The sequence below is a fragment of the Marinitoga lauensis genome (assembly GCF_004135675.1).
Classification (GTDB): Bacteria; Thermotogota; Thermotogae; order Petrotogales; family Petrotogaceae; genus Marinitoga; species Marinitoga lauensis.
In genome coordinates, this window is the sequence record NZ_QHLX01000001.1 from 230,686 (window position 1) to 288,356 (window position 57,671).

The 57,671-nt window shown below is 27.3% G+C and carries 38 protein-coding genes, 3 tRNA genes, 13 pseudogenes and 1 riboswitch (1 of these 55 running past the window's edge); of the genes and pseudogenes, 34 read left to right on the forward strand and 20 right to left on the reverse strand.

All coding sequences use genetic code 11. The features are described 5' to 3' along the window. Positions 1-207 precede the first annotated feature (207 nt). The 16 genes and pseudogenes from DJ007_RS19775 to DJ007_RS20690 all read left to right on the forward strand — a co-directional run bounded on the left by DJ007_RS19775 (position 208) and on the right by DJ007_RS20690 (position 20,424). A pseudogene (locus tag DJ007_RS19775) lies at positions 208-1,340 on the forward strand (amidohydrolase). 231 nt (positions 1,341-1,571) lie between these two features. Continuing rightward, positions 1,572-2,162, forward strand: coding sequence for a DUF1819 family protein (locus tag DJ007_RS01215; RefSeq protein WP_129407973.1), 591 nt, complete (start codon positions 1,572-1,574; stop codon positions 2,160-2,162). Further along, positions 2,159-2,710, forward strand: coding sequence for a DUF1788 domain-containing protein (locus DJ007_RS01220; RefSeq protein WP_129407974.1), 552 nt, complete (start codon positions 2,159-2,161; stop codon positions 2,708-2,710). The genes DJ007_RS01215 and DJ007_RS01220 overlap by 4 nt, the downstream gene beginning before the upstream one ends. Positions 2,711-2,728: 18 nt before the next feature. Further along, complete coding sequence (brxC, locus tag DJ007_RS01225; RefSeq protein WP_165973936.1) at positions 2,729-4,336, forward strand: BREX system P-loop protein BrxC; 1,608 nt, start codon at positions 2,729-2,731, stop codon at positions 4,334-4,336. Between the two features lie 14 nt (positions 4,337-4,350). Then, entirely contained in the window at positions 4,351-5,643 is a 1,293-nt protein-coding gene (locus DJ007_RS01230) for a hypothetical protein (RefSeq protein WP_129407976.1), read from the forward strand. A 30-nt stretch (positions 5,644-5,673) separates the two neighbouring features. Continuing rightward, a complete protein-coding gene (locus DJ007_RS01235) occupies positions 5,674-6,111 on the forward strand; it encodes a hypothetical protein (protein ID WP_129407977.1) in 438 nt (145 codons plus the stop codon). 134 nt (positions 6,112-6,245) lie between these two features. After that, a pseudogene (pglX, locus tag DJ007_RS16730) lies at positions 6,246-9,697 on the forward strand (BREX-1 system adenine-specific DNA-methyltransferase PglX). A gap of 14 nt (positions 9,698-9,711) precedes the next feature. Further along, complete coding sequence (gene pglZ, locus DJ007_RS01250) at positions 9,712-12,213, forward strand: BREX-1 system phosphatase PglZ type A (RefSeq protein ID WP_129407980.1); 2,502 nt, start codon at positions 9,712-9,714, stop codon at positions 12,211-12,213. A 13-nt stretch (positions 12,214-12,226) separates the two neighbouring features. Beyond that, the gene (brxL, locus tag DJ007_RS01255) at positions 12,227-14,269 is read left to right on the forward strand and encodes a protease Lon-related BREX system protein BrxL (protein WP_129407981.1); all 2,043 of its coding nucleotides are present in this window, start codon (positions 12,227-12,229) and stop codon (positions 14,267-14,269) included. A gap of 169 nt (positions 14,270-14,438) precedes the next feature. Then, positions 14,439-14,735, forward strand: a complete 297-nt coding sequence (locus DJ007_RS15165) for a winged helix-turn-helix domain-containing protein (RefSeq protein ID WP_206075997.1) — start codon at positions 14,439-14,441, stop codon at positions 14,733-14,735. A 32-nt stretch (positions 14,736-14,767) separates the two neighbouring features. Beyond that, on the forward strand, positions 14,768-15,244 hold the full coding sequence (locus DJ007_RS15170; protein ID WP_206075998.1) for a restriction endonuclease: 477 nt from the start codon (positions 14,768-14,770) through the stop codon (positions 15,242-15,244). Positions 15,245-15,268: 24 nt separating this feature from the next. Further along, on the forward strand, positions 15,269-15,397 hold the full coding sequence (locus DJ007_RS18620; protein ID WP_276318600.1) for a hypothetical protein: 129 nt from the start codon (positions 15,269-15,271) through the stop codon (positions 15,395-15,397). A gap of 133 nt (positions 15,398-15,530) precedes the next feature. Then, a complete protein-coding gene (locus DJ007_RS01265) occupies positions 15,531-17,165 on the forward strand; it encodes an IS1634 family transposase (protein ID WP_129407806.1) in 1,635 nt (544 codons plus the stop codon). Positions 17,166-17,864: 699 nt separating this feature from the next. Continuing rightward, positions 17,865-18,419, forward strand: a complete 555-nt coding sequence (locus DJ007_RS01270; protein WP_129407982.1) for a restriction endonuclease — start codon at positions 17,865-17,867, stop codon at positions 18,417-18,419. Positions 18,420-18,821: 402 nt separating this feature from the next. Continuing rightward, positions 18,822-18,923: pseudogene (locus tag DJ007_RS20985) on the forward strand (IS1634 family transposase N-terminal domain-related protein); the annotation flags it as partial. Then, positions 18,897-20,424 (forward strand): annotated as a pseudogene (locus DJ007_RS20690) (IS1634 family transposase). The pseudogenes DJ007_RS20985 and DJ007_RS20690, both read left to right, overlap by 27 nt. Before the next feature lie 204 nt (positions 20,425-20,628). Here DJ007_RS20690 and DJ007_RS19780 read toward each other — a convergent pair. Together DJ007_RS19780 and DJ007_RS18625 are read right to left on the reverse strand one after the other, a co-directional pair. Continuing rightward, positions 20,629-21,671: pseudogene (locus tag DJ007_RS19780) on the reverse strand (PDDEXK nuclease domain-containing protein). Next, positions 21,664-21,789 carry a hypothetical protein gene (locus DJ007_RS18625; RefSeq protein ID WP_276318601.1) on the reverse strand — a complete coding sequence of 42 codons (126 nt, stop codon included), beginning with the start codon at positions 21,787-21,789 and terminating at the stop codon, positions 21,664-21,666. Before DJ007_RS18625 ends, DJ007_RS19780 begins: the two are co-directional and overlap by 8 nt. 377 nt (positions 21,790-22,166) lie before the next feature. Between DJ007_RS18625 and DJ007_RS20695 the strand changes: the two are divergent. The 4 genes and pseudogenes from DJ007_RS20695 (at position 22,167) to DJ007_RS20705 (ending at position 28,083) form a co-directional block, all read left to right on the forward strand. Continuing rightward, positions 22,167-23,719, forward strand: a pseudogene (locus tag DJ007_RS20695) (ATP-binding protein). A gap of 916 nt (positions 23,720-24,635) precedes the next feature. Beyond that, a pseudogene (locus DJ007_RS20700) lies at positions 24,636-25,042 on the forward strand (AAA family ATPase). Between the two features lie 142 nt (positions 25,043-25,184). Then, positions 25,185-26,090 (forward strand): PD-(D/E)XK nuclease domain-containing protein, encoded by a 906-nt coding sequence (locus DJ007_RS16755; protein WP_438268382.1) that lies wholly within the window; start codon positions 25,185-25,187, stop codon positions 26,088-26,090. A 398-nt stretch (positions 26,091-26,488) separates the two neighbouring features. Beyond that, positions 26,489-28,083, forward strand: a pseudogene (locus DJ007_RS20705) (IS1634 family transposase). 362 nt (positions 28,084-28,445) lie between these two features. Here the strand turns inward: DJ007_RS20705 and DJ007_RS18645 are convergent. Both DJ007_RS18645 and DJ007_RS01325 read right to left on the reverse strand, forming a co-directional pair. Next, entirely contained in the window at positions 28,446-29,477 is a 1,032-nt protein-coding gene (locus DJ007_RS18645) for a DEAD/DEAH box helicase (protein WP_276318625.1), read from the reverse strand. 9 nt (positions 29,478-29,486) lie between these two features. Continuing rightward, positions 29,487-31,910 (reverse strand): annotated as a pseudogene (locus tag DJ007_RS01325) (hypothetical protein); the annotation flags it as partial. Between the two features lie 226 nt (positions 31,911-32,136). Between DJ007_RS01325 and DJ007_RS15185 the strand changes: the two are divergent. Both DJ007_RS15185 and DJ007_RS15190 read left to right on the forward strand, forming a co-directional pair. Beyond that, positions 32,137-32,625, forward strand: coding sequence for a hypothetical protein (locus DJ007_RS15185; protein WP_206076001.1), 489 nt, complete (start codon positions 32,137-32,139; stop codon positions 32,623-32,625). Between the two features lie 14 nt (positions 32,626-32,639). Further along, positions 32,640-33,194 (forward strand): endonuclease/exonuclease/phosphatase family protein, encoded by a 555-nt coding sequence (locus DJ007_RS15190; protein WP_206076002.1) that lies wholly within the window; start codon positions 32,640-32,642, stop codon positions 33,192-33,194. A gap of 94 nt (positions 33,195-33,288) precedes the next feature. Here DJ007_RS15190 and DJ007_RS19795 read toward each other — a convergent pair. The 8 genes and pseudogenes from DJ007_RS19795 to DJ007_RS01370 form a co-directional block, all read right to left on the reverse strand. Further along, positions 33,289-33,848: pseudogene (locus DJ007_RS19795) on the reverse strand (nitroreductase family protein). Further along, complete coding sequence (locus DJ007_RS01340) at positions 33,845-34,234, reverse strand: RNase H family protein (RefSeq protein ID WP_240739152.1); 390 nt, start codon at positions 34,232-34,234, stop codon at positions 33,845-33,847. The pseudogene DJ007_RS19795 and the gene DJ007_RS01340 overlap by 4 nt, the downstream one beginning before the upstream one ends. Before the next feature lie 53 nt (positions 34,235-34,287). Beyond that, positions 34,288-36,045 (reverse strand): ATP-dependent DNA helicase, encoded by a 1,758-nt coding sequence (locus DJ007_RS01345; protein WP_129407991.1) that lies wholly within the window; start codon positions 36,043-36,045, stop codon positions 34,288-34,290. Between the two features lie 40 nt (positions 36,046-36,085). Continuing rightward, a complete protein-coding gene (purD, locus tag DJ007_RS01350; RefSeq protein ID WP_129407992.1) occupies positions 36,086-37,327 on the reverse strand; it encodes a phosphoribosylamine--glycine ligase in 1,242 nt (413 codons plus the stop codon). A 12-nt stretch (positions 37,328-37,339) separates the two neighbouring features. Beyond that, positions 37,340-38,833, reverse strand: a pseudogene (gene purH / locus DJ007_RS19800) (bifunctional phosphoribosylaminoimidazolecarboxamide formyltransferase/IMP cyclohydrolase). A gap of 6 nt (positions 38,834-38,839) precedes the next feature. Continuing rightward, the gene (purN, locus tag DJ007_RS01360; protein ID WP_129407993.1) at positions 38,840-39,412 is read right to left on the reverse strand and encodes a phosphoribosylglycinamide formyltransferase; all 573 of its coding nucleotides are present in this window, start codon (positions 39,410-39,412) and stop codon (positions 38,840-38,842) included. A 12-nt stretch (positions 39,413-39,424) separates the two neighbouring features. After that, positions 39,425-40,216 (reverse strand): phosphoribosylformylglycinamidine cyclo-ligase, encoded by a 792-nt coding sequence (gene purM / locus DJ007_RS01365; protein ID WP_129407994.1) that lies wholly within the window; start codon positions 40,214-40,216, stop codon positions 39,425-39,427. Next, entirely contained in the window at positions 40,188-40,376 is a 189-nt protein-coding gene (locus DJ007_RS01370) for a hypothetical protein (protein WP_129407995.1), read from the reverse strand. The genes purM and DJ007_RS01370 overlap by 29 nt, the downstream gene beginning before the upstream one ends. Positions 40,377-40,673: 297 nt before the next feature. Between DJ007_RS01370 and DJ007_RS01375 the strand changes: the two genes are divergently transcribed. Further along, on the forward strand, positions 40,674-41,822 hold the full coding sequence (locus tag DJ007_RS01375) for an IS110 family RNA-guided transposase (RefSeq protein WP_129407996.1): 1,149 nt from the start codon (positions 40,674-40,676) through the stop codon (positions 41,820-41,822). Positions 41,823-41,922: 100 nt separating this feature from the next. Here the strand turns inward: DJ007_RS01375 and purF are convergent, their stop codons facing one another. Genes purF through DJ007_RS01405 form a run of 6 tightly spaced genes read right to left on the reverse strand, consistent with a single transcriptional unit; the run spans position 41,923 to position 47,463 of the window. After that, on the reverse strand, positions 41,923-43,293 hold the full coding sequence (gene purF, locus DJ007_RS01380; RefSeq protein WP_129407997.1) for an amidophosphoribosyltransferase: 1,371 nt from the start codon (positions 43,291-43,293) through the stop codon (positions 41,923-41,925). 2 nt (positions 43,294-43,295) lie between these two features. Then, positions 43,296-45,440 (reverse strand): phosphoribosylformylglycinamidine synthase subunit PurL, encoded by a 2,145-nt coding sequence (gene purL / locus DJ007_RS01385; protein WP_129407998.1) that lies wholly within the window; start codon positions 45,438-45,440, stop codon positions 43,296-43,298. After that, a complete protein-coding gene (gene purQ / locus DJ007_RS01390) occupies positions 45,433-46,092 on the reverse strand; it encodes a phosphoribosylformylglycinamidine synthase subunit PurQ (RefSeq protein WP_129408247.1) in 660 nt (219 codons plus the stop codon). Before purQ ends, purL begins: the two co-directional genes overlap by 8 nt. Continuing rightward, positions 46,092-46,352, reverse strand: coding sequence for a phosphoribosylformylglycinamidine synthase subunit PurS (gene purS / locus DJ007_RS01395; RefSeq protein WP_129407999.1), 261 nt, complete (start codon positions 46,350-46,352; stop codon positions 46,092-46,094). Before purS ends, purQ begins: the two co-directional genes overlap by 1 nt. After that, complete coding sequence (gene purC, locus DJ007_RS01400) at positions 46,349-47,056, reverse strand: phosphoribosylaminoimidazolesuccinocarboxamide synthase (RefSeq protein WP_129408000.1); 708 nt, start codon at positions 47,054-47,056, stop codon at positions 46,349-46,351. The genes purS and purC overlap by 4 nt, the downstream gene beginning before the upstream one ends. Continuing rightward, positions 47,056-47,463 (reverse strand): 5-(carboxyamino)imidazole ribonucleotide mutase, encoded by a 408-nt coding sequence (locus tag DJ007_RS01405; RefSeq protein WP_129408001.1) that lies wholly within the window; start codon positions 47,461-47,463, stop codon positions 47,056-47,058. Before DJ007_RS01405 ends, purC begins: the two co-directional genes overlap by 1 nt. A gap of 77 nt (positions 47,464-47,540) precedes the next feature. After that, positions 47,541-47,642, reverse strand: a riboswitch (purine riboswitch). Positions 47,643-47,835: 193 nt separating this feature from the next. On the opposite strand from DJ007_RS01405, the gene DJ007_RS01410 reads away from it, so the two are divergent. The 9 genes and pseudogenes from DJ007_RS01410 (at position 47,836) to pyrE (ending at position 53,993) form a co-directional block, all read left to right on the forward strand. Then, positions 47,836-47,910, forward strand: a tRNA-Glu gene (locus DJ007_RS01410). A gap of 10 nt (positions 47,911-47,920) precedes the next feature. Continuing rightward, positions 47,921-47,996, forward strand: a tRNA-Val gene (locus DJ007_RS01415). Positions 47,997-48,007: 11 nt separating this feature from the next. After that, positions 48,008-48,083 (forward strand) — tRNA-Phe (locus tag DJ007_RS01420). Between the two features lie 213 nt (positions 48,084-48,296). Further along, positions 48,297-49,870 (forward strand): annotated as a pseudogene (locus DJ007_RS01425) (bifunctional aspartate carbamoyltransferase catalytic subunit/aspartate carbamoyltransferase regulatory subunit). Positions 49,871-49,878: 8 nt separating this feature from the next. Continuing rightward, a complete protein-coding gene (locus DJ007_RS01430; protein ID WP_129408002.1) occupies positions 49,879-51,072 on the forward strand; it encodes a dihydroorotase in 1,194 nt (397 codons plus the stop codon). Further along, positions 51,066-51,773, forward strand: a complete 708-nt coding sequence (locus DJ007_RS01435) for an iron-sulfur cluster-binding protein (protein ID WP_129408003.1) — start codon at positions 51,066-51,068, stop codon at positions 51,771-51,773. Before DJ007_RS01430 ends, DJ007_RS01435 begins: the two co-directional genes overlap by 7 nt. Continuing rightward, positions 51,767-52,665, forward strand: a pseudogene (locus DJ007_RS01440) (dihydroorotate dehydrogenase). Before DJ007_RS01435 ends, DJ007_RS01440 begins: the two are co-directional and overlap by 7 nt. Beyond that, positions 52,658-53,419, forward strand: coding sequence for an orotidine-5'-phosphate decarboxylase (pyrF, locus tag DJ007_RS01445; protein ID WP_129408005.1), 762 nt, complete (start codon positions 52,658-52,660; stop codon positions 53,417-53,419). Before DJ007_RS01440 ends, pyrF begins: the two are co-directional and overlap by 8 nt. A gap of 4 nt (positions 53,420-53,423) precedes the next feature. Beyond that, positions 53,424-53,993, forward strand: a complete 570-nt coding sequence (gene pyrE / locus DJ007_RS01450; RefSeq protein ID WP_129408006.1) for an orotate phosphoribosyltransferase — start codon at positions 53,424-53,426, stop codon at positions 53,991-53,993. Between the two features lie 265 nt (positions 53,994-54,258). Here the strand turns inward: pyrE and DJ007_RS01455 are convergent, their stop codons facing one another. After that, a complete protein-coding gene (locus DJ007_RS01455; RefSeq protein WP_165973937.1) occupies positions 54,259-55,389 on the reverse strand; it encodes a phospholipase D-like domain-containing protein in 1,131 nt (376 codons plus the stop codon). A 112-nt stretch (positions 55,390-55,501) separates the two neighbouring features. Here DJ007_RS01455 and DJ007_RS01460 point away from each other — a divergent pair, with 112 nt between their 5' ends. Together DJ007_RS01460 and DJ007_RS01465 are read left to right on the forward strand one after the other, a co-directional pair. Beyond that, positions 55,502-56,749 (forward strand): putative DNA modification/repair radical SAM protein, encoded by a 1,248-nt coding sequence (locus DJ007_RS01460; RefSeq protein ID WP_129408008.1) that lies wholly within the window; start codon positions 55,502-55,504, stop codon positions 56,747-56,749. Between the two features lie 2 nt (positions 56,750-56,751). Next, positions 56,752-57,495 carry a TIGR03915 family putative DNA repair protein gene (locus DJ007_RS01465; RefSeq protein ID WP_129408009.1) on the forward strand — a complete coding sequence of 248 codons (744 nt, stop codon included), beginning with the start codon at positions 56,752-56,754 and terminating at the stop codon, positions 57,493-57,495. Here DJ007_RS01465 and DJ007_RS01470 read toward each other — a convergent pair. Beyond that, positions 57,482-57,671, reverse strand: the 3' portion of a protein-coding gene (locus DJ007_RS01470; protein ID WP_129408010.1) for a hypothetical protein. Its footprint extends 971 nt past the window's final position; 190 of the gene's 1,161 nt are visible here — the last part of the coding sequence; its start codon lies off the right edge, out of view; its stop codon occupies positions 57,482-57,484. The genes DJ007_RS01465 and DJ007_RS01470 overlap by 14 nt on opposite strands.

Consider the following 57,671-nt stretch of genomic DNA (forward strand, 5'->3'; position numbering starts at 1 on the left):
CCATAAAATATAACACGATATATTGTATCACATTAAAACATTAAATACAATATATATGTATTCGGATAAATCAGGTAGAAAAATTTCAAAATCAATTCTCAAAAAATTTAGATGCAAATGTTAAGATTTTGTATAAAATTAATTTGCTTTACGAATTATTTTATGGTATAATTTATACAACATATTTTCAACAGGAGGGGATATTTCATGAAAATTCTTTTTAAAAACGCAAATATTTATCCTATTACATCTGAACCATTTAAAGGAGACTTATTAATCGAAAATGGAAAGATTAAAAAATTAGGAAAAAATATTCGTGCTAAAGCAGATGAAGTAATAGATGTTGAAGGAAAATATATATTTCCTGGGTTTGTAGATGCTCATTCACATATCGGAGTATTTGAAGAAGGTGTGGGAATGAGCTATCAGGATGGAAATGAAATGACTGATCCGAACACCGCACAGGTTAGGGTTATAGATGCATTTTATCCAGAAGATGCTGCAATTAAAAGAGCTTTAGAAGGTGGAGTTACAACAGTAATGGTTGTTCCCGGAAGTGCTAATCCAATAGGTGGCCAGGGAGCAATTTTAAAATTCAAATCAAAAATAGTTGATGAAATGGTTATAAAAGAACCTGCAGGGCTAAAAATGGCCATGGGGAAAATCCAAAAAGAGTATATGGTTCTCAAAACAAATTACCTGCCACAAGACTGGGAAGTGTTGCAGTAATTAGAGATTATTTTTTAAAAGTTCAAAATTATATGAAAAAGAAGGAAAAAGAAGAATTCAATGAATTTGATCTTAAAATGGAAATTGGAGAAAAGGTATTAAAAAGAGAAATACCGGCAAGAATTCATGCTCATAGAGCTGATGATATTTTAACCGCCATTAGATTATCAGAAGAATTTGGATTTGATTTAGTAATAGAACATGCAACAGAAGCCTATAAAATTGCAGACTATATAAAAGAAAAAAACATCCCATTAGTATTGGGACCATTATTTGGATTTAGAACAAAATTAGAATTAAAAGATATGTCTTTTGAAGCATTAAAGATAATCAATGAAAAAGGGATACTTGCAGGGTTAATGTGTGATCATCCAGTATTACATTTAGAACATGCAAACGTTCAAGCCGCATTAGGAATGAGATACGGAGCAAAAGAAGAGGACTTATTGAAAATGCTTACAATAAATCCAGCAAAGATATTAAAAATAGACGACAGAGTTGGATCATTAGAACCAGGAAAAGATGCAGACATTGCAATCTGGAATTATCACCCATTTGACATAAGAGCAAAAGCAGAAAGCGTATATATCGAAGGTAAAAAAGTATTGTAATAACTTTAATCTGCACCCATTAAATAATGGGTGCTTTTTTATTATGTATTCAAAAAAATATTATACCGTTTATACTATATATTGTTTTTTGACTTTTTAAAATAAAATGATATAATTTAAATATAATAAATGTTAAAATTTTATGTAAAAGTAATAATATAATACTTGGATCTTGGAAATTATAAAATATTACATAGTTATTCTATAATATTAAAAATTAGGAGTGATATAATGAAATATGCAACATTAAGCGGCGATAGATCATTACTAAAGGAAGTAGATATTGTTATAAACCTTTTAAATCAAGAATATTCATTAGAAAAAATAAAAGAAAAAGTTTTTGAAGAAAATATTTTCCAATATAATTCAACCTCTTCGACAAAAAGAGTATTTGCAGCATTGAAAAAAAGATTGAACTATATTGATAAAGAGCTTGTTCAAATTTTCATTTCAGCTTCATATGATACTAAAAGAGCAATAAACTTATATTTAATAATGAAATCAAACAAACTTATGTTCGATTTTATGTTTGAAATAATAAGGGAAAAATATCTATATAAAAATTTTAAATTAAACGATTTTGAAATAAACAAATTTTTCGAAGAAAAGAAAATCCAAATACCTGAAATCTCAAATTGGAGCAAAAAAACAATTAAAAGAACTATATTAGAAATCAAAAAAATCCTTTATGATTCTGGAATACTTAAAAATAAAAAAACGATGGAAATACAATATATTTTAATAGATGATTCATTTAAAAGATATATTATTTCAAAAAGTGACGAAGTTTTTCTTGAAAGCATGGGAGTGAGCTTTAAATGAAAATAGAAGAACGATTGAACAAAATCACAAAGATTATTGAAGATAAGGATTTTTCTAAAAATAAAGGATTAGGAAATGAAATAAGTTTTTACATATTTGACTATGATCCAAAATATGAAATACTGGTTAGATACCATTTAGATAAGATAATTAAAAATATAAAATCAAAAAAGATCAAAGAATTTAATTTATATGACATGCTTATCGAAATGTTAAAAAAAGAAAATCTGATAGATGTTGTATTAAATATGGAAAAAAATGAAGGAAGTGAAGAACTGTTAGAGGCTATAAAAACATTTGCCCCACCTGATGCGTTTATTGAAAAAATAGCTGAAGAATCTAAAAACACTGAAATAATATTAATAACCGGTGTAGGACAAATATATCCCTTTGTCAGATCACATACGATTTTAAATAAATTACACAGTGTAATTGAAAATAAGCCTTTAATACTATTTTATCCTGGTAAATATGATGGACAAAAATTGGAGTTATTTAATAAATTAAAAGATGATAATTATTACAGGGCATTTCCATTAATAAATTAAAATAAAGGGATGGAAAAAATGAAAATAAAAGATATGTTTAAAAAAGATATTACCAGATATATCAAAGGCGTAATTAAAGCAGGACAGGAAAGCGAAGATATTATATATCAGGAACTTGAAGAGTATGTGGTAACTGAAGAAATTAGAAAACATTTAAGAAACTTTTATAACATTTATAACGAAAGCTTAGAAAACGAAACCGATGAAATAGGCGTATGGATCTCGGGCTTTTTCGGTTCAGGTAAATCACATTTTTTAAAAATATTATCATATTTGCTTTCAAATAGGGAAGTCAAAGGCAGAAAATCTATAGAGTTCTTTAGGGGAAAAATAGAAGATACAATGTTTTTTGCAGAAATAGAACGTGCTTCTTCAATTAAAACAGAAACAATACTATTTAATATCGATGCAGAAAGTTCTGCAGATGCAAAATCAGATAAAGAAGCAATTGTTAAAGTATTCAGAAAGATGTTCTATAAAAATATGGGATTATATGGTGAAAATGATGAAATCACCAATCTGGAAAAATACTTATATGAATTTGGTAAATTAGAGGAATTTAAAAGAAAATATTATGAAAAATTTAAAAAAACATGGGAAAAAGAAGGAAGAAGAAGATTTCCTTTTGAAAAAAATAAAGTAAAAGATATAGTTGCAGAAATTATGAATATGACAGAAAAAGATAAAGCATTATTTGATTTCAAAAGCCTTGGTAACGATACCTCTATAAAAAATTTTGCAGAAGAAGTCAAAGATTATATCGAAAAAAAAGGAGACAATTTTCATCTTGTATTTCTTGTCGATGAAGTGGGACAGTATATTGGGGATAATAATAATTTAATACTAAACCTTCAAACACTTTCAGAAGAACTTGCAAACCATTGTAAAGGGAAAGCATGGATAATAGTTACTTCGCAGGAAGACATAGATTCCATAACAAAAGTAAGGGAAAAAGACTTTTCAAAAATACAGGCAAGATTTAAAACAAGGCTTAATTTATCCTCTGTTTCCGTATCTGAAGTTATTCAAAAACGTTTGCTTGAAAAAAATTCTGTTGCTGAAAATATGTTAAATGCATTATATGAAGAAAAACATATACACTTAAAAAACGCTATTAATTTCAAAAACAGCGTTAATATTTTTAATGGTTATACAACCGCTGAAGATTTTGTAAAGCTTTATCCATTTATACCATATCAAGCCAAATTGCTTCAAAAAGTTTTTGAACAGGTTAGAATTCACGGAAGTTCCGGAAAACACCTTTCAGAAGGAGAAAGATCAATGCTTTCAGCTTTTCAAGAAGCTGTATTATCATATATTGATTCTGAAGAAGAAATTTTAATCCCCTTTGATATATTTTATGATTCTATAGAAAATTTTCTTGCTTCAACAATACGAAGGGTATTTGAAAATGCTAAAGAAAATAGCGCATTGAATGATTTTGATATAAGAGTATTAAAACTTCTATTTATGTTAAAATACCTTTCAAAAGAAATGCCACCAACAATTGAAAACCTAACAACATTAATGATTGAAAATATAAACCAGGACAAAATTGAATTAAAGAAAAAAATTCAACAATCATTAATCAGACTTGAAATTCAGAATTTAATAGAAAAAATATAGACAAATACTATTTTTTGACCGATGAAGAACAGGAAATAAATAGGGAAATCAAAAAGATAGAATTAGATCCTTTAGAAACAGATAAAAAAATTAGTGATCTAATTTTTATTAATGGCCAAATCTCACAAAAAATAAGATATAACAAGATGAATGATTTTGCATATACAAGAAAAGTAAACGGAAATCTGGTAAGTTATCAAAATGCAGAACTTTCAATAGAAATCATAACTTCTGATAATACAATATACGATGAAGATTTTAAATTAATGTCAATAATAAATCAAAATACCGTATATGTAAAATTAATAAACGATGAAAAATTCCTCGAAGAAACAAAAAACTATTTGAAATTAAACAAATATGTAAGAAATAAAATACACGATGATCTTTCACAAAGTTTAGAACGTGTGGTTGAAGCTAAAAAGAATGAATTGCCAGTTAAAGAAAGAAGATTGGAATCATTATTATATGAAATAATAAAAAATTCAGAGTTCTATATTAATGGACAAAATATAGATATTTCAGGCACTTCTGTTAAAGATATAATCGAAAATGCCTTAAAAAAACTAATTGAAATAAATTTTCCAAGAATGAATTATATCGAAAAAAATTACACAGAAAATGATTTAAAAGCAGAAATCAATAATTTTAAAATCGGTTTAGAAGGAATTGAAAATCTTAAAAACCAAAAAGCTATTGAAGAAGTTAAAAGTTATGTTGAATATCAGTTAAACGAAAATGAGACAGTAAAAGACATAATAGATTATTTCTCTAAAATCCCTTATGGATGGAGAAAGGAAGATATTATTTATTGTTTAATCAAACTATACCAGAGTAAGGAAATTGAATTTAAATTCAACAGGGAAAAGTTTACACCTGAAAACAAATCTTTTTTACAAAAATTATTAAGCAGAGACAGTGAGAGGATTGAAATCAGAAAAAAAGAAAAGATCGATACAAATACCCTGCAAAATGTCAAAAGGCTTTATCTGGAATTATTTGATGAATCACTTGAAAAAGATGACATTGACGAAATTGCGGAAATTTTAAAAATGAAGATTAAAAATGAGATTAATATTCTAAATTCTTATTCAAAAGATTGTGAAAGAAATAAATTTCCTGGCATTGAAACAATAAACGAAGGATTAAAAATATTAAGCAGAGTTTCCCTTGATTCAAACGATAAGATGTTGTTTAAAACCTTTAATGATTTGGAAAATGTAATTATAAATTGGAAAGAAAAGTATGAAAGAATAAGACTTTTTTTGAAAGAAGGAAGCAAACAAAAAGAATTATTCATTAAATGAAGAGAGTATCTAAACAAAATAAACTCTCGTTTGAGTTCTATTGATTATACACCTGTCGAAAATGAAATAATAGAATTAAAAAATATTATAGACAGTCCGGAACCATACTCAAAAATAAGAAATATACCTGAATTAATCCAAAAAATAGAAAATCATGAAAAAGAACAGCTTTTCAGATTAAAAGATGAGTTTAAGAATGAATTTGAAAATCATTTTAACTCATTGCTTTTAGAGAACAACTTTTCAGAAGGATTAAAAGATAAAATAGAATTAGAAAAAATCAAAATATTGAATTCAATTGAAAATGAAGAATCTTTATTGATTTTAAAAGCATATTATCATACATGGCTAAATATAATTGATGAATTAAAAAATAAAGTAGAGGAAGAAAAGAATAAAAGAGCTTATACTGGATCAGATGATCCTTCACCTGGAAAAGCAGCTCCCCAGAAAAACCAATTAAAATAACGGAATATATTGAAATTAAAGAAATAAAAGATGAAAATGATCTGGAAAACTTTATCAAAAAACTGAAACAAAAGCTTTTATCAGAAATAAAAGATGGAAAAAAACTAAAAATAATAGATTAATGGGGATTGGGTATGGATAAAAAAGCTATTAAAAATTTTGCTATTAATGCAAGAAAAGAATTAATCGAAAAGGTTGAACTTAAAGCTAAATTTTATAATTTAACAAAAGAAACAATAAAAAATCCTGAAGAAAAAAACAAAAAAGTAATTATGGGAATACCTTTAAAAATTGAAGAAATAAAAGCGAGAAATAAAATAATAGAGAAGATGAACTCAGAAGGATATGAAAATGTTATTGAAGAAATTGCATACACATGGTTCAATAGGCTCATAGCAATAAAATTTATGGAAAACAACAAATACTTTCCGGATTTTCTGCCGTTGGATATAAAAATCCTTTCGCTTGAAAACAATGAACCAGCAGTAATAAAAAATCCATTTAAAATTTCAAATTATCTTGGAATTAACAATGATGAAATCAAGATTTTATCAAATGACTTCAAAAAAAGAAATGAATTATTTAAAAAAATTATAGTAAAACTTTGTAATAAACTTCATGAATACATGCATTTTATGTTTGAAAGAATAAATGATTATACAGAATTGTTATTTCCAGACAATTTATTTGAAAAAGATGCATTTTTGTCAAAAATGTCAGAAAATATTCCTGATGAAGATTGGAAGGATGTTGAAATAATAGGCTGGCTTTACCAATTCTATATTTCAGAAAAAAAAGATGAGACAATGGCCAAGAAAAAAGCTTATAAGAAAAATGAAATTCCTTTTGTTACACAATTATTTACTCCAGATTGGATTGTCAAATATATGACAGAAAATTCTCTGGGAAAATTATGGGTGGAAGCTAACCCTCAAACTACATTAAAAGAAAAATGGGAATATTTTCTTGAAGAACCAGAACAAAACGAAGAAGTGAAAAAAGAGCTTGAAAAAATAAGATATAAAAATATTAAGCCTGAAGAGATAAAAGTTATAGACCCTTGTTGTGGGTCAGGACATATTTTGGTATATGCTTTTGATGTTTTATATGACATATATAAAGAAACAGGAGAATTGGAAACAGAAATACCAAAATTAATATTAAAAAACAATCTTTTTGGTCTTGACATAGACAAAAGGGCAGCACAACTAGCATATTTTTCTTTAGTAATGAAAGCAAGAGAAAAGGACAGAAGACTTTTCAGAAAAGATTTTGATATAAATGTATTTGAAATTATTGAAACCAACGAAATAGATGATGAATCCGTAGCATTATTAACTAAGAAAATGAATAATGAAGAAAAAAAAGCAACCATTGAATTAATAGAAAAATTCAAAAATGCAAAATTATATGGTTCATTAATTGAAGTGGAAAATATTGATTATTCGTTTATACTAAATCACTTAAACAATTTAAATGAAGATAATATGTTTAAATCAAATAAAATAGAATTATTAAAAGAATTAATTCTACAAATAATTAAACAAGCAGACATATTAAAACAAAAATATGATGTTGCTATTACGAATCCTCCATATATGGGCAATAAATATTTTTCTGATAACCTCAAATTCTTTTTAAAAAACAATTATTTTAATAATATAGATATATACTCTTCTTTTTCATTAAATTATACAATATGATAAAATCGAATGGATATGTCTCTCTGATTACTAAAGATACATGGTTATTAAAAAAAAGATTTTTTTCATTAAGAAAATTTCTATTATCCAATACTCTTATTAATAATATAATAAAATTAGATAATGGATTAATGATTGATTTTAGCACTTCAATTGTTATATATCGAAAAAGTTATAACCCAACATTTAATAACTATAAGGGTTCATATTGTAGTATTTCAAAGGAAGGAGAAAAAAATGTTTATATATTAAATCAAAATCATTTTAATAATATTCCCGAAAAGATTATAGTTTTTTCCATAAAAGAAAAATTATTAAACATATGGATTAAATCACCTAAGTTAAATGATATTTGCACAATTAGAGAGGGCTTAGCTACTGGAAATAATTATTATTATTTAAAAGAATGGTTTGAAGTAAATATTAATGAAATAAATTTCAACTTATACACTATTGATGAAATATTTAAAATAAATACTAAATTTGTTCCGCATAATAAAGGTGGAAAATATAGAAAATGGTATGGAAATAATGAAAAAATTATAAAATTAAATAAAAACACTTATCAATTTTTAAATTCATCAGGTAACAAATTACCTTCAAAATCATTTTATTTTAAAGAAGGATTAACGTGGTCTTCACTTAGTTCAAAAAAATTCTCATTGAGATATTCTAATAAAGGATTTACCTTTGATGCAAAAGGACCTATGATTTTTGTTAAACAAAAAAGAAATCTGAATATTTTATTGTCTTTTTTAAATTCAAAAATAATTGATTATTTACTAAGTAATATTTCAGATGATCTTGATTTTAATCCAGGAGTATTGAAAATATTACCTTTCTTTATTCCTAATAAAGAAAATTTGATAAAAAAAATAATTAATTTAACCCAAAAAAACATTGACATTTCAAAAGAAGAATGGGATGATTTCGAAACGTCTTGGGATTTCAAAAAACATCCATTGTTAAGATTTAAAGATTCCACTGAAAAAATAGAAAATGCTTATTACAATTGGAAGAAATATGCCGAAGAAAGGTTTTATAAGTTAAAAAGAAACGAAGAAGAATTAAATAGAATATTTATTAATATATATGATCTTTCTGATGAATTGACTCCAGATTTAGATGATAAAGATATCACTATAAGTAGAGCGGATAGATTAAGAGATATAAAATCATTTATTTCATATGCTATAGGATGTATTTTCGGCAGATATTCACCTGATAAAAAAGGTTTAATCTTTGCCGGTGGAAAATTCAACATGGATGATTATCCAAAATACAAGCCTGATGAAGATGGTATTTTGCCAATTCTCGATGGCGACTATGATTTTAAAGACGATATTGTTTCAAAATTTATCGGGTTTGTAGAATATGCTTTTGGCAAAGAATATTTAAAAGAAAATATTGAATTTATAGCAAAAACATTGAATGAAAAATCCACAGATCCAAAAGAAACGCTTAGAAAATATTTTATCAAGGATTTTTATAAAGACCATACAAAAATATATAAGAAAAAGCCTATTTACTGGATGTTTACTTCCGGGAAAAAAGGCGCATTTAAAGCTTTGGTTTATTTACACAGATATGACGAAAACACAATTTCAAGAATCAGGACAGATTATCTATTTAAGGTACAGAATATATATGAATCTTATTTCAAAACCATATCAAAATACCTGGAAAATCCAGATGAATTAAGTAGAAGCGATAAAAGAAACTATGAAAAATTGCATAAAAAATTATCAGGTTACATAGATGAAATAAAGGAATACGATATTAAAATCCAGCATTATGCTGACCAAAAAATAAAAATAGACCTTGATAATGGTGTTGAAGAGAACTATAAGATCTTTGCAGATATTCTTGAAAAAATAAAATAAAGGGGCAATAAAATATGAACATAAAAAGCTTATTAGAAGAAAAGTTTTCTAATAAAAATTATTATGAAAACAGAAAGATTGTTTTCTGGATAGATAATAAAAATAGTTTTAAAGAAGAGTTTGAGAATATCGAGATTGAAAACGTCAATAAAATCATTTTGCATCAGAACAACTTTTTTACAATAAAATATATTATTGAAGTTGAAAAACCAGAAGAAAATTTTTTGGTTTATGTAAATGATTTTGATTTATATTCAAAAGAAAACTGGTTACTTGATATATTTTTATATTCAGAAGTGTTTTATGCAGACAAGATTAGCCTTGTAATTAATGAATTAAATTTAAGTCAAAATTTAAGGAGTTTTGTAGATAGGAACGAAAAGTTTTTTAGAAGTAAGGAAAGGGTATCTAATTTAATGTCTTTAAAAGAAGAGTTTTCTTCTGAATTTGATCTCGCTGTAGGTATGATAAGCGTACTGTCGAATTTAAAAACAATAGATTTTGAAGAAGCTATGAGAAAAATTTTATCTGAAGAATCGAATAGTGAAAACGAACTGTTGAAAAAAATCCTGAAATTTATTAACGAAGAGGATTTTTGGAATGTTTTAAAGGAACATTTCGGATATACTGGCGAAAAAGATTTAAGTTTGTTTTTATATTACCTATTCATTACCGATTTAAGCAAACAAATAAATCCAGAATTTTTAAAAGATTATGAGTCTCATATTTCTAACAAAAAAACAAATAATATTATTGTCTTTTTAAATCATTGGAGAAGTTCAGAAAGTAAGGAGTTGTATAAAGAGCTTTCGTCCAAGATTCAAAACGACCTTAATCTGGATAGATATTTTAAAAATATTAGTTGTTCATTTGACGAAATTAAAAATGCTGAAACTTTTAGATTTTTTGATGAAATCATTATAGATGAAATATTAAGTTCTATTGATTCAGGATATTATGATTTCAAAAAATTTACCGATATTATAAAAACAAGGAAGGAAAAATTCTGGTATAATGATTTTTTTGAAACATATGAAGGTCTGTATTATTATTTAAAAATGCTTGAATTTGAAAAAAGGACAGAAATTTTTTTCGATAGCTTTGAGGAAGGATTTGAAAAGTATATAAAACTTTATTATAAAATGGACTTTTATTATAGAAAGTTTTATTTCAACTTTAATTCCAAACCAAATTCACATTTGAATAAGTTTGTTGAAAAGGTTGAAAATATATATAGCAAATTTACTGATGATTTAAACGATATGTGGGACAAACATTTATCAAAATTAAATGGAGATTGGGACATAAAAGGTATAAAACAACAGCAAAATCTGTTTTCTAATTATATTTCCAATGAAAAAAAGACTGCTGTGATATTTTCTGATGCTTTAAGATATGAAGTTGGAGTTGAATTAAGCGAAAAACTAAAAGAATTACCCGGAACAGTAAAAACAGATGCAATATTAAGTGTTTTGCCTTCGATAACATCTTTAGGAATGGCTGCATTAATGCCCAAGGTTGATGAAAATATGCCAAAAAACGAATTTAAAATAAAAAAAGATAAAGTATATGTAAATAATACTGATGTTCTTGATTTTAAGAGAAGAGCCAATCTTATTGAAAGTAACAATGATATTAAAGTTTTCAGATATAATGATTATAGAAATTTAAGCAAAAATGATAAAAGAGATGCCTCAAAAGGGAAAAAATATATATTAATTTATCATAATACAGTTGATGAAGTGGGGGATAATGCAAAAAGTGAAGATTCTGTATTTGAAGCATGTAAAAAAGCTATTGATGAATTATACAATCTTGTAAAAGACCTTAAAAATAATCTAAGCATTTCTCATATTGTAATTACTGCGGATCATGGTTTTATATATCAATCTTCCAACCTAAATAAATTAGATAAATTGGAAAAATTAAATATTAATCAATTAATTTTAAACAAAAGATTTATTTTATCAGATGAAAATATTAATGCTGAATATGTTCATAAATTTTCACTTTCATATATAGATAATCCAAATTTGTGGGTTTACATTCCAAAAGGAAATTTAAAATTTAAAATACAGGGAAGCGGTTTTAAATATGTCCACGGAGGAGCGACACCTCAAGAAGTTATAATTCCTTTGATAGAATATTATGCTTCAAGAAATAATGAAAAAGCTAAATATGTCGAAATTGAATTATTAAATCAAGAAAGAAAAATAACAAATAATTCTTATATATTAAGGTTTTTCCAGAAAGATGCTGTTTCAGATAAATTTTTATCTTCAACATATAAAGTATATTTTGAAGATAAGAACGGAAATATTATTTCTGAAATAATTGAAATTACTGCAGATTTAAGCGATACAGATAATAGTAAAAGAGTAATTGAAAAAAGAATAATTTTTAAAAATAATATATACGGAAGAATAAATGGAGTGCTAATAATAGAAAATCAGAATACTAAGATTAAAAATCCCTATAATTATGAAATTAATATTGCGTTTCCAGACGAATTTTAACGGGGTAATATAAATGGAAATAAGTGAAATGAACCTTGATGAAAAGCTTAACAAATATTTTTCAGGAAGGGTTGTAAGAAAGGATTTACCAAAATTAATAAAACAAGGAGCAAATGTTCCCATATATGTATTGGAATATTTACTTGGAATGTATTGTGCGACTGATAACGAAGAAATAATAGCGGAAGGTATTGAAAAAGTTAAAAAAATTCTTGCAGAAAATTTTGTTAGGCCAGATGAAGCAGAAAAAGTTAAATCAAAAATAAAAGAACTGGGAACTTATAAGATAATTGACAAAGTTAGCGTAAAGCTAAATGAAAAAAAGGATATCTATGAAGCACAGTTTTCAAATCTCGGAATAAAAAATGTTTTAATTCCTGTAGAATATATAAAAAAATACGATAAACTCCTTGTTGGCGGAATATGGGCAATTCTTGATATGGAATACTATTATGACGAGAGAGTAAAAGATACAAGTCCCTTTACTATTTCTGCATTAAAACCCATTCAAATGCCTCATCTTGATATTGAAGAAATATTTGAAGGTAGAAAGAATTTTTCAAAGGATGAATGGATTGATATTCTACTGCGTTCTGTAGGATTAGAACCTGATAATTTTGAATATAATGTAAAATGGCATTTATTGACAAGGCTAATACCTTTTGTTGAAAATAATTATAATGTTTGTGAATTGGGTCCAAGAGGCACAGGAAAATCATATGTTTATAAAGAAATTTCTCCAAATAGCATACTAATTTCCGGTGGTCAAACCACAGTGGCAAATTTATTCTATAACATGTCCACACGAAAAATTGGTCTCGTTGGTATGTGGGATGTTGTTGCATTTGATGAAGTTGCCGGCATTAGATTTAAAGATAAAGACGGAATTCAAATAATGAAAGATTATATGGCATCAGGATCTTTTGCAAGAGGTAAGGAAGAAAAGCAAGCTTCTGCTTCTATGGTATTTGTTGGCAATATCAATCAGAGTATCGAAACGGTTTTAAAAACTTCACATCTTTTTTCACCATTTCCTCCTGAAATGGCAAATGATTCTGCATTTTTTGATAGAATGCACTTTTATATACCTGGTTGGGAAATACCAAAAATGCGACCAGAATTTTTTACAGATAGATATGGCTTTATTGTTGATTATCTTGCAGAATTTTTTAGAGAGATGAGAAAAAGGACATTTTCTGATGTTATTGATAGATATTTTATTCTTGGTAAGGATTTAAATCAGAGAGATGTTATAGCTGTTAGAAAAACTGTCTCAGGTTTAGTGAAATTAATTTACCCCAATGGCGAATTTACAAAAGAGGATATAAAAGAAATTGTTGAATATGCTTTAATTGGAAGACGAAGGGTGAAGGAACAGCTTAAAAAGATTGGAGGAATGGAATTTTATGATGTCCATTTCTCTTATAGAGATAAAGATAGCAATGAAGAATATTTCGTTTCTGTTCCTGAAATGGGTGGAGGAAAGCTAATACCTGAAGGTAAGGAAAAACCAGGAAATGTGTATCTAGTAGCAAGAAGTATTTCAGGAATGCTGGGTGTATATAGACTTGAAAATAAGGTTAGTTCTGGTACAGGAAAATTTTCAAAATCTGGTTTTGGAAGTTTAAGAGATGCAAAAGAGGCTCTTGACATTGCCTTTAATTATTTCATATCAAATTCCAAACGTGTTTCCACTTCAATAAATACAAAAAATTTTGATTTTCTTATGCAGGTTATTGATTTACAAGGTATAGGTATGACAGGTGATTTATCGCTTGCTGAATTAATTGGACTGTTTTCATCTGTTTTAGATAAATCTATTCTTGAAAGCATAGTTATTACAGGAACTATGACAGTAGGCGGAACAATTAATAAACTTGATAACCTTGCTGATATTATTCAGGTATCAGTTGATGCTGGTGCAAAAAAAATATTGATACCTGCATCATCAGCAGCAGATTTGGCGACAGTACCAGCAGAGTTAGTAACTAAAATTCAAATGATATTTTATAATGATCCTATAGATGCTGTCTTTAAAGCTCTAGGAGTAAATTGAAAAACAACAGAACTTTAAGAGACTATAAAAATTTTAAAAATTTTTAAATGATCAGGGGGAGAATTATGGCTATACCTACATATGATAAATTAATGTTGCCTTTATTAAAATTAATATCAGACAGAAAAATTTATGATTTAAAAACATGTGAAAAAAATTAGCTAAACAATTGAAAATAACAGATAAAGAATTAAATGAAGCATTAAAGAGTGGAAGGAAAATATTTTACGATAGGATAAGCTGGGCAAAAACATATTTAAAAAAAGCAGGTTTATTGGAATATGTTGAAAGAGGAAAATTTAGAATAACAGAGGAAGGTATAAAATTATTACAGAAAAATCCAAAAGTTATTGATAATAAACTTTTGTTAAATTATGAAGGTTTTAAGGAATTTTATCAAGGTAGTAATAATTTAAAAAACAGGAATGACAACATTCTAACAAAAATAAAACTCCACAAGAGTTAATTGAAGAAGCTTATCAGGAATTCAGAACATCATTGGTTGAAGATATTCTTAATCATTTATATAATGTATCTTTTGATAAATTTGAAGAAATTGTTCTTGATGTATTAGTTAAAATGGGATATGGTGGAACTTTTGAAAATGCCAAAATGAATACAAAAAAAACAAGAGATGGAGGTATTGACGGAATTATTAATGAAGATAGATTGGGATTGGATAAAATATATATACAGGCAAAAAAATGGAATGAAAATCAAATAATCGGAAGGCCAGAAATACAGAAATTTTCTGGAGCTTTAGATACTCCAGGTGCAAATAAAGGGATTTTCATAACAACATCATCATTCTCGAAAGATGCTATTGATTATGTCAAAAGATTAAATAATAAAAAAATTATATTAATCGATGGAAAGCAATTAGCTAATCTTATGATCGACTTTAATGTAGGGGTTTATGTACAGAGTTCTTTTGAAATAAAAAAAATAGATACTGATTATTTTGAAGGAGAATAATTTTTATATGTTAGGGGGATTTTTGTGATTTTAACAGAAGAATATATTTTAAAATTAAGAGATGATTTGATTGATAGCGGAAATATTGCAACAGAAAAAGATTTAGATAAACAGTATAAACTCCTGCCTTTGACAGCAATTTGGCGATTTTAAGGGAAATGGAACGGTAGAATGCGGGTTTGAGGCGTGTATTTTTCAGGAAGTCGAAAAATTGTGTGGCTAACTTTTGTTACAGAGAATTAACTATAATTAGTAATATATTAGTCCTTTTGGTGGTATAATATATATGACAACCACTGAAAGGAGATGTTTTAAAATGTATCCTAAAATATCAAAAGTGAAAGGAAAAAGATATTTAAGGATAATGGAAAGCAAAAGAGAAAATGGAAAAGTGAAACAGCATACAGTAATAAATTTTGGAAATATAGATAAGTATAGTAAAAAAGATATAACAAAACTTGTAGATAGTCTTTTTAAAATATTTGAAATAGATGAATATGAAAAAATAGAAGATGATTTAATGGAAGAAATAGCAAGAAGAAATTACGGAGCCAAAGTAATAGTAAATAAGATATTTGAAAGATATGAGATGAAAAGATATTTTGAAAGACTGGATAAAGAAATAAAATACAATGCAGAAGAAATGTTAAAAATAATGGTGATGAATAGAATAGTAGAACCGAAGAGTAAATTGGGAATATTTAATAATTTAGAGTATTTTGGATATAACAAAGTGGAAGTTAAAAAAGAAAAAGACCTGGAAGAAAAAGATGTAATGTTGCACTGGTTATACAGAACATTGGATATATTAGCAGATAATAAAGAGTCGATAGAAAAACATATGTATAATCAAAGGATAAGTTTGTTTAATACAACGGTAGATTTAGTATTTTACGATGTAACAACATTAGCGTTTGAAACACAACAAACAAATGAAATATTACAAATGGGATATTCAAAGGATAAGAAATTTAATGAGTCGCAAGTAGTATTAGGGATGTCAATAGATCAGGATAGAATGCCAGTTAGTTTTGATATATATGCAGGAAATACATTTGAAGGGCATACATTTAAAGATTCAATAGAAAAAATGAAAAAAGAATATCAATTAGGAAAAGTAATAGTAGTAGCAGATAGAGGAATGATGAGTAAAAAAAATATAGAAGTAGTAGAAAATTCTAATTATGAATTCATAGTAGGAAAATCAATAAAACAGTTAAAAAAAGTAAATATATTTGAAGGAGAATTCATAGAAATAGCAAAAGGAATAAAATATAGAGAAGTAGAATATGAAAATAAAAGATTACTCATAATATATTCAGAAGAAAGAGCCAAAAAAGACAGAGCAGATAGACTACGATTAATAGAAAAAGCGAAAAAAATGTTAGAAGAAGGAAATATAGATTCAAAAAGTAAAAGAGGAGCGAAAAAATATTTAAAAGAACAGAACAAACAAAATTATATATTGGACATAGAAAAAATAGAAAATGATGAAAAATACGATGGATACTATGGAATAATAACAAACACAAAACTATCTCCAAAAGAAATATTAGAACAATATCATACATTATGGAAAGTAGAAGAAACATTCAGAACATTAAAAAATTATCTTGAAACAAGACCGGTATTTCATTGGACACCGAAAAGAATAAAAGGACATATTGTAATGAGTTTCATATCTTACATAATTCAAAGAACATTAGAATTAGAACTGGAAAAAAATAATATTGAATACTCTCATGAAAAAATAAGAGAAGCTATAAAAAAAATGGAATACTCTGAAATAAGATTAAAAGACAAATTATTTGCATTAAGAGCCAATTTAAACGATTTTCAAAAAGCCATATTAAAAACATTAAAAATAGAAAAACCGAAAAAAATGATGGAATTAGATGAATTTAAAAAAATAATCTCCTAAAACACGCATGAAAAGCCAAAAAGGAGGAGGTGTGTGGCTAATTTCTCTTTTTATAAAAAGTTAACAATAGCTATTTTTTTGAATAATTCTACTTTTTAGAATTTTGTTGATAATAATAGTGTCAAACTCAGGAAAAAGATTTAGATAAACAGTATAAACTATTTAGACAAAAATTTGGACCAGATGTATTAAAGAATTTAAATGGTGAAGAACTATTAGAATATGTTTTTGATCATGGAAGAAAAGATACTCTAAATTATTGGTTAGAATTTAAAAATGATGATGAATTTCAAACAAAAAATTTTGGCGGTATTGCCAGAGGTACAGCGCTAAAATTCGGTATTTTTAAAAGTAGAAAAACTGGTGAATGGGCTATTGGCAGTTCAAAAAAATGAAATCTGTTGATGCCACTCAAGCTGCTAAAATAACTGAAAGTATAATTGTTCGGCTTCTGAAAGGAGCTTCAATCATTGAAAATTTATTAATAATTATAATGACAACACCTATGGCAAATTACCAAAAGAACGTGATGAAATTTTAGATCAATATTCTAACTATACGTGGATACGCAAATATTACTACTTAATTATTTTTTGATAAAATTGATGATTTTCATTCTGAGAAATTTCAAAAAATACAAAATTACCCAGGAAAACTATAATAAAAATTTTACAGGGAATAAGAAAAGAAAAGTTTGATATGTTTAAAAAGAATCCAGAAGAATTCATATTAAAAGTTTCAAACTTGATAAATAACGAAATAGGAACAGTTTTAATCGAAAGTATAAAATATAACTTAACCAATAAAACTTATGATAACAGCATTTTTACTATAAAAAACTTCAAAGGAAAGTTAGGAGAAGATATAATAGAAGTTAAAAAACATATATACGATTATTTGAAAATCGATTCAAATATAGAAAGAAAATTTGCTGAAAATGGACTTGAAATCGGAAAAGAAATAAAAGTCTATGCAAAATTGCTAAAGAATTTTAAAATTGAAACACCAGTGGGTAATTATAATCCAGATTGGGCAATAGTTATCGAAAATGGTGATGAAAAAGAAATATTTTTTATAGCTGAAACAAAAGGAAGTTTAGATAGTATGGAAATTAGAGAAAAAGAAAGATTGAAAATAGAATATGCAAAAAAACATTTTGAAGCTTTAAATAGTATTTTTGAAGATAAAAAAATCAATTATGATGTAGTTGATAGTTATGAAACATTAATAAAAAAAATTAAATTGAAATCATAAAATTTTGTAAAAATAAAAAATAATAAAAGCCTCTTCCTTGGATCAAAATAAAACCAGGAAGAGGCTTTTTTATATGTCACATTTTTGTATTTATAACCTTCAGGTATAATATAAATGAAAAATTATAGCCGTCATATTCTTTGAAAAGATGAAATTATAAATTAAGAATAGAAGTAGTTATAAATACATATTCAATTCTGCTTCTATTCCTGCCTTTGACAGCAATTTGGCGATTTTAAGGGAAATGGAACGGTAGAATGCGGGTTTGAGGCGTGTATTTTTCAGGAAGTCGAAAAATTGTGTGGCTAACTTTTGTTACAGAGAATTAACTATAATTAGTAATATATTAGTCCTTTTGGTGGTATAATATATATGACAACCACTGAAAGGAGATGTTTTAAAATGTATCCTAAAATATCAAAAGTGAAAGGAAAAAGATATTTAAGGATAATGGAAAGCAAAAGAGAAAATGGAAAAGTGAAACAGCATACAGTAATAAATTTTGGAAATATAGATAAGTATAGTAAAAAAGATATAACAAAACTTGTAGATAGTCTTTTTAAAATATTTGAAATAGATGAATATGAAAAAATAGAAGATGATTTAATGGAAGAAATAGCAAGAAGAAATTACGGAGCCAAAGTAATAGTAAATAAGATATTTGAAAGATATGAGATGAAAAGATATTTTGAAAGACTGGATAAAGAAATAAAATACAATGCAGAAGAAATGTTAAAAATAATGGTGATGAATAGAATAGTAGAACCGAAGAGTAAATTGGGAATATTTAATAATTTAGAGTATTTTGGATATAACAAAGTGGAAGTTAAAAAAGAAAAAGACCTGGAAGAAAAAGATGTAATGTTGCACTGGTTATACAGAACATTGGATATATTAGCAGATAATAAAGAGTCGATAGAAAAACATATGTATAATCAAAGGATAAGTTTGTTTAATACAACGGTAGATTTAGTATTTTACGATGTAACAACATTAGCGTTTGAAACACAACAAACAAATGAAATATTACAAATGGGATATTCAAAAGATAAGAAATTCAATGAGTCGCAAGTAGTATTAGGAATGTCAATAGATCAAGATAGAATGCCAGTTAGTTTTGATATATATGCAGGAAATACATTCGAAGGGCATACATTCAAAGATTCAATAGAAAAAATGAAAAAAGAATATCAATTAGGAAAAGTAATAGTAGTAGCAGATAGAGGAATGATGAGTAAAAAAATATAGAAGTAGTAGAAAATTCTAATTATGAATTCATAGTAGGAAAATCAATAAAACAAATAAAAAAAGTAAATATATTTGAAGGAGAATTCATAGAACTAGCAAAAGGAATAAAATATAGAGAAGTAGAATATGAAAATAAAAGATTACTCATAATATATTCAGAAGAAAGAGCCAAAAAAGACAGAGCAGATAGACTACGATTAATAGAAAAAGCGAAAAAATGTTAGAAGAAGGAAATATAGATTCCAAAAGTAAAAGAGGAGCGAAAAAATATTTAAAAGAACAGAACAAACAAAATTATATACTGGACATAGAAAAAATAGAAAATGATGAAAAATACGATGGATACTATGGAATAATAACAAACACAAAACTATCGCCAAAAGAAATATTAGAACAATATCATACATTATGGAAAGTAGAAGAAACATTCAGAACATTAAAAAATTATCTTGAAACAAGACCGGTATTTCATTGGACACCGAAAAGAATAAAAGGACATATTGTAATGAGTTTCATATCTTACATAATTCAAAGAACATTAGAATTAGAACTGGAAAAAAATAATATTGAATACTCTCATGAAAAAATAAGAGAAGCTATAAAAAAAATGGAATACTCTGAAATAAGATTAAAAGACAAATTATTTGCATTAAGAGCCAATTTAAACGATTTTCAAAAAGCCATATTAAAAACATTAAAAATAGAAAAACCGAAAAAAATGATGGAATTAGATGAATTTAAAAAAATAATCTCCTAAAACACGCATGAAAAGCCAAAAAGGAGGAGGTGTGTGGCTAATTTCTCTTTTTATAAAAAGTTAACAATAGCTATTTTTTTGAATAATTCTACTTTTTAGAATTTTGTTGATAATAATAGTGTCAAACTCAGGATAATATAAATGAAAAATTATAGCCGTCATATTCTTTGAAAAGATGAAATTATAAATTAAGAATAGAAGTAGTTATAAATACATATTCAATTCTGCTTCTATTTCTTCAATATCTGGTAAAGAAGATTTATATTCTTTCGGCAAATCTTTTGTTATTTTGTATTCAGTCACTCCTATTGGTTTTGAGATATCTCGAAGAGAGTATTCAACTACTGTATTGTTTTTTGATTTACAAATAAGCAATCCTATAGTTGGATTATCCATTTCTGTTTTTAAGATAGAATCTACCGCAGAAACATAAAAATTCAATTTCCCCGCATATTCTGGTTTGAATTTTCCTGTTTTTAATTCGACAACTATATAACTATGAAGTTTTACATGATAAAATAATAAATCTATATAAAATTCGTCTTCTCCTATTTCAAGTTTGTATTGTCTTCCTAAAAATGAAAATCCATTTCCGAGTTCGAGTAAGAATTTTGTTAGATGATTTAACAAATCATCTTCAAGTTCTTTTTCGTTATAATCTTCTTTTATTGTAAGAAAATCAAAACAATATGGATCTTTTAACGTTTCTTTAGCAAGATCAGATTGAATAGCTGGTAATGTTGTTTCAAAATTTGTAATTGCTTTTCCTGTTCTTTCATATAAATTGCTTTCTATTTGAGGGTCAAAACATTTCTCGACCATCCATTTTCTATGGTTTTCTTTACATAAAATAAAGCTTCTTCTGTAGTTTTACATTTTGAAATTATAACTACATTATGCCACCAGGGAATTGAGGTTAACATATTCGTAATTTGCGAAGCAGGTTGCTGCGCAATTTCAATTACTTCATTCCAGAAAAGATACCATCTTCTTATCTGCTCAAGATTTCTTTTTGAAAAACCTTTTACATCAGGAAATTCGGCCATTAAATCTTTACTTAATCTTTCAAGAAATTTTGTTCCCCATTTTGCTTCTTTTTGTTTTTCAACAATCTCTTTTCCAAGGTTCCAATAAAAGTTAAGCAATTCCGAATTAACTTTAACAGCTGCTTTAAGCTGGGTTTCTCTGAATTTTTTCTTTAAATCTAACCAGTTAGCATAATCTTTATCTTTCAATAGATCACTCATTTTTTTCATCCTCACCTATAACTATTTTTTCAAGATTCTCCAGTATAAGTTTGTTTAATCTTTCTTTGAAATCAAAATTTTCTTTTCCATTAAGAAGTATTGTTTTATTAAAGGACATTTTTGTAAATTTTTTTGAAAATCTTTAATCATATCTATTATATCACCAGAAAATATAATATCCAAACTTTTAACCTATAAAACTCTGGATAAATAGAAAACAAACAAAACCTCTTCTTTATATAAAAAACAAAATTAAGAAGAGTCTTTTAATATGTCTCATTTTTGCATTCTAATCTCTAATGGTATAATATTATTGTGTAATTTTATTTTTATATAAATTTTAATTACAATTAGAAATTCAGGTGATAAAAATGATTTTAAAGGAAGTTTTTATATTTTAAAAATCAAAGATGATGAAAATGAAAAATTATAGTCATTATGTTTGATTTGTTTATGTTATAATAATATCGAAAAAAAGAATACGGAGATGATAAAATGAAAAAATTACCAATAGGAGTACAGGATTATAAAAAGATAATAGAAGGAAATTATGTATATGTGGATAAAACGAAATATATATATGACCTGATAAGTTCAGAAGTGCCAATATTTTTATCCCGTCCAAGAAGATTTGGAAAGAGTTTAACAGTATCAACATTATATTATATATTTAAAGGTGAAAAAGAATTATTTAAGGATACTTATATATATGACAAGTGGGATTTTAAAGAATATCCGATAATAAAACTGGATATGTCTGATAACATGCTAACAACTTATGAAGATTTTATAGAATCATTAAATGAAACAATGGAAAAATTATATAAAAGTGATGATATACCCCTATAAAAAATAATCTACCCACACAATTCGGGAATTTAATAGAAGAATTAAATAAAAAATATAAAGAAAGAGTAGTAATATTAATAGATGAATATGAAGCGCCAATATTAGAACATCTAAACAACAAACAAGAAGCAGAAAAAGTAAGAAGATTTCTAAGAGAATTCTATAAAAAAATAAAAACAAAAGATGAATATATAAAATTTGTATTCATAACTGGAATAACGAAATTCACAAAAACAGGAGTATTCTCTGCATTAAACAATTTAAACGATATATCATTAGACAAAGCTTATTCACAGATGTTAGGATATACACAGGAAGAATTGGAGTTTTATTTTAAAGAGTATATAAAAGAAACATCAAAAGAAATGGGAATAAGTGAAGAAGAATTATTAAAAGGATTAAAAGAGTATTATAATGGATTTTCATTTGATGGGAACATTATGTATATAATCCATTTTCAATATTAAATTTCTTTCAAAAAAAGAATTTCAAAATTACTGGTTTGAAAGCGGCTCACCATCATTCTTATATGAATACATAAAAGGAAGAAAGATAACATATGAAGACTTAGTAAAAGAAACAGTAAGTGCAATGGATTTCTCAACAAGAGAAATAGAAGATGCAAATGCAAATATATTCTTTACACAAGCAGGATATTTAACCTTCAAAGGAAAAGAAAGATATCTATTAGAAGAAGAATATATACTGGATTATCCAAATATAGAAGTAAAAAGCAGTTTTTCAAAACTGATATTAGAAGCAAATTATAATATAGAAAACTCAAAGATAAAAGAATTAAGCAAAACGATAATAAAATCAATACAGAGAAACGATATAAAAACAGTAATAGAAGAAATAAAAAAGGTAATAAGTTCAATACCGTATAATCTACACAAAAAGAAGAAAGGTATTATCATTCATTGATATACACAATACTGGCAATAGCAGGATTAAATGTAAAAGCAGAAGAAATGACAAATATAGGAAGAAGTGATGTAGTATTAGAATTCGATGAAAGGGTATATATCTTTGAAGCAAAACTGGACAAAAGTGCAGAAGAAGCAATAAAACAGATAAAAGAGAAGAAATACTATGAAAAATATAGAGGAAAAGAAATATATCTCATAGGAATAAACATAAATTCAGAAAAAAGAAATATAGAGGATTATATAATCATTTCACTGGATGAAGAAGCTTAGGGAGAAAGTATTCAAGTAATAAAATCTATTTAAGAACGTGTATATTGTGCATAAATAACATAACACTTTTTTTAGAGTATAATCAAAAATTTTTATCTAAAAAGTTAAATTTATCCCAAAAATGTTATTATTATATATGATATATGGAATTAAGTCAAAATAAAGGGTGATCTAATTGGAGTTTTTAATAAAATTATCAAGAAAAAAGGAGTAGGTGGAGCTTTAGTAAGAAGTCTCGAAAAGATATATATAGAAAATGGAACGCTATATAATGCGATAAATGAAGAGATTAGAAATAATCTTAATATAGAAAATTTAAGAGAGATTATTTTCGTTAATCAAATTAAAAATAGCAATCAGAATATAAGATATAGTAAAGAAATAGGAGATTTTAATGTTAATGGTTATTATTTTGAAGTCGGCGGAAAAAACAAAGGGAAAAAACAGATAAAAGATAAAGCGGTAATTTTGTGAGTGTCGTTTTTCATAGACCAAAAATTGATGAAAATAAAAATATGTTAAATCATGTTGAAAAACCAACGAAAAAACAAATTTAACCAATCAAGAAGAGATAATTTATAATTATGTAATCAAAAATGAAAAAATAAATTTAAAAATTACAGAAAACATATTAAATGTAAAATCAGCAAGAGCACGAGAAATTCTTAAAAATTTAACTAATAAAGGGTTTTAGAAAAGGTAGGAAAAACAAAAGGAAGTTTTTATATTTTAAAAATCAAAGATGCTGAAAATGAAAAATTATAGTCATTATATTTGAACCGTTTATGTTATAATAATATTGAAAGAAAGAACACGGAGATGATAAAATGAAAAAATTGCCAATAGGAGTACAGGATTATAAAAAATAATAGAAGGAAATTATGTATATGTAGATAAGACGAAGTATATATATGACTTGATAAGTTCAGAAGTGCCAATATTTTTATCCCGCCAAGAAGATTTGGAAAGAGCTTAACACTATCAACATTGTATTATATATTCAAAGGAGAAAAAGAATTATTCAAAGATACTTATATATATGACAAATGGGAATTTAAAGAGTATCCAATTATCAGATTAGACATACTATCATCAGCAACAGATAATGAAGAGAGGTTCAAAAAAAGTCTAACAAAATAATAAAAAAGAAGGAATAAGAAACGGAGTAGACATTGAAGAAGATGATTACAAATTTGCATTTGATGAATTAATAATGAAGTTATCCAAAAAGGAAAGGTAGTAATACTGGTAGATGAGTATGAAAAACCAATACTGGATAATATAAATAATAAAGAAAAGCAGAAAGATATAGAGAAATATTAAGAGATTTCTATGTCACAATAAAATCAATGATGAATATATAAAATTTGTATTCATCACTGGAATAACAAAATTCACAAAAACAGGAGTATTCTCTGCATTAAATAATTTAAACGATATATCGTTAAACAAAAAATACTCACAAATGTTAGGATATACACAGGAAGAACTCGAACATTATTTCAAAGTGTATATAAAAGAAACATCAAAAGAAATAGGAATAAGTGAAGAAGAATTACTAAAAGGATTAAAAGAATATTATAATGGATTTTCATTTGATGGAGAACATTATGTATATAATCCATTTTCAATATTAAAGTTCTTTGAAGAAAAAGAATTTCAAAATTACTGGTTTGAAAGCGGCTCACCATCATTCTTATATGAATACATAAAAGGAAGAAAGATAACATATGAAGACTTAGTAAAAGAAACAGTAAGTGCAATGGATTTCTCAACAAGAGAAATAGAAGATGCAAATGCAAATATATTCTTTACACAGGCAGGATATTTAACCTTCAAAGGAAAAGAAAGATATCTATTAGAAGAAGAATATATACTGGATTATCCAAATATAGAAGTAAAAAGCAGTTTTTCAAAACTGATATTAGAAGCAAATTATAATATAGAAAACTCAAAGATAAAAGAATTATGCAAAACGATAATAAAATCAATACAGAGAAACGATATAAAAACAGTAATAGAAGAAATAAAAAAAGTAATAAGTTCAATACCGTATAATCTACACAAAAAAGAAGAAAGGTATTATCATTCATTGATATACACAATACTGGCAATGACAGGACTAAACGTAAGAGCAGAAGAATTGACAAACCTCGGAAGAAGTGATATTATAATAGAATTTAATGAAAGGGTATATATAATTGAATCAAAATTAGACAAAAGTGCAGAGGAAGCGATAAAACAGATAAAAGAGAAGAAATACTATGAAAAATATAGAGGAAAAGAAATATATCTTATAGGAATAAACATAAATTCAGAAAAAAGAAATATTGTAGATTATATAATCACTTCGCTACGCGAAGGGTTTTAGTAAAAATGTTTTTATTATAAATAAAAAAACTAAAAACACTTCGCCGCGCGAAGTGCTTTAGGAATAATTATTATATTAAAAAACAGGAAAATTTATTTTTATAAGACAAAATTAAAAACAAAATAAATTTTCTTGATGTGAAAATTTATTTCGCTGCGCGAAAAGATTTAGAAAAGAAAGTACTCAAGTAGTAAAACCCTGAGTTTGACAGCGATTTCATGATTTTTGAAAAATCGAAACGGTAGAATGCGGGTTTGCGACGATGAAAAGGGTGAAAATTGGGGTTGAAAAATTTTTGTAGTGACACAAATATTTTTAACAATAGCGTTATATTCTTGATTTCATAATATTTTGTGGTATAATAAGTAATGGTATTATGAAATCAAGAGGTGATTTTTGTGTTTTTGAGAGTAGTTAAAAATAACAAAGGTGTTGAATATTTAAGAATTGTTGAAAGTTATAGGGAAAATGGTAAGATAAAGCAAAAACTGTTGCAAACTTAGGAAGGATTGACTCTTTTAGCGAAAATGAAGCGAAAAATATAGTAAATAAACTCATACAAATATTTGATTTAAAAAATTATATTGATACAGAAGATATAAAAAAGGCACCGGATAAAAAGAATTACGGAGCCAAAGTAATAGTAAATAAGATATTCGAAAGATATGAGATGAAAAGATATTTTGAAAGACTGGATAAAGAAATAAAATACAATGCAGAAGAGATGCTAAAAATAATGGTGATGAATAGAATAGTAGAACCGAAAAGTAAATTGGGAATATTTAATAATTTAGAGTATTTTGGATATAACAAAGTGGAAGTTAAAAAGAAAAAGACCTGGAAGAAAAAGATGTAATGCTGCACTGGTTATACAGAACATTGGATATATTGGCAGATAATAAAGAGTCGATAGAAAAACATATGTATAATCAAAGGATAAGTTTGTTTAATACAACGGTAGATTTAGTATTTTACGATGTAACGACATTAGCGTTTGAAACACAACAAACAAATGAAATATTACAAATGGGATATTCAAAAGATAAGAAATTTAATGAATCACAAATAGTATTAGGATGTCAATAGATCAGGATAGAATGCCAGTTAGTTTTGATATATATGCAGGAAATACATTTGAAGGGCATACATTTAAAGATTCAATAGAAAAAATGAAAAAGAATATCAATTAGGAAAAGTAATAGTAGTAGCAGATAGAGGAATGATGAGTAAAAAAATATAGAAGTAGTAGAAAATTCTAATTATGAATTCATAGTAGGAAATCAATAAAACAAATAAAAAAGTAAATATATTTGAAGGAGAATTCATAGAACTAGCAAAGGAATAAAATATAGAGAAGTAGAATATGAAAATAAAAGATTACTCATAATATATTCAGAAGAAAGAGCCAAAAAGACAGAGCAGATAGACTACGATTAATAGAAAAGCGAAAAAATGTTAGAAGAAGGAAATATAGATTCAAAAGTAAAAGAGGAGCGAAAAAATATTTAAAAGAACAGAATAAACAAAATTATATACTGGACATAGAAAAATAGAAAATGATGAAAAATACGATGGATACTATGGAATAATAACAAACACAAAACTATCTCCAAAAGAAATATTAGAACAATATCATACATTATGGAAAGTAGAAGAAACATTTAGAACATTAAAAAATTATCTTGAAACAAGACCGGTATTTCATTGGACACCAAAAAGAATAAAAGGACATATTGTAATGAGTTTCATATCTTACATAATTCAAAGAACACTAGAATTAGAACTGGAAAAAAATAATGTTGAATACTCTCATGAAAAAATAAGAGAAGCTATTAAAAATATGGAATACATTGAATTTAAAACACAAAAGCAACATCTTGTAGCGAGAATGAATTTAAATAAATTAGGACAAAGAATATTAAATACATTAAATATTCCTGTACCAAAAATAATTTCACCCTATACAGAATTCAAAGAAAAATATAAAATTTAGGGGTGTAATGACACTTTTGTATTTAATAAAAAATTAACAATAACTGTTTTTTAGAATAATACAGCTTTTCCAAATTTTATTGAAATAAATACTGTCAAACTCAGGAAAAATTAAAAACAAAATAAATTTTCTTGATGTGAAAATTTATTTCGCTGCGCGAAAAGATTTAGAAAAGAAAGTACTCAAGTAGTAAAACCTTTCGGGTTAAAAATAGAAAGGTTTTTATTCAAAATTCCATAAAAATTACCTTCAAAACTTTTTAAAATATAGTTGATTTTTTCGAGATGATGCCTCAGTGAAATTGCAATTAACAAATTTGTAATTTACGAAACGGTGGTAGCTGTAAGGTAGCCTATAAAATTTTACAGGCTACCGGTTATTTTTCGTTTGTGCTCAAAAATTACCAAAAGTTCTTTTAACTCATCATCACTGAGTTCGGAAATCCATTTTTCTCCAACACTTAATATATCTTCACTTAGAGTCTTCTTTTTTTGAATAATTTCATTAATTTTTTCTTCAAAAGTGTTTCTGGTTATAAACCTATGAACTATAACATTGCTTTTCTGACCTATTCTATATGCTCTATCTGTAGCCTGTGCTTCAACGGCTGGATTCCACCATAAATCAAAATGTATAACATGAGATGCTGCTGTTAAATTCAAACCAGTTCCTCCAGCTTTTAATGAAATAATCATAACAGGATAATCGTGTAATGTTTGAAATTTCTCTACTATTTCGTCTCTGGTTTTTCTATTTAAACTTCCATGGAAAAATAGGGTTTTAATCTTCAAATGTTTTTTAATTATCTCTTCTAATATTTCTCCCATTTCTTTATACTGCGTAAATATTATGGCTTTTTCATTATTTTCAAATACATCAGTTAATAAGTCAAGCAATTTTTGTGTTTTACCGGATTCTTCTGGATTAAAATTTTTATTTTTTAAATAATTGGCTGGATGATTACAGATTTGCTTTAAAGATGTAATCAATTTAAAAATTAATCCCTTTCTTTCAATACCTGAATAATTGGAAATTTCTTTAACCATTTCAACTGTTTTATTGTATAATGATGTTTGAATTGGCGTTAAATAAACATATTGATCAAATATTATTTTTTCTGGAAGATCATTTATAATATTCTTATCTGTCTTCAATCTTCTTAATAAAAATGGATTAATTGCTTTTTTTATGATTTTAGTTTTTTCTCTATCATTATATTTTTCAACAGGTATAGCATAATTTTTTATAAAGCTATTGTAATTTCCTAAATACCCTGGCATTAGAAAATCGAATATGCTCCATAATTCCGTTAAACGATTTTCTATTGGAGTTCCAGTTAAAGCTATTCTTTTTCTCCTTTTAAATTTTTTATAGCTTTTGTTTGTTTGGTTAATGGATTTTTATATTTTGTGCTTCATCGAGTATAATATATGACCATTCTAATTCTTCGAGTTTTTTAATATCTCTACGAATAACACCATATGAAGTTAATATTATATCTGCATTATTATTTAAATCGCGATTATTTCCATGATATATATGATACTTTAACGTTGGGCAAACTTTTCAATTTCCGCTGCCCAATTACCAATTAATGTAGTGGGGCAAACAACTAAAACAGGTTTATTCAGTATATTATTTTCCTTATCTTTTAATACTGCAGCTATTGTTTGTATGGTTTTTCCCAATCCCATATCATCTGCAAGACATACCCCAAAACCCTTATCTACATTAGATTTTAACCATTTATAGCCTCGTTTTTGATAATCCCTCAAATTTGCATTTAACGTTTTTGGAACTCTTAGATTTTTAATCTTTTTTAGCTCATTAATGGATTTTTTTAATTTATCATCTAAATATAATTGTATTCCATTGGCTTCCTCTGAAAGCAACATTCTTAAACTTTCATAATTGGAAATTTCATCAAGTGGTTTATTAATCTTTTTCAAGATATGTAAAAACTTTTTAGGATCAACGTGTATGTACATATCTCTGAATTTTATAATTCCTTCGGACTTTTCCAACAATTTTCTAAACTCTTCAAGTGAGATAAGATAATCCCCAATTGCAATTTTCCAATCAAATTTTAACAGATCATTTAAATTAAAGAAACTGGTAATATTTTCTCCTTTTACTGATATTGCCGGTTTGGGTTCTACGATTTTCTTCATTTCTTTTGGTAGAATAACCTCAATACCAAAAACCTTTAAAGCTGGTAATACGTCATTAAAAAATTCGCTTAATTCAGAAGAAGTGATTATTATATCTTCATGTTTCATAATGGATTTAGAAAAGTCTGATAAGTTGGAAATAAAACCTATTTGTTTTAAAACCTCTGACTTTTCTTTTATATATTTTTTATCATTTAAAAAATCCTTAAGATTAATCGGTTCAGATAATATATCTAAATTATCTTTTACTAAAAGAGATAAATAATATCTGTCTTCAATAAACGGCATAATTTTTATAGCTAATGCATATCTTTTATTTTTAAAAAATAGTGGTTCAAAATGGTTAACGAGAGAATTAGCATTGTTTTTTTCTTCTAATGTTTTAAGATTATAAATCCTATCTTCTGTAAATAAAGATAATATATTATGAGGTACTTTTCTCTTCCCATATGCTCTTTTAACAATTTCTTTTATAAACAGAGAAATTATATATATAACAGCATCTGACTTTTTTAAAACTTTATTTTTTTCTAACTTCATCACAAGATTATCTGGAATTATCATTTCAAGATAATCAAAGTATTCCATTATAGTGGAATTTGAAGTAAGGGGCATATATTTCACATAAAATTTATCTTCTTCAATTATTTCTGGTTTGGGCGCAAAAGAATGATTCATAATTATATTAAACACAAACCCAAGAGTTTTTTTAAAAAAGAGAGTATATTCATTATCTTTATTATCTGGTAATAAAGACATATTATATAGTAGCTCAAATAATTCTTCAAACCTAATTCTTTCTTTTGAAAATGGATTATATCCTTCAATTATTATTTCTGGATTTTGAAGAGAGTATATAATCTTAAAATTCGTTTCTTTTAAATATTCTTCTTGCTCTGAAATTTTAATATTTTTTATATAATTCTCACTGTAAAAATATATATCATTTAGAAAATCCTTTATTGAAAACTCAGAAAAAATTCGTTTTTCAGAAAGCAATACCATAATCTTTTCAATATTTCCAAAATAAACCTTTGGTTCTTCTAAAAATTTCTTTTCTTCATAATTTAGTTTGCTTTTTTCACTGTTTATAGGAAGAAAATTTAATATTCCACCTGTTTTTTCTGTTGATATTTTTGCAATTTCCAATAATTTTTTCTTTTTTAATCCACGCATTTCAAATAACAAAAATGGATCTTTATCTATTTCATTAGCAATAATATAATATACTGCTGCAAGATGTTTACATGGATTGGCCCAATCAGGACATGAACAACTTGCTTCTATATCATCCCAGGATTCCGGAAATAATTTTATATTTTCCCTTTGAAAAATTTCATATAATTCTTCTGGTAATACACCATTTAATAATTGTCCTGCTATATATGGATTTTCAGAAAGAACTTCCCCAATTCTTTCAATTTCATATTCAGAAAATTTAATCAATGAAATCTTTTCTTTATAAGGAGTGGATCGTGTCCCTTGAACTCTGGCAACAATGTCTGATTTTCTATTTACTCTAATTTCCAGAACAGCTCCCTTATTTGCATATGTTCTTCCTCTTGGAAGCCTATTTGTATTAAAATCTATTTTTTCCATGGCTTCCTTCCATTTTTTACCCCACCATGTTTTACCGTATATTTTTCTTTTTCCCATTTTTACACCTCAATAGATATTGTAAATTTTATTTAACCTTAGATGGATTTTTAAAAGTAGTATTTATAATCATATATGAATCTTTACATATCCAAATTATATCACAAATAATTAATGAAATCCGGTATCCAAAATTTTGATCTGGCAAAAATATACACTATAAATTCAATTTTGTATTTAATATGCTATAATATATAGTTAAAGAAATTTGGTAGGGGGAGAAAATGTGAAAGGAAAAAAGTTATCTACTTTTGTAAAAGTCATTCTTGTTGTTATTATTGCTGTAATTCTGTATTTCCCTGGGGTTATCTTATTAGGGACATTAACAGATTATAATCCAGAAAAAGTTATAAATTTGCAGGTGGAAGACAACTCAGAGACTATAGCACCACTGGAAATAACATTGTTTGATTGGAATATTGGATATGCTGGATTAGGTAAAGATGAGGATTTCTTTTTGGATGGCGGAAAAACTTCAGTTCCTGAGAAAAGTCATGTAGAGAAATATATGGAAGATATTGCAAATATTATAAAGAAAAATTCTGCTGATATATATCTTATTCAGGAAATTGATTTAAAAAGCCATAGAAGTTATAACTTAAATGAATTAGAATATCTCAGAAAAAATGCATTAAAAAGTTATGGCGTTACATATGCTATAAATTATAATGTATTATTTGTTCCTGTTCCTTTCATGAATCCTATGGGAAGGTAAAGTCCAGCCTTGCTATGTTTTCAAAATATAAGATTGATGAAGCTAAAAGATTAAAATTACCCGGTGAATATTCCTGGCCAACAAAGGTATTTCAGCTTGATAGATGTATTCTTTTAAGTAGAATACCAGTGAAAAATGGAAAAAGTTTGGTTATATTAAATATTCATCCAAGTGCATATGATTCAGGAGGAACTTTGAGAAAACAACAAATTGATTTTATATTAAAAACTGCGGAAGAAGAATATAAAAATGGAAATTATGTAATTATCGGTGGTGATTGGAATAGCGAACTAACAAAAAATAATTTTGAATACACAGAATCAAAACCTGAATTTTATGTGGAATTATCTAAAGATATGAAATTAAATAATTGGCAGTGGGCTGTAGATAAAAACGTTCCAACTAATAGGTCAGTTGCATTTTCATATTCTAAAGGGAAAAATTTTGTTACCGTTATAGACGGATATTACGTATCTCCAAATATTGAAATAGAATATGTTAAAAATCTGGATTATCAATTTAGATCATCTGATCATAACCCTGTAATATTAAAAGTGAAATTGAAATAATAAAAACAGCCTGGAAAACTTTTCCAGGCTGTTTTTATTACGATTATTCATTTATCTCTCCATTTTGCTAAAAAATCATTAATACTCACAAATTCTATTTTATAATAAGGACCTCATTTAAATTTTTTCTTTCATATTTTGGTTTAGGATCAACAGAATATCCTATTGGTAATATTACTTCCAATTTGTATTCTTTTGATAAGTTAATATATCTCGATATATCATTATAATTTGAAGGGGTATAGGTTACTGTAGATAAACCTTTTTCTTCTAACGCCAGCAACAGGTATCCAATGGATAGCCAAACAGATTCTTTTGAAAATGGTGATTTTATATTTGAATAAACAAAAAGTAAATATGGAGCTTCTGAAAGAAACGGTTTCTCCCAGGAAAATCCCATTTTATCAAGCCATTCTCTTAATTTACCTTTTGAATTTTCATAAAAAGATTTTTCACCTTTTTCACATATTTGTCTTATTTCATTTTTTGCTTTTCATCCTGAATTAAAACATATAACCATGGTTGATCATTTTTACCTGAAGGAGCTTCTTTTGCTACATCAATTGCATATTTTATATTTTCTAAATCAGGAATTCTGCTTTTATCAAATTTTCTTACTGTTTTTCTACTTTTAGCTAATTCATATAATTTCATAATTTCACCTCAATATCATATTTAATGTTATAATCATCTTCATATACCGCTTTTTTAGCTAATTCATCAGCAATATCATTAAATTTATCTCCAGAATGAGATTTTATTTTATTAAATCTTATCTGAAATACTTTCGAATAATAGTCATACTGGCTTTTATAATACTTTGTTAACTCGGTATTTGTTTTCCATAATCCAAGTGCCCATTTTTCTATTCCCTGATAATCATAATTTATCTCTATACAATTCAAATTTTCTTTTTCTGCATATTTAAACGCAAGAAGAGCTGCAAATACTTCTCCGGTAACATTTCTATGCTTTAGAAATTTTTCTATTGTATATCCTTTCCAATATTTTTCTATTTTATCTTCTTTAACAACAACCAAACCTGCACCAAATTTCTTTAAACCATGATCATAACTACCATCTATATATATTTTTATACAATCTTCATCTCTTTCAATTGATTTACTTTTTTCATGATACTTTCATTCTTTTTAAAAATATCAAGAAATTCAAAAGCTATATCTTCATTAGTGGTTTCCATTACCTTTAATCTTGTAGGTTCATAATTTTTATTGTAATATAATTGAACTTTTAAATATTCTTTATTTTTCTTTATATAATAAACTTCCTGATATTGATGATGTTCTACGCCTATTACTTCAAAATTTTTTTCTGAAAATTTTTCTCTGAAAGCTAAATATAATTCTTTCAAAATTGTATTAGAAAATCTTAAATCATATGTAATTCTTATTTTTTCTTTAATACTAAAATCCATTTGTACTTTTAACTTTTCATAAGAAAACGTCTTAAATGGTAAATCTTTTATATATACCCTCTCCTTTGCTCTGGTAATTGATGTATATAACCATTGAAAATATTCTTTAGTCTTATATGAATTGTAATAAGAAGGATCTATGAAAACCCTATTCCATTCTCCACCTTGAGCTTTATGTGCTGTTACTGCATAGCCATATTTGACATGCAAAGCATTGTAATAAGGATCATCTTCAATGTAATTAATTACAAATTCTTCCGACATTCCAGTTTCTTTATATATTTTGTTTATACAAAAGCTATATAATGCTTTTTCTAAGTTTATATCAATATCTGCAGATTTTGAAAACAAAGAATCTGCCAGTACTTTAAAAATTACTATCTCGTTAGATAATATATTTTTTAATTTTAAATCATAAAATTCAAGAATTCTATGTTCATTTTTCCCTATAAACGCATCTTTTTTTTCATGATTTAGAATATCGACAACTTTAAAAAATTCTCCATTAAATATTGTTTTTTCATCAAAATATACATTCTTTGTATTTAATAATATATCGCCTATTTCAATTTTATTCTTATAACCCAGTTTTTTTCTGATTTCTATATTATATTTTATTGCATTTTCATTGGTTGAACATATTATAATATCTTTTCCAGGATTTGAATAATCATAATTTTCAATAAAATTATTATCTTTTATAAAATCCGTATTATACTCAAATTTTAGCTCAAAAAACTTTTTCTTATCTATATGTTTTTTTATTACATTTGCGTTTTTTAATATATAACTGTTTTCTTTTTGTCTGACTATATCATTGAGTATTATCTTCTCACCTTTTAAGTTAAAATTTCTTTCGAGATATTCCCTATTCAAAGCTGGAGAGTTATTTGCTTTTACAGGTGGAAGCTGGTATTCATCACCTAAAAATATTATTTTATTATTATTTCCTGATTTTACATATTCTATTAAATCAGAAAGTAATTTTCCACTTCCAAAAATGAGATTTTCATCTGAAGATGGAATATCCGATATCATAGAACTTTCATCAACTATAAAAATGGTGTCATTCCAGAAAGTATCCTTTAATTTAAAATATACTTTTATTTCATCATTAACAAGGTCAATAATTTTATCATAAAAACTGTATATTTCACTGTGAATGGTTTTTGTTTTGAAGTTTGATTTTTCATGAAGAATTTTGGAAGCTCTGCCTGTAGGAGCTAAAATTATAAAATTAGTATGTTTCCTATGCAAATATCGAGCATATTGTGATATAAGGAAAGTCTTTCCTGTCCCGGCACTACCCTGAACTATTAAAAAATCTAACGAATTGAATAGAAATCTATCCAATTCGTTAGACAAATATTCCTGATCTTTTGTAAGAGTGATATTATATAAAAAGTCTATAAACATACTTACACCTTATAATAGAATTTTATTTAATTCTATTATATCATATTTTCCCGATATCTTTTCTGTAATATTTGTCTTTAAATTTTATTTTTTCAATTTCATTATAGGCTTTATTTCTTGCTTCTTCAAGTGTTTTGCCTGTCTCTACTATAGAAAGAACTCTACCTCCATTTGTTAATAATTTTCCATTCTCTAATTTTGTTCCTGCATGGAAAACAAGTGCATTTGTATCGAGCTTTATTTCATTGCCTTTTTCATATTTAACAGGATATCCTTTTGCTGCTAAAACCACACAACATGATTTTTTATCCTTCCATTTTATTTCTATTTCATCGAGTTTCCTTTCAGATAGAGCATAAAAGATTTCAAATAAATCCGTTTCTAATAACGGCAATATTGCCTGAGTTTCAGGATCACCAAACCTTACATTATATTCCAATAAATATGGTTCATTATTTTGTATCATTAAACCTATAAACAGTATCCCATTATAATTAAGCTGTTCTCTTTTTATTCCTAACATTGTAGGTTCAACAATTTTTTCTTTTATTTTTTTCATTAATTCATCATTTAACATAGGATGAGGCGAAACTGCTCCCATACCGCCAGTATTTAGTCCTTTTTCTCCTTCTAAAATCTTTTTATGGTCTTTTGCTGTTTGAAATATTTTATAATTCTCACCATCAATTAATACAAAAACTGACATTTCATAACCTTCTAAAAATTCTTCTATTATAACTTTTTTACCTGCTCCTGAAAATATATCATTATTCATAAAATCATTTAATGTATTTTCTGCATCTTGTAAATCTTTTGCTATAACTACTCCTTTACCTGCTGCTAATCCATCTGCTTTTATTACTGCAGGGAATTCTATGTTTTTTATATATTTTAATGCTTCTTCAAAATTATCAAAACTATTATATTTTGCTGTTTGAATACCATATTTTATAGCAAAATTCTTTGCATATACTTTGCTTCCTTCTAAAAGTGAAGCCTTTTTATCTGGACCTATTATTTTTAGATTATTTTTTTGAAATACATCAACTATACCCTCTACCAGATATTTTTCCAGACCGACTATGGTTAATTCTATATTCTCTTTTTTTGCAAATTCAACCATATCGTTTATATTGTTTAAATTTATATTTTCACATTTATTTTCAAGAGCTGTTCCTCCATTACCTGGAATGCAATAAATCTTTTCAATATTTGAATTATGGGATAATTTCCATGCAATAGCTTGTTCTCTTCCACCATTACCAATAACTGCAACCTTCATTTTTCCACCCCATTAATGTTTAAAGTGTCTCATATTTGTAAATACCATTGATATCCCCAATTCCTTTGCTGCTTTTATAGAATCTTCATCTCTTATAGAACCCCAGGTTGTATTATAGCCTTTATATTATATTCTCCTGCCTTTCTTACTACATCATCAAATGGGAAAAATGCATCTGATGCAAGGACAATACCGTCTTTTGCTCTATCAAGTGCATCAATAGCTGCCCATATTCTATTTGGTTGTCCTGAACCTATTCCTATTGCCATTTTTTCTTTAGAAACAACAATTGCGTTTGACTTTGCATGTTTAACGACTTTAAATGCAAAAATCAATTCTTCTATTAAATCTTTTTCTATTGAATCATCTGTTACTATCTTTAATGATTCAAATAATTTTGTATCTCTTTCCTGCACCAGTATACCACCATCTACCGATGTGTATTCAAATTTTTGAGATGGTTTTGTATTTGCTTTTAATATTCTTAAATTCTTTTTCTTTTTTAATATTTCAATAGCTTCTTCTTCAAATTCTGGAGCTATTATTACCTCCAAAAATATCTTTTTCATCTCTTTTGCAGTTTCAACGGTTATTTTATGATTAAAAGCCACTATGCCACCAAAAATAGAAATTGGATCACATTCATATGCTTTTTTATATGCCTCTAAATTATCTTTCCCAACGGCCACTCCACATGGTGTTTGATGTTTAACCGCACAACAAACATTTTCTTCAAACTCATTTACCACTTTCCACGCAACGTCTATATCCTTAAAATTATTATATGATAATTCTTTTCCATTTAATTGCTCAAAATCTGTGAAAAAGCCTTTTTCAATGGAATTTTCATAATATACCGCTTTTTGATGTGGATTTTCGCCATATCTTAATTCGCTTTTTTCTTAAGAGGTAATGTTAAATATTTTGAAAAATTTTCACCTAAAAGATTATTGAAATATGTAGAAATAAGGGAATCATAATATGCAGTAAGATTAAACGCTTTAGCAGCTAAATATTTTCTTATTTCATAATTTATATCTTTTATGTTTTCTATTATTAGATCTATATCTTCTGGGTCAGTGAGTATTATTGTGTTTTCAAAATTCTTAGCAGCTGCTCTTATGAGGGTGGGCCGCCTATATCAATAAATTCTATTAATTCTTTCGTGTTTAAATTTTCTTTTAATTTTTCTTCAAAGGGGTATAGGTTTACATATACAAAATCTATTTTCTCAATATTCAAATCTTTTAATGTTTTTATATCTTCTTCAATATCTCGAGCTAATATTCCACCATGTATTTTAGGGTGCAATGTCTTTACTCTTCCACCTAATATTTCCGGAAATTCTGTTATTTCCTCTACTTTTATCACATTAAAACCGTGTTTTCCCAGATATTTTGCTGTATTACCTGTAGAAATTATTTCATAATTATTCTCTATCAATATAGCTGCTAATTTTTCTATATTATCTTTATAATACGCGGATATAAGTGCTCTTTTCATCATTACCTCCTATGCTGTTATTGTTAATTTTCTCAACACTTTATCTATCACCTTAGGATATAATTTATGTTCTAATTTATGAATTTTTTCTTCTAATGTTTCTAATGTGTCCTCGGGTTCTATTTTAACAACTTCCTGAGTAATTATCTTTCCACCATCAAGTTCATTATTTACATAATGCACCGTAACACCTGTATATTTAACGCCATATTCAAATGCCTGTTTAATAGCGTTTAATCCTTTAAAAGCTGGTAATAATGATGGGTGTATATTTAATATCCTCCCGGAAAAATATTCAACAATATATTCTGGTAATATTTTCATATAGCCTGCTAAAGCTATTAAATCTGGTTCTTCCTTCTTTAAATATTCAAAAAGTTTTTTATTATAACTTTTCCTACTGTCAAAATGCTTATAATTTATCAATTCATAATCGATGTTTAATTTGATAGCTCTTTGCAATGCGTAAGCATCTCTGTTTTCACTTATTAATTTTATTTCATATTTATTTCTTAATTTTTTTACTATAGCTTCGAAATTAGAACCATTGCCTGATGCTAAAACTATCAATTTTTTTTTCATGTTATCGCCTTCCTAATAAGAAATTTTTACTTTTTTATCTCCATTTTCTATCCTTCCCAATTCGACAATTTCTTCTTCTGATAATAATTCTTTTACTTTTGATAAGTTTTCTTTATCTAAAATATAAATCATGCCAATTCCCATGTTAAATACTCTGAATGCTTCTTTTAATGAAACTCCTGCATTCAAAATTTTTTTAAATACATCATTAAATTCCCAGTTAACAATTATTTCTACACTTAACCCATCTGGTATTACTCTTGAAAGATTTTCTTCTATTCCGCCACCGGTGATATGTGCTGCTGCATGAATATACTCTTTTATTTTCAATGTTTGATTAATCATTAATTTTGTAGGAGCAATTAATTCTTCAAAAAAACTGATTTTTCCTTCATCCAATAATTTTCTAATCAATGAATATCCATTTGAATGTATTCCATTTGATCTTAATCCTATTAATATATCTCCTTCTTTGACTTTATTTTTTCCTAAAATTTCACCTTTTTCCACTATTCCAACACCAAATCCCGCTACATCCACTCTATTATTAACTAATAACCCTGGTAATTCCGCAGTTTCACCTCCTATTAATTCACAATTAACCTTTTCTAAGGTATTTATCAGGTAATTTAAGAAATCTGCTCCATCTTTACTATTTAATCTTCCTGTGGCGTAATAATCTAAAAAAAACAATGGTTTTGCTCCGACACAAACCAGATCATTTAAAACCATACCAACTAAGTCCCTGGCTACAATATCCCATCTTTTTCTTTTTCTAAAAGAACCATTTTTGTTCCAACCCATCTGTGGAAGCAACTAAAAGTGGGTTGTTATAGTTTTTGATAATATCTTTTAAAGGAAAAACTCCTGCATACATATCAGCATTATCTTTTAATTTATCCTTTATACGAGAAATCATTTTGTTAGCTTCATCAATATTAACTCCACTTGTTTTATAATCCATACTTTCACCTCGTATAATAAGTATATATTAAAATAATAATTTATATTTATATTATGTTAGTATTATGCTCTTTGAAAAGTTAATAGTATTTATTATTTTAATATTTTTATTATTTTGTTTATTCATTTTTGATTTAGTTTTTTCTCTGGTAAAATAGTTTTAGGTTATTCACCTTGAGCTTTTTGCTCTTAAATGAGATTTCTAAACTAGAGTACAGTTTTTTACTTGCCGGAAAATGTCCGCCTCGATTTATATCTTGCGAGGGTGTAATACTGTACTCAACTGGAGGTGCTTTTTATGCCTACTTTAGCTATTGATGTTTCTAAGAGCTCTCTTTCTTTTTATTCCGATTTTATTGGTTCCGGTGTTGTTGAAAATTCACCTCAAGGCATTTTTGATTTGTTTAATAGGGCTTCTTCTGTTTCTAATGATTTTATCCTTGTTCTTGAATCAACAGGCATTTATTCTTTTGATATTGCTGATTTTTTCTTTAATCATTCTATTTCTGTTTTCTGGGTTAAAACTGATAATATGAAGGTCTATCGTAAGATTCTTAATCGTCAAAAAACTGATTCTATTGACGCTAAACTAATTTTTGATATCGCTTCTAAATTTCCAGAATCTTTAGTTCCTTTTATTGATAATTCTAATATTATTAGTGACCTTCGTAATCTCACTAGATTATATTTGAAATTCAATGAAGATATTGCTCGTTTGAAACTACGTTTATATTCTTATGTCGCTCTTTATTTCCCTGACCTCGATTTTAAATTAAATAAGACTTTTGAATCTTTGCTCATGGATTTTACTGTTGAAGAAATTGCTTCTATGCCTGTTGATGATTTGTTTGAATATATTGCAAAAGTTTCCAGACATAGAGTTTCTGCTAAACATTTAGCTGAAAAATTACATTCTCTTGCTAAAAATGCCTTGAGGTTAAGACCTAATTATTCTAATACTCTTAGACTTTCTATTGTTTCTACTATTGAACTAATACAACACTATGAGAAGCAAATTAATCTTATTAAATCTGAAATTTCTAAATTACTTAAAAGAATTCCTAATACTTTAGTTACTGTTAAAGGTATTGGTGATATTACCGCTGCTGGTATCATTGCTGAAATTGGTAATATTAATCGTTTTAAAAATGCTTCTGCTTTAGCTTCTTATGCTGGTTTAGTCTGGTACGTTAATCAAAGCGGTAATTTCAAAGCTGAAAATACTAGATTAACTAAAAAGGGTAATAAATATTTAAGAACTTATCTTGTTATGGCTGCTAATTTTCTTAAAACTCATAATCCTGTTTTTAAAGAATTTTATCGTAAAAAGTATTCTCAATCTCATTCTCATCATCATATGAGAGCTCTTATTTTAACTGCTAGAAAATTGGTTAATCTTGTTTTTTATTTACTTAAAAATAATACTCCTTATGTTATTATGAAATAATAACTTTTTCATCTATATCTTTTTTCGTTCAATTTTAATATTTATTCTTATATAGTCATTCTTATGACTAATTATTTTTGTTTTTCTCTTTTTTATTCATTTAACTGTTTACCGGAAATCTCACAAAACAATGAAAACAATAATTTTTAAACTCTTCTTTTAATATATCCTTTATACCTTCCAATGAAATATATCCAACCGAATCTGCATTAAACTCCTTTTTTAACTCTTCTATAGTCATATTTGCTGCAATTAACTCTTTGGTGCTTGGCATGTCCACACCCCAATGACATGTATTAAGTACCTTAGGACTTGCAATTCTTACATGCACCTCTTTAGCTCCCGCATTCTTTAACATGTTCACTATCTTCTTCATCGTTGTTCCTCTTACAATAGAATCATCTACAAGAACAACCTTTTTATCCTTTATTACCTGTGAAATAGGTGGTAACTTTCTTCTTACTCCGATTTCTCTATCTCTTTGATTTGGGTTAATAAAGGTTCTTCCCACATATCTGTTTCTCATTAATCCCATTTCAATGGGAATCTTAATTTCTTTTGAATACCCCAATGCTGCAGAAAAACCACTATCAAGAACGGGAACAACTATATCCGCTTCAACCGGATTTTCTTTTGCACATAATTTTCCAAGTTCTTCTCTCATGAGATGAACATTTTTTCCAAACACATTTGAATCTGGTCTTGCAAAATATATATGTTCAAAAAAACAATATCTTTTTTCAGAACTTTCAATGTTAAATTTCTTTATTCCATTCTCTGAAAATTCTATAGCTTCTCCTGGAGATACTTCATAAATCTTATCCAGATCAGGGTTTAGAAAATTAAACCCACTATCTTCAGAAGATATATGGTATCCATTTTCCGAAATATAGTAATACAATGGTCTATAGCCATTTTTATCCCTTAATGCTATAATTCTATTGTTAAATAGTAAAAGCAAGGAATATGATGGTGCCACTTCATCAAATATTGTATTTGCAATATCTTCAAGCGTCCAGTCATTTATATTTTTGTGTAATTTTTTGATTAAAATATGCAGTATTAATTCTGTATCGCTTTCAGTTAAAAATATTGTTCCTCTTTCTTCAAGCATGGATCTTAAATCTTCTGCATTTTCTATTTGGCCATTATGGGCAATAGCAAAGTGTTCATTTTTAAATCTCACATGAAATGGTTGTGAATTTTGAATTTCCGATCTTCCCTTTGTTGAATATCTAACGTGACCTATGGCTAAAGGACTGTTTAATTTTTTCATTATTCCATTATTAAAAACATCTACAACCATTCCCATTTTTTTATACACCTTTATTTCATCACCAGAAATATATGCCACACCTGCTGATTCCTGACCACGATGCTGTAATGCAATTAAACCTTCAACAACATAGGGAATAGCGTTTTCTTCATTTTTTAAATAAGCTCCATATATTCCGCATTCTTCCATTAACATTTTTATTCCTCCATATACTTTTGAATGGAATTAAAATAAATATCCTTTAATTCATCAAAATCGAATTTATCAAATCCTAAATCGAACCCATAGTCATCAGGCATTACTTCACCTATATTCTTAAATGCTATATTTTTACTCTTTAAAATATCTTCCAAAACTTTTGTTTTTTCTGCAGGCACTGTTAAGATAAATCTTGATTGATTTTCACCAAATAATTCCTCTAAACTATTTCCTAAATTTCCTTTAAATCCCTTTCCTCCATTTAAAGCTGATTCTAAAACTGCAACTGTTAATCCTCCTTTAAATACATCATGAACGGAATTCACCACTTCATTTTCAATTAAATCCCATATTGCTTCATATAATTTTAATTCTAATTCTGGATCAACTTTATCAATTTCTCCACCAATAAAATTACTTAAAATTCTTTGATATATACTTCCACCAATTTTCTTTTTATTTAATTCTACTTTTCCAATTAAATATACTTTATCCGTTACATTTTTAAAGGTCATATCCATCATTTTGTCTATCGCTATTTCACCAACCATTCCAATTACTGGTGTCGGTAATATTGCCATATTTTCTGATTCATTGTAGAAACTAACATTACCGCCTGTAACAGGAATATTCAGGTTTTTACACGCTTCGGATAGTCCTTCGATACTCTTCTCGAATTGCCACATCACCATATCATCTTCAGGATTACCAAAATTCATATTATCCGTAATCCCTAATGGTTTTGCGCCTACTGAAACTAAATTCCTTGCTGCTTCAAACACGATGTTTTTACTACCTTCATATGGATCTATATAAGAATATAATCCGTTTCCGTCAATAGTTATAGCAATACCTTTATTGGTATCTTTTATCCATACCACAGAAGCATCAGCTTTACCGGGTGTGATTAAAGTATTTGTTCCCACCTTATAATCATATTGTTCAAAAATCCATGATTTATTCACAATATTGATATTACTTATAATTTTATAAAATGCTGTTTTTAGATCTATATCTAATTCAAACTTTTTATTTTTTATTTCTTTAATATATAAAGGTTCTTCAGTAGGTCTATACATAGAAGGTGCATCTACAAGGGAAGATATTGGCATTTCAGAAAGCACTTTTCCTTCTTTTAATATTCTTATATTTTCTCCTTCTATTGTTTTTCCTATAACTGCATAATCTAAGAAATATTTTTTAGCTATCTTTTCAATTTCCTTCTCTTCACCTGGTTCTACAAGAAACAACATTCTTTCCTGGGATTCTGATAATAGTATTTCCCATGGTTTCATATTTTCTTCTCTTAATGGAACCTTATCCATATATAATTCACAACCAAGATTGCCTTTAAATGACATTTCAGAAGATGAACTCAAAATCCCTGCAGCTCCCATATCCTGACAGGCTAAAACGCCTTTTAATTTCAATATTTCCAATGTTGCTTCAATAAGATTTTTTTCAGAAAAAGGATCACCAACCTGAACTGATGGTCTATCATCCTTTCCCGATAATTCCTTTGAAGCAAAAGATGCTCCATGAATCCCATCTCTTCCAGTTTTTGAACCTACATAAACATATAATTTTTCCGCATTATTCGCTTTTGATGAAGCTAATTCATCTTTTTTTGCAAGTCCAACACACATAACATTAACAAGAGGATTAGTATTATAACTTTCATCAAAATATGTTTCACCTGCAACTGTAGGGACACCTATGGAATTACCATAACCGCTAATTCCAGATACAACTCCCTCAAAAATATTTTTCGATTTAATATTTATGCCAAATCTCAAAGAGTCCAGAAGAGCTACAGGTCTTGCACCCATTGCAAGAACATCTCTAACAATACCTCCTATACCTGTTGCAGCACCCTGATATGGTTCTACAGCACTTGGATGATTATGACTTTCAACTTTAAAAACCACTGCATAATCATCTATCATTACATATCCTGCATTTTCATTTTCTATATTTTTAGGTAATTTTTTGAGTAATTCTTTAGAATGTTTGTACCCACAATGTTCTGACCATTGTGCAGAATACATATATACTTCTAATTCATTTGGTTCTCTATTTAAATCTTTTTTTATTTTTTCATATTCAAAATCTTTTAATCCTAATTCCAGATATAAATTATTCATTTTCTAAAGACCTCCTGATTGACATCAAAATATGCAACCCATCTCCATTTCCTAATGTTTTTACAGAATTTCTTTCAGGATGTGGCATCATTCCTAAAACATTAAATTTCTCGTTGTATATCCCTGCTATGTTTCCTATAGAACCATTAGGATTATTTAAATATTCAAAAGCTATTAAATTCCTTTCTTTTAAATAATCATAATTTTCAATATAGTAATTTCCCTCTGCATGAGCAATAGGAATTGTCAATACTTCTTTCTTAATATATTTTGAAAAAGGTGTTTTTTTATTAATAACTTTCACATCTACATCTCTACATATAAACTTTAAAGATTTATTTTTCGTTAAAGCACCTTTCAATAATTCTGCTTCAGTTAATATTTGGAAACCATTACAAATCCCTAATACTAATCCTCTATCTTCTTCTACATATTTCTCCACTTCTTTCATTATTGGAGAAAATTTAGCTAATGCACCTGCTCTTAAATAATCACCATATGAAAATCCACCTGGTATAAATAATAATTCATATTTTTTTACATTTTCAAAATCATGCCAGATATATTCAACATTAAATCCAGCCATTTTTAAAGCGAATTCTGCATCTCTATCACAATTAGTTCCCGGAAAAACTATAATTCCTGCTTTTATCATGCTTCTATCTCCTTTAATAATTTCAATTCATAATTTTCCAAAACAGGATTTATTAAAGAATTATAGGTTATTTCATTAGCTAATTTTTCAGCTTCTACATTATCTTTTGCTTGAATTTCAAAGGTTATCAATTTTCCGAATCTAACATTATCTATTGGATATTTCATTCTCTTTAATACTTTTTGTGTGGCTAATCCTTGTGGATCCAATATTCCATTTTTTAATGTAATCAATGCTTCAAAAATATATTTTTTCATATATTTATCCTCCTTACAAATTCTGAATATTTATCTATAAGATCTCCTTTATCTTCTCTATATACATCTTTATCTAATGATTCCATAGTATCTTTATCCCAAAATCTACATGTGTCAGGAGAAATTTCATCTGCTAAATATACCTTATTATTTGAAATTCCAAATTCCAGTTTATAATCCACAAGAATAATATTCTTTTCTTCCAGAAAATTTGAAAGAATATTGTTTATTTTTAATGCATAATATTCCAATTTATTCAAAACATTTTCTTTTACAAGTCTTAAGGATAAAACAACATTTCTACAAATCATCGGATCACCTAAATCATCATTTTTCAATGAATATTCAACTATTGGTTTTTCCAACTTAATTCCTTTTTCAATTCCATATCTTTTGCAAAAACTACCTGCTGTGTAATTTCTAACTATAACTTCAAGAGGAATTATTTCCACTTTTTTAGCAAGAAAAGAATTTTCATCTATATCAGATATCATATGAGTTGGAATTCCTTTTTCTTCAAGCATTTTAAAGAAAAAAATAGTAACTTTTTTGTTTATCTTTCCTTTGCCTATAATAGAATCCTTTTTTTCTCCATTAAACGCAGTTACATCATCTTTGAAATATATAATAACCTCATCTAAAGAACTTTCGTAGATTTTTTTAGCTTTTCCTTCATATAATAATTTCATTTCTCCGTTTTTCATTATTTTCCCTCCACATCTAATATTCTTTTTGCAAAATATGCTGCATTTTTCATTCCATGATTCCCTATTCCCATAGTTCCAACTGGAACACCTTTTGGCATTTGAACAATAGAAAGAAGTGCATCAATTCCATTAAGAGGTCCAACATCACGAGGCACACCAATTACAGGAAGAGAGGTTAATGAGGCAACAACACCTGGGAGGGCAGCAGCAAGACCAGCAACAGCGATTACAACTTTAAATTCAGAAGAAAGATTTTTCATATATTCCGTTAACTCAAGAAGATTTCTATGAGCACTGAATATTTTGAATTCATACTCCACGCTCCATTCATCAAACAGAGTTAAAGCTTGTTTAACAAATTCCCTATCAGATTCGCTACCTGCAATGATAAGCACTTTTGACATACTTTACCTCCTTATCTTTATCTAAAAAAACAAAAAACGCCTCTCAGGAAGAGAGGCGTGATTTCAGGTAATATAATAACCCACACCCCTCTTCCTGTAGTCAGACAGTTTACGGCTGTCTGGTAGAGACTCCCAGGCCATATTCCTGGGATTATACAGGAAGAGGATACTACAACTATTCAATTTTCAAATTCACTTATTTACACCGCGATTTTATCAAAAAAAATATTAAAACAAAATAAAAGTAATTTTAAGTTAGTGTGAAGTCAGTGTTTTTAAGAATTTACAAAAACTCAATATTATTTTTCTTGACTTTTAATGATTTTTCTGATATTATATATCTCGGTTGCGAAGGGAAATGTAACCGGATATGCCCCATCGTCTAGCGGCCTAGGACATTGGCCTTTCACGCCAAAGGCACGGGTTCAAATCCCGTTGGGGGCGCCAGAAAACGAGTGGGTGCTTAGCTCAGCTGGGAGAGCGTCTGCCTTACAAGCAGAAGGTCGTAGGTTCGATCCCTGCAGCACCCACCATTTTATTAGATGGCCAGGTAGCTCAGTTGGTAGAGCACTGGACTGAAAATCCAGGTGTCGACAGTTCGATTCTGTCCCTGGCCACCACAAAAACTCCCCAACTTTTGGGGAGTTTTTTGTTTTATACACTAATTTCAAAATCTCAAATAGTTCTATATAAACTATTACATCAAAGTATTGAATACAATATATTGTGTCGTTAAAATCATCGTTACATTTTGTTAATTGATTTTGTTTGTTTTTTTGTGTATTATTCTCTCTCGAGAATAAATTTTCTTGGGAGGTGTTAAAATGGAAACAGTGAGAAATGATTTTTTAGGTAGATCACTCACCGTTATTAACGATTTAAATGTCGATGAACAGCTATTTTTGTATAGGCAAACTCATCGTTTAAAGCAAAAATGGTTAAATAAAGAAGATTTATCTGAATTCATGATTAATAAAAATGTTGGCATTTATATTGTTTTTATTGAACCAAGTACCCGTACAAAAGAATCCTTCATCAATGCTGCTAAATTCCACAGAAATGCTAAAGTTACTATCTTTGATTCAAGTCATTCTTCATTTAATAAAAAAGAAAGTTACGTTGATACATTTAATATGCTTACCGGCTATAGCGACTATTCTATTTTCGTTTTAAGAACAAAACTTGAAGGTACTACTAAATTACTTTCCGAATCTGTTTCAAAGTTTGCTATTAGAAATAACCTTCCAATTCCCTCTTTTATAAACGCTGGCGACGGTAAACATGAACATCCTACTCAAGAACTTCTCGATGAATTTACTTTCCTTGAAAAAATAATTTTGATAATTCTTTTATTCATATAGCTCTTGTTGGTGATTTATTACACGGAAGAACTGTTCACTCAAAGGTTAATGGTTTAAAAATCTTTAAAAATGTTATGGTTGATTTGATTGCTCCTGAAGAAATTTCAATGCCTTCACATTATATTGAAAAAATGAGAAAAAATGGATTTGAAGTTAGAATTTTCGATACAATTGATAACTATTTAAAACAAAAAGATATTGCAAAAATTTGGTATTTCACAAGATTACAACTCGAAAGAATGGGTGAAGATATTTTAGAAAAAGAGTTTATCTTAAGAAAAGCTGTAACCTTCAAAAAAGAATTCCTTTCCTTACTTCCTCAAAACGTTAAGTTCTATCATCCTCTTCCAAGACATAAAGTATACCCTACTATTCCTACCTTCTTAGACGAATTGCCTTTAAATGGATGGGAAAAACAAGCAATTAATGGTTATTGGACAAGAATTATATTACTATCAATGTTTGGTGGTGCTTTAAAAGCAGACTTTGATTTAAAACCACAAAAAGATGTAACAGATGAAGAGTTTATAATAAACGCTCCTATTATCAACGGAACAAAAGGTATTCAGAAAGAAGGAAAAAGAGGAATTAAACCTATAACAAACGGAACGGTTATTGACCATATTGCTAAAGGTAAAACTTCAGATGAAATCTACTCCACCATTATGAAAATTAGAAAAATAATGAAATTATATGATGTTGATAGCGCAGATGGAATATTTAAATCTGAAGATGGAAATTTAAAGGGATACATCAGTTTGCCAGATAGATATCTCTCAAGAAAGGAAATTAAAAAATTATCGGCAATTTCACCAAATGTAACTGTAAATATTATAAAAAATGCACGAGTTACAGAAAAATATAGAATAAAACTTCCACCAAAGGTTTATGGTTTTGAAGAATTACAATGTAAAAATGAAAATTGTATAACAAACCCAATACATGGTGAAAATGTAAAAGGCTCTTTTGTAAAAGATGAAAATGGCAAGTTGGTGTGCGAATATTGTGAAACACCACATAATTATGACGAAATCTGGAATATTTAGGTGAAAATATGGATTTATTAATAAAAAATGCACATATTATATCCCATTCCACAAAGGGAATTTATAACCTATATATTAAGGATAATAAGATAAATGAAATATCAAAAAATGAAAAAAAAGCAGATCTTACAATTGATGCAAAAGGATTGTTTTTAATTCCTGGAATTATTGATATGCATACCCATTTAAGAGAGCCTGGCTTTGAATATAAAGAAACAATTAGTTCAGGATTGCGCGCTGCCGTTCACGGCGGCGTTACAACCCTGGGTGTTATGCCAAACACTATGCCTGCAATGGATAATTTAAAAACCATTAAATATGTTGAAGATACTGCAAAAGAAGTTAATCTGGCAAAAATAATCCCTATTCCATCAGTAACAAAAGAGCGTCAGGGGAAAGAATTAAATGATTTAAACGCGTTTCATAATTATGGATATAACTTTTTTTCTGATGATGGCGATCCTATATGGAATGATGAAATAATGTTAAAAGCACTGGAAACTGTTAAAAACTTTAATGGAGTTATTATCAATCACTGTGAAGATAAACGTTTTTTAGAAAAGGAAATATTTGAGTCATTGATGATTGCCAGAGACGTTGAGTTATCGAAATTTACTAAAAGTCATGTCCATGTAGCCCATATATCAACAAAAAATAGCATCGATTTAATTAAATACGCTAAATTAAATAATATAAATGCTACATGCGAGGCAACATTTCATCATCTACTTTTAAATAATCCTGAAAAAAATACCTTAAAAAAAATCAATCCACCTTTGCCAGATTTAGAAACTCAAAAATATTTAATAGAAAATATTGATTATATAGATATTATTATTAGCGACCATGCTCCACATTCTTTAGAGGAAAAAAACAGAAGTTATACAGAGTCTCCAAATGGAATATCAGGATTAGATATATTTTTTCCAGCTCTTTTTGAGATATATAAAAAATACAAGATTGATTTAGATTATTTAATCGAAAAAGTTACATACAATCCAACAAAGGTATTTTCTTTAGAAAATATTGGAGATATCAAAGAAGGATATATCGCAGATCTTGTTTTAATAGATCCAGAAAAAGAATGGAATGGAGAAATCTATTCAAAAGGTAAGAATTTACCTTATAAAAACTTAAGTGGAAGAGTTTTAATTACCATAGTCAATGGAGACATAAAATATAGTGAGGTGAAATTATGGTAAATACCATAGTTCAAGATATTAAAACCACAGAAAATTATATACTATTAACTATAAAAACAGAGAAAGAAATTAATATTGAACCAGGACAATTTGTTATGTTAAAACTCAAGCAATTTGATTTTGGAAAACCATTTTCTGTAATTTATCAGGAAGGTAAAATAATAAAGTTTTTAATTGCAGTTGTAGGAAAAATGACAAAAGAGATGAAAAATTTAAAAATAGGTGACTCATTAGAACTCAGAGGACCATACGGAATACCTTTTATAGAAAAATTACATAAAAATAAAAAGTATGTACTTTTAGGTGGTGATTGCGGTTCTGCCCCTTTAATACACTTTTCTGAAAAATACCCTGAATTAGTTAGAGAACAAATATATGGTTTTGTAATTCCTGAAATAAAAAAAATATTAAACATCAAACATTTGCACATAGACATAGAAGAAGGAATTAATCCTTTACAAAAAGCGGAAAATTTAAATATTTCAAACGATGATGGATTTTTAGTCTGTGGAAGTTTGAATTTTATCAAATATACTCAGAAAAAATTCATGGACTATAAGATTTTTGCATCATTGGAAGCGAGAATGGGTTGCGGGATTGGAATGTGCAAAGGATGTCCTATCAAAACAAATGATGGAATAAAAATGATTTGTAAGGATGGTCCTATCTTCGATTTAAGCGAGGTGGATTTAGAATGGTAAATATATGTGGAATTGATTTTAAAAATCCTATTATCATATCTTCTGGGCCTGGAGGAAATGGAAAAGAATTATCAAATTATATAGACTTAAATTTATTGGGAGGATTTACCGCGAAAACGGTAACCCTGATGAAAAAATAGGAAATCCACCTCCACGAATAGTCAATGTAAAAGCAGGCATATTAAATTCTATCGGTTTGCAAAATCCCGGTATAGAAAAATTTATACAAAAGGATTTACCTTTTTTAGAAACATTAAATACAAATGTAATTTTAAGCATAGGCGGAGATACAAAATCAGATTATCTAAATTTAATTGAAAAATTAAATAATTCTAACGCGGCTCTTTTCGAATTGAATTTATCCTGTCCAAACGTTGGAAAAAGCGGAATACCACTGGGTATAGATGAAATTGCAATATTTGATTTAGTAAAAGAAACCAAAAAAATCTCTAAAAAACCTATCTTTGTAAAATTTGGTGTTGAAACATTTCTAGAAGATTTAGTTTCAGCAGCAGTTAAAGGCGGAGCAGATGGAGTTACCTTAATCAATTCACCAAAAGGTATGAAAATAGACATTGAAAAAAAGACTGTTATATTAAAAAGAGGTTTTGGAGGATATAGCGGTCCTGCAATAAAACCTATTGCACTTGCTACAATCTTTAGAATAAGAAGAAAATTCAAAGATTTACCTATTATTGGCATGGGTGGAGTTTTCGATTATACAGATGCTATTGAATTTATAATGGCTGGAGCTAATTTAGTTGGCATTGGTGCAGGAGTAATGGCTGACCCAGAAATGCCTATAAAAATTATAAATGATTTAAATAAGTATTTTAAAAAAGAAAAATATGAAGATATTTTATCTTGTGCTGTGGAGGGATATTATGTTTGATAAATACTTAAAGATAAGAGAAAAAAACAGTTCAGTCTTACTTGTTGGATTGGATAGCGATTATAAAAGGATTAATGGCGATGTTTTTGATTTTAACAAAAAGATAATAGATGAAACTTATGATCTCACATGCGGATATAAAATAAACATCGCGTTTTATGAAAAGTTAGGTCCAAAAGGATTAGAAATATTAGAAAGCACTATAAATTACATAAGACAAAACCCTGAAATCCCAATAATTTTGGACGCAAAAAGAGGAGATATAGGAAATACCGCCAAAGCATATGCAGAACACTACTTTGAAAGATTAAAGGTTGACTCCTTAACAATAAATCCTTTTATGGGTATAGATACCTTAGAACCATATTTAGAATACGATAATGCCCATCTCTTTGCATTAGCTTTAACCTCAAATAAAGGAGCTTATGATTTTGAAATACCGGAAAAATTATATTTAAAAATAACGGAAAAAATGAACGAGTTAAATAAAAAACATAGAAACAAAATCGGTATAGTAGTTGGTGCAACAAATGCCAGATATATAAATGAAATTACAAACATTTCAGAAAATATGATATTTCTAATACCAGGAATTGGAACTCAAGGTGGAGATGTTGAAGAATTATTCAGAAATTTAAATGGTTATAAGAATATAGTCGTTAATGTTTCAAGAGCTATTATATTTGATGAAAATCCAAGAAAGAAGGCTATTGAATTCAATTCATTGATTAATAAATATTATCAGGAGGGATAGTAATATGGACATATTAAATCTTTTGAAAGATACAAAAACTATTTTAAATGGTCATTTCAAACTATCTTCAGGATTACATTCAGATACATATATTCAATGCGCACAGGTTTTAAAATACCCTGAATATGCTGAATTATTAGGAAAATCACTATCAGAAAAATTCGCTGAAAAACCTGATTACATTGTTTCACCTGCTCTTGGAGGCTTAATAATAGGACACGAAGTTGCAAGAGCTTTTAATATTCCATTCTTATTTACTGAAAGAAATAAAGAAGGTCAAATGGAATTGAGAAGAAATTTTTATATTGAAGAAAACAAAAAAGTAATAATCATAGAAGATGTTATAACCACTGGAAAATCAACATTAGAAGTTTATGAAACTTTAAAAGAATTCAACCCGCAAATTATAGGTTTTGGCTGTATAGTAAATAGAAGTAAAAAAGAGAAATTAAATAATTTACCAATAAAATCTCTTCTGGAAATTGAAGCAAAAACATATGAACCTGATAATTGTCCATTATGTAAAAAAAATATTCCTATTATAAAACCCGGTAGTCGTCAGAATACAAAATAAGGCTTTCCGCTTTGCGGAAAGTTCAGTTTGTAGACAAAGTACAAAATAAAATAATCAAATAATATTCGCTCATCCGGTGAAAATTCTTAAACTCTTTGCTTCGCAAAGGGGTTAAGAAAGATATTTTTATTATAAAAAAAAATAACCTTAAACCTTTCGCTCCGCGAAATGTTTAGGATTTGCTCATATTATTTTTCTTATTTTATTTTGTCAACAGTCTGGACTTTCCGTGTCTTGTGGAAAGCCTTACAATTTATATTTCCAATTATTTAGTATATTTTTCCCATAGCCTATTAAATTCCTTCTCATACCCTTTAGAAATATATTCACTATGAATAACTAGAGAATTTTCGTCATTATAATATTGTGCAGAATTTGTAAAGTTAAAAGAACCTGTTATAGTTATTTTTCCATCTATTATCATGACTTTATGATGAAACGTTCTATCGTTTTTATCTAAAATGACATTAACACCATTTTCTTTTAAATGCTCTATTTGTGCCCAACCATAATTTGATTGATATTCTTCTGCTATTACTCTTACATTTATGCCTATATTTTTCGCTTTTATAAGAGCATCTGCTATTTCTCTTTTACTAAAAGTAAATATCATAACATCAATATTTTTTTCTGATTTATTTATTAATTCTATAATCCTATCAGTTAAATCATCTTCAGGAGTAAAATAAGGTTCTATTAATCCACTATCAAATTCTACATTTTTATAAGGTTTATTATCAAGAGAATTTTTACCATAATACCCTTCAAACATTTCTTTAAATTCATTCATATAATCCTGTGCAAGTTCATTGGAAAAAATCACTATAGAGTTATTCGAATTATATTTAAATCCATTATTTGTAAAGTTTGTGCTCCCTGTTAATACACAATATCCATCTATGATTATAAATTTATCATGCATGAGTTTATAATTTTTATCGTGTTTGGTTTCTATTCCTGAATTATCTAATCCGTTTATATATGAATTTAAATTATTCAATTCATATACAACCTTTACATCTATTCCTTTTTTCTTTAACTTTTTCAATTCCTGGATAAAAGGATAATAATTAATATCATATATAGCAGCCCACACAAATTTTTTTGCACCATCAAGAAGTTTTTTTATGTATTCCCAGTTTTTCTTTTCATTGTTTCCCTCATCAAAAAACAAAATCGTAGAATCATCAGTAATGTTATGTATTTTCAAATTTAACTCCGTTGCTTCTTTTAAATCTTCCAGATGATAATCTGCTCTCCAGAAATAATTCTCACCATCAAAATATTCTCCTGGTAAATTCAGCTTATCTTTTGTGATTATCCATTCTCCTTCTGAAATTGAAAAAGCGCTTATAATCAAAACTAAAAATGCCAATAAAAAAAGAAATTTTTTCATACATACACCTCCTAACATATTTTTTACATTATATAGTTGACTATTATACTTTTAAGTAGTATAATATAAGTATCTACGAAATAAAATAAATTACTTAAAAGTGGTGATTGCTATGGATATAAACGAAAAATTAAAAATTTTATCTTCTGCTGCAAAATATGACGTTTCATGTTCTTCAAGCGGTAGCGACAGGGGAAATTCTAAAACAGGTCTTGGTAACACGGTTACAAGCGGCGTTTGCCACAGCTGGACAGGTGATGGACGATGTATATCACTTCTAAAAATCTTATTTTCAAATGCATGTATATACGATTGTGCTTATTGTATCAATAGAGCCAGTAATAACATTAAACGAGCTACTTTCACAGTTGATGAAGTGGTAAATCTCACCATTAATTTTTATAAAAGAAATTATATCGAGGGACTATTTTTGAGTTCTGCTATTATAAAAAATCCAGATTATACAATGGAACAGATGTTAAAGGCTGTAAAAAAATTAAGAATTGAAGAGAATTACAATGGATATATTCATTTAAAAGCAATTCCTGGTGCTGATTTAAAACTCATACGAGAAGCTGGATTTTATGCTGACAGACTTAGTGTAAATATAGAGCTTCCAAGCGAAAAAAGTTTAAATTTATTAGCTCCTCAGAAAAAGAAAGAAACAATAATAAAACCTATGAGTTTTATTGGTCAAAATGCTCTGGCAAATATAGAAGAACGCAAAAAATACAAAAAAGTTCCTTTGTTTGTTCCAGCAGGCCATAGCACTCAACTGATTGTTGGGGCTACACCTGAAAGTGATTTGAAAATCTTAAAATTAGTAGAAGGTATGTATAAAAAATTTAATATGAAAAGAGTTTATTACTCTGCGTTCATAAAAGTAAATAACGACAAAAGACTCCCGGATATAAAACCACCTTTAAAGCGTGAAAACAGATTATATCAAGCAGATTGGCTCTTAAGATTTTATAAGTTTTCTGCCGATGAAATTTTAGACAATAAACACCCATTCTTAGATGAAAATATTGATCCAAAAACATCATGGGCTTTGAGAAATTTTCATTACTTTCCTATTGAAGTTAATAAAGCTTCATACGAAACATTGATTAGAGTGCCTGGAATAGGTATCAAATCCGCTCTAACCATTATTAAAGCCAGAAAATATGCTCCTATAACTTTTGATAAATTGAAAAAAATGGGTGTTGTTTTAAAAAGAGCTAAATATTTTATAACCTGCAACGGGAAATATTATTCAAATTTATTTTTAACTCCTGAAATAATAAAAGAGGAACTAACAAAAAACAAAGAGTATCAAATTCCTTTATTTCCTTTAACTGCAATTGAAAAGGCGGTGTGAAAATGAAAATTATCTTATATGATGGTACTTTTTCTGGATTACTAACGATTATTTTCAACGCATACAATGAAAAGAAAATACCTGATATTATTTTTAGACAACATAATCCCAGTATTTTTAATGTAATAGATACCGTAAAAACCGATTATAAGAAAGCCACTGTTGTTAGTGACTTTATAACAAACAAACTCGATAAGATTGTTTTAAAAAACATGTATCTTGCCTATTTATCAGAATTTGAAAATATAGAAGTTGATATTATAAAATATTTTAATCTTTCCCTAAAAATCAAAAGAAATGCAGAATTACATATAGAAAAAAATTATATCATTAGACTAAAAAATGCTATTACTAAGGTAATAAATGAAAAGCACAAATTTCTTGGTTTATTAAGATTTAGAAAATTATCAAATGGTATATGGTATGCTCCTTTTGAACCTGATCATAATATAATTTCACTTCTTCCAAAACACTTTATAAATAGATATCCTGATAAAAGATGGATAATTCACGATATAAAACGTAATTTAATTCTTGCTTATGATAAAAAAATTGAGTTAATTCAAATCAAAGATTTTGATAATAATTTCTATTTAAAAGAGGAAAATCTATCTTATGAAGAAAAAGCCTTTCAAAGTTTATGGAAAACATATTTTAAAAGCGCCTCTATTTCAGAAAGGAAAAATGAAAAATTACAACGACAATATATGCCAATAAGATATTGGAAATATCTTATAGAGATTTAACTAGTTCAATATACTCCTTTTGTTTCTTTTTATAATCTTCAAACCTATTTATTTTTGAATGTTTATCAAAATAATCAAAAATTTCTTTTTCCAACCTATCCACATTTGAATATTTATTTTTTAATTCATTCAAAATCTCTTTTATCTTTATTCTAAAATTTTCATATCCTATCATT

What these genes read in the sequence shown, in the direction of transcription:
- DJ007_RS01435 (WP_129408003.1), top strand. Translation starts at nt 51,066, where the DNA reads ATGGTAAATACCATAGTTCAAGATATTAAAACCACAGAAAATTATATA.
- DJ007_RS16755 (WP_438268382.1), top strand. Translation starts at nt 25,185, where the DNA reads ATGTTAGGATATACACAGGAAGAACTCGAACATTATTTCAAAGTGTAT.
- purD (WP_129407992.1), bottom strand. Translation starts at nt 37,327, where the DNA reads ATGAAGGTTGCAGTTATTGGTAATGGTGGAAGAGAACAAGCTATTGCA.
- DJ007_RS18625 (WP_276318601.1), bottom strand. Translation starts at nt 21,789, where the DNA reads ATGTCCTTTAATAAAACAATACTTCTTAATGGAAAAGAAAATTTTGAT.
- brxL (WP_129407981.1), top strand. Translation starts at nt 12,227, where the DNA reads ATGGAAATAAGTGAAATGAACCTTGATGAAAAGCTTAACAAATATTTT.
- DJ007_RS01405 (WP_129408001.1), bottom strand. Translation starts at nt 47,463, where the DNA reads ATGTCAAAAGTGCTTATCATTGCAGGTAGCGAATCTGATAGGGAATTT.
- purC (WP_129408000.1), bottom strand. Translation starts at nt 47,056, where the DNA reads ATGAAAAACGGAGAAATGAAATTATTATATGAAGGAAAAGCTAAAAAA.
- brxC (WP_165973936.1), top strand. Translation starts at nt 2,729, where the DNA reads ATGAAAATAAAAGATATGTTTAAAAAAGATATTACCAGATATATCAAA.
- DJ007_RS01220 (WP_129407974.1), top strand. Translation starts at nt 2,159, where the DNA reads ATGAAAATAGAAGAACGATTGAACAAAATCACAAAGATTATTGAAGAT.
- DJ007_RS01215 (WP_129407973.1), top strand. Translation starts at nt 1,572, where the DNA reads ATGAAATATGCAACATTAAGCGGCGATAGATCATTACTAAAGGAAGTA.
- DJ007_RS01465 (WP_129408009.1), top strand. Translation starts at nt 56,752, where the DNA reads ATGAAAATTATCTTATATGATGGTACTTTTTCTGGATTACTAACGATT.
- DJ007_RS01455 (WP_165973937.1), bottom strand. Translation starts at nt 55,389, where the DNA reads ATGAAAAAATTTCTTTTTTTATTGGCATTTTTAGTTTTGATTATAAGC.
- DJ007_RS01370 (WP_129407995.1), bottom strand. Translation starts at nt 40,376, where the DNA reads ATGGATTATAAAACAAGTGGAGTTAATATTGATGAAGCTAACAAAATG.
- DJ007_RS01430 (WP_129408002.1), top strand. Translation starts at nt 49,879, where the DNA reads ATGGATTTATTAATAAAAAATGCACATATTATATCCCATTCCACAAAG.
- purS (WP_129407999.1), bottom strand. Translation starts at nt 46,352, where the DNA reads ATGAAAAAATATATTTTTGAAGCATTGATTACATTAAAAAATGGAATA.
- purL (WP_129407998.1), bottom strand. Translation starts at nt 45,440, where the DNA reads ATGAATAATTTATATCTGGAATTAGGATTAAAAGATTTTGAATATGAA.
- DJ007_RS15190 (WP_206076002.1), top strand. Translation starts at nt 32,640, where the DNA reads ATGTTTTCAAAATATAAGATTGATGAAGCTAAAAGATTAAAATTACCC.
- purF (WP_129407997.1), bottom strand. Translation starts at nt 43,293, where the DNA reads ATGTTAATGGAAGAATGCGGAATATATGGAGCTTATTTAAAAAATGAA.
- purN (WP_129407993.1), bottom strand. Translation starts at nt 39,412, where the DNA reads ATGAAAAAAAAATTGATAGTTTTAGCATCAGGCAATGGTTCTAATTTC.
- pglZ (WP_129407980.1), top strand. Translation starts at nt 9,712, where the DNA reads ATGAACATAAAAAGCTTATTAGAAGAAAAGTTTTCTAATAAAAATTAT.
- DJ007_RS01265 (WP_129407806.1), top strand. Translation starts at nt 15,531, where the DNA reads ATGACAACCACTGAAAGGAGATGTTTTAAAATGTATCCTAAAATATCA.
- DJ007_RS01375 (WP_129407996.1), top strand. Translation starts at nt 40,674, where the DNA reads ATGCCTACTTTAGCTATTGATGTTTCTAAGAGCTCTCTTTCTTTTTAT.
- DJ007_RS01460 (WP_129408008.1), top strand. Translation starts at nt 55,502, where the DNA reads ATGGATATAAACGAAAAATTAAAAATTTTATCTTCTGCTGCAAAATAT.
- pyrF (WP_129408005.1), top strand. Translation starts at nt 52,658, where the DNA reads ATGTTTGATAAATACTTAAAGATAAGAGAAAAAAACAGTTCAGTCTTA.
- pyrE (WP_129408006.1), top strand. Translation starts at nt 53,424, where the DNA reads ATGGACATATTAAATCTTTTGAAAGATACAAAAACTATTTTAAATGGT.
- DJ007_RS01345 (WP_129407991.1), bottom strand. Translation starts at nt 36,045, where the DNA reads ATGTTTATAGACTTTTTATATAATATCACTCTTACAAAAGATCAGGAA.
- DJ007_RS01270 (WP_129407982.1), top strand. Translation starts at nt 17,865, where the DNA reads ATGTTTAAAAAGAATCCAGAAGAATTCATATTAAAAGTTTCAAACTTG.
- purM (WP_129407994.1), bottom strand. Translation starts at nt 40,216, where the DNA reads ATGGGTTGGAACAAAAATGGTTCTTTTAGAAAAAGAAAAAGATGGGAT.